This window comes from Sediminimonas sp. (genome assembly GCF_024637375.1).
In the GTDB taxonomy this organism is placed as follows: domain Bacteria; phylum Pseudomonadota; class Alphaproteobacteria; order Rhodobacterales; family Rhodobacteraceae; genus Sediminimonas.
Window position 1 is genome coordinate 1 of record NZ_JAGXFK010000001.1, and the last position, 56,761, is coordinate 56,761.

A 56,761-nucleotide genomic window follows, 5' to 3' on the forward strand; every position below is an offset into this window, starting at 1 on the left:
CCAGCGTGATGGCCGCGCGCCGACGGGGCCGTGGCCTCCGTCGCGCCAGATGTCGAGTTGTTCTTGTCGTCCATGTCCTATTCTCCTTCGCTCGGAAAATAGCGCTGCCATCTGTCTCAAGAAACCGTGCCCCAACCCACAAGTTTTCCGGCGCGACTGCGGTTTCGGAGCAAGCCAAAGCTCTGGCGGCAGGCACAGGTAAATGCCTGGGCCACCGGCCTTCCAGTGCCCGTCTACAAGCAACTCCCGGAACAGCACCGCCGCCCAACGATGGAGGCAGTGACCACGAAATCACAACAACCGCGAAAGCCGGCAGAGGTATTTAACCCCTTCCTCGAAGAACGATTTTCGGACGTTTGAGGAATGTCTGATCAAGGCATTCGGCTACGCCAAGCTGGCGGCTATATCGCTTTGCGAGGTAGCCAACTGGGCATTTGCGCCCGATTTCTCGGTTTCAAGGCCGCCTTGTCGGCGGTTCGGCGAAGTCTTCCGCAACGCCGTAATCGGCATGCTGCAAGTTCAAAGGTTGGGTGGGGCACAGAGCCAACAGATTTTCTGCGCCGGCATCAGGCCGCTCTGTCCGCATTGCGGCCTCTCGAACCGCGCTGCGAGCAACCGGGGGCGCGCCAGAGGCAGACTGGGAACTTTTTGTCAGGTGGTGAACACTCGGGCGCGTTGCGAACGATCACGCTCACCCCGCCGGCGCTTCTTGCGGCCCGGGGGTGCGCCCGTCCGCACCGGCACCGATATCCCAGAACAGGGCCGCCATCAGGCGCAGCGCATCGCGGCATACGGGTTTGAGCACATGTTCGTCCGGCGCGTGCTGCGAGCAGCCGCGGTAGGAATGCGGCACCCACACGGTGGGCAGGCCGAGGATGTCGGCGAAGGCGTCGTTGGGCAGCGACCCGGCGAGGTTGGGCAGGATATGGGGCGCCTTTCCCGCGGTCCGTTCCAGCGATCGGGCCACGAACTTCACCCAGGGATGATCGGGGGCCAGGCGCGTGGCGCGAAAGAACCCCCGGTCATGGGGGGCAATCTCGACCTGCTCGAACCCGTGCGCGTCGAGATGTCGGCGCAAGGCGGGCAGGATGTCGTCTGGGTCGGTCCCCACCACGTAACGCAACTGGCAGGTGGCGCGGGCATGTGCCGAGATCGCGTTGACCGGCGCCTCGGGCACGCCGCTTTTCATCGCCAGGATCGCGAAGCTGTTCCAGCCATAGGCGCGTTCCGCCGGGGTCAGGCCTTCCTCGCCCCAGTCGGTGTCGATCGCCGGGCCGTCGCCGCCTTCGACCGGCAGACCGCGCAGGGCGGCGCGCACCTCGTCGGTCAGGCTGTCGGGGCGCCATTCGGGTATGCGGATCTGGCCGCGCGCATCGGTGATCGTCGACAGCGCCTGCGCCAGGATCATCGCCGGATCGGACAGCAGCCCGCCCCAGTTGCCCGAATGATGCGCGCCCTCGCGCAGGGTCACCACCAGGTCGAAAGTGATCCCGCCACGCGAGCCCATGAATATGGTGGGCGTCCCGGGTTGCAGGCGCGGCCCGTCCGAGGCGATCAGAACATCGGCCGACAGGGCCTTCTTGTGAAGTTCGAAGAACTCGGCCAGCCCGGGCGAGCCGGTCTCTTCCCCGGTCTCGATCACGACGCGGCAGTTGAAGCCCAGTGTGCCACGGGTGCGAAGCACGGCGTCGAGCGCGGCGAGGTTGACCAGGTGCTGCCCCTTGTTGTCGGCGGTGCCGCGGCCGTAAAGCCGCTCGCCCTCTTCGACCAGGCGGAACGGATGCAGCCCCTCGCGCCATTGTGCGGTCTGGGCACGGATTACGTCGCCGTGGCCATAGGTCAGAATGGTGGGCAAGTCGTCGCCTTCGTGCCGTTCGGCCACGAGGATCGGGCCCGCGTCCTGCACCGGGTTGGGATGGACTGCGCAGGAAAAGCCCATGGCGCTCAGCCGCCCGGTCATCGCCTCGCCCAGGTAGCGGGTCAGCTCGGGGGCCTGGTCCGGGTTCTGACTCTCGGTCTCGTAGGCCACCAGTTCGGCCAGCTCAGTTTGGAACCGGCCATCGTCGAAATAGGCGCAAGCGGTGTCGATCGCGGATGTTCTTGTCATGGATTACCTTCCGGGTCTTCGCAAATTGCGTCGCCCCAGGGCGACATGATCTCGGTGCAGCCGGTGTTGATACCCGCCTTGCGCATCACGCCCGCGGGACAGGCGAACGCATAGGGAAACGGGCCGCGACGCGCGGTGCAGAGCGGGTGCGTGGCTGCAAGGGCCTCGATCACCCCGGCGGGCAGCGTTTCGTCGGCGACGACGGTCTCACCGCCCGAGACGTCGATACGCGGGTGGTGAAAGCAAGCCTCCATATCCATGCCGAAATCGGCCACGAAAGAAGCCATCTGCACCATTGCCGAGACGATCTTGCGCCCGCCCGATGCGCCGAAGGCAAAGCGCGCGCCATCCGCCTCGCCCAGGATCGGGCAGACATTCATCAGGCAAGCCTTGCCCGGCCCAAGGGAATTGGGGCGTCCGGGCACCGGGTCGAACCACATGACCCCGTTGTTCATCACCAACCCGGTCGAGGGCGAGACGACGCGCGCGCCGAATACCGACAGGAGTGTCTGGGTTTGCGAGACCATGTTGCCCTGCCGGTCGACCACCGAGAAATGCGTGGTGCAGCCGGCATGCGCCTCTGTCTCGCCGGTGTCGCCCATGTTGGCCAGCCGCTCGGCGTAGGCGCCCGAAAGGCCATCGGCATAGGCGGTAAAGGCGGCGGCGCCGGGCGCTTGGCCGAGGTCGCGGCGCGCCATCAGGTCCAGGGCGCGGCGGAAGGTGGGGCCGGCGGTCAGCCCCGGCATCGTGTGCAGGCGCGCGCCCCGGTAGTCGAAGCTGAGAGGCGCGCAGAACCGCGCATGGTAGGCGCGCAGGTCGTCATGGCTGAGACAGCCGCCCTTGGCCCGGATGTCGGCGGCCATGCTGGCCCCCAGCTCGCCGTCATACATCTCGCGCGCGCCATGAAGCGCGATCCGCGACAGGCTGTCGGCCATGCGGGACTGGTCGAGCCGCTGATCGGCCAGGGCGGTCCAGCCGCTGGTCCTGGGCCATTGCCCGTCTTCCAGAAACAGCGCGGCGGCATCGGGGTCTTTCGCCAGTTCGCGGGTGGTGGACGCAATGACAAGTGCGGCATACCAGTCGATCAGCAATCCCTCGCGGGCAAAGGCGATGGCGGGGGCCAGAAGGTCGGCCCAGGGCAGCTTGCCGAAACGCGCGTGCAACTGGCCCATCCCATCGACCAGGCCGGGCACGGCGACGGCCGTCGCCCCCTGGACGTTGCGGTTGTCGACAACCTCGTCCCATGGGAAAAGATCGCCCGCCACGCCCTTGCCCGACAGCGGATAATCGGTCGGGTCCAGCGCCGCGGGCGCGCGCATGCCGTAGTTCAGCCCCTGTGCCGCGCCGGTGTCGGCGCGCCACAGCATCAGCGCCCCACCACCCGCCGGGCCGCTCATCCAGGGCTCCAGCACGCCGATGGCGAAAGAGGTGGCGATCGCCGCGTCCACCGCGTCGCCGCCCGCGGCCAGCACGTCGGCCCCGGCCTGGGCCGCAAGCCGGTGCTGCGCGGCGACGACGCCGAATTCTGTCTCGATGACGGTTTTTCGCGTCACCGCGGTGCGGGACAGATTGACGGACATCTCAGGCAACCTTCTCGTTTTTCATGGGGTTGTTCGGATCATGCAGATGGCATTCGACATGTCCGGTCCGCGTCGGGATCGGGACCGGCTTCGTGGTCTGGCAATACTCGGTCGCCATCGGGCAGCGCGGATGAAACTGGCACCCCGAAGGCGGGTCGATCGGGTTGGGATAGGCCACGCCGAGCTGCGTGTCGGGCACCCCGAGGCCCGGCTCGGGGGTAAGGACAGATTTCAGCAGCGCCCGGGTGTAAGGATGCATCGCCTCGTCGAAAAGGCCCGCCACGTCGGCCTCTTCCACGATCCGGCCCAGATACATGACCGCCACCCGCGTCGCCAGATGTTCGACCACGGCCAGATCATGGCTGATGAACAGATAGGTCAGGCCGAATTCGCGGCGCAGATCGCCCAGCAGGTTCAGAATCTGGCTTTGCACCGACACGTCCAGCGCCGAGGTCGGCTCGTCGCAGATCACGATCTCGGGCTTCATGATCAGTGCCCGGGCGATCGCCACGCGCTGACGCTGGCCGCCCGACATCTGGCTGGGATAGGTCTCCATCACCCGCGCGGGCAGCCCCACGATATCCAGGATTTCGCGCACCTTGCGATCCCATTCGGCGCGCCCGCCGACCCGGTGCACGCGCAACGGCAGCGAGATGATGTCGAAGATGGTCTTGCGCGGGTTGAGCGAGGAATAGGGATCCTGAAAGATCGGCTGGATGCGGCGCGCTAGGCTCAGGCGGTCCTGGGCGCGAATCTCGGTGCCGTCGATCAGAACCTGGCCGCTGCTGGGCATTTCCAGCCCCAGAAGGATCTTGGCCAGCGTGGACTTGCCGCAGCCCGACTCTCCGACCAGGCCCAGCACCTCGCCGCGCGGCAACGACAACGATACGTCGTCCACCGCGGTCAGCAGGCTGGCCTTGCCGAACAGCCCCTGCTTCACCCGGTAGGTCTTGGTGACGTTGCGCAGTTCCAGAACCGCGGGATCGGTCTCGGCGCTCATGCTGACACCCCCTGTTCGGCGTTGCGTTTGCCATCGGCATGGACGCAGCGAAACCTGTGCCCCGCCGCACCCCGGTGCGGGATCGGCCCCTTGCAGGCGGCGACGGCGTGGGCACAGCGGGTGCGAAACGCGCAGCCCTCGATGTCGCCGACAAGCGAAGGCACGATGCCCGGGATGGTGCCCAGTTCGCTGTTGCGCTCGGTTTTGCCGGGCAGCGGAATGCAGCGCAGCAATCCGCGGGTATAGGGGTGCGTGGGGGTGTTGAACACGTCCGCCGCGGGGCCCGTTTCGACCAGTTCGCCGGCATACATCACCGCCACCTTGTCGGCGACCCGCGCGACCACGCCAAGGTCGTGGGTGATCAGGATCATGGCCATGTTCATTTCGCGCCCGAGGTCATGAAGCAGCCTCAGTATCTGGGCCTGGATCGTCACGTCGAGCGCGGTCGTGGGCTCGTCCGCGATCAGCAACTCGGGCCCGCACATCAGCGCCATGGCGATCATGACCCGCTGGCGCAGCCCCCCCGACAACTGGTGCGGATACTGCGACAGCCGGCTTTCGGCGGCGGTGATCCCGACCTTTTCCAGCAGTTCGACGGCGCGGGCGCGGGCGGCCTGCCGACCGACGCGCCGGTGCAGCAACAGCGCCTCGGTCAACTGGTCGCCGATCGTGTAGGCGGGGTTGAGCGAGGTCATAGGCTCCTGGAAGATCATCGACATCCGGGCGCCGCGCAGCGCCCGCATGGTGCGCGCGCCGGCGGTGATCAGGTCGGTTCCGTCGAAGTCCATCCGCTCGGCACCACGGCGGATATTGCCGCCCAGCAGGCCCATCAGCGCCAGCGAGGTCAGCGACTTGCCCGACCCGCTTTCGCCGACGATGCACAGGGTTTCGCCACGGTCGAGGTCGAAGTCGATGCCCCGGACCGCGTGCAGCGTGCCCGCGCCGACGGGAATGTCGATGGTCAGGTTGCGAACGCTCAGCAAGGGATCATTCATTCCGTCAGCTCCGGTTTTCCGGCGCGGTCACGTCGCGCAGACCGTCGCCGACAAGGTTGATCGCCAGCACCAGCACGAACAGCACCACGCCGGGAATGACGACCATCCATGGCTCGAACAGCATCATGTTCTTTCCTTCCGACACCATCAGCCCCCAACTGGGCGTGGGCGGCTGGACACCAAGCCCGAGGAACGACAGCGCCGCCTCCAGCAGAATGGCATGGGCCATTTCCAGCGTGACCACCACGATCAGGTTGTTGGCGATGTTGGGCATGATCTCGGACAGGATCACGCGCGGGGTCGAGGCGCCGATGGCACGGGCGGCGGCCACGTATTCGCGGTTTCGCACCTGCAGCGTCGAGGCGCGCATGACCACGGCGAACCGGTCCCACAGCAGCAGGCCCAGCACCACGATCACCACCTGGAGCGAGCCACCCAGGATCGCCACCACCGCCAGCGCCACCAGCACCACGGGCATGGCAAGGCGCACGTTGATGAGAAACGTCACCACCATGTCCACGCGGCCGCCGAAATAGCCGGCGGAGACGCCCATGGTGGTGCCGATCACACCCGAAATGAACGCCGCGACCGCCCCGATCAGCAGCGAGACGCGCGCGCCGTAGATGAGGCGCGACAGGTAATCGCGCCCCAGGTGATCCGTCCCCAGCGGGTGCGCCCAGTCGCCGCCCAGAAAGACCGGCGGCTCCATCCGGGTCATCAGGCTTTGCGCGTAGGGGTCGTGCGGGGCGAGAAGCGGCGCGAAGATCGCGACGAACAGCAGAACGCCAAGGACGACGGCACCGAGCAGCAGGCCCTGGTGGCCGAGGATTCGCTTGCGCATCATCTGACCCGGGGTCGGGCCGGCGATGTCGCGCAGCAGGGGGTCAAGGGGCTCGGTCGTGGCCATGTCAGCTACTCCGCATCCGGGGGTCGAGCCAGGCGTTCAGCACGTCCGCCAGGAAGGTGAAAACGATGTAGAACATCGAGAATACAAGGATCAGCGCCTGCACGGTGGGAAGGTCGTTGCGCGCGATGCTTTCCCAAGCGAGATACCCCGCCCCGTGCAGCGCGAAGATCGACTCGACCACGATCGAGCCGCCCAGCATGAACCCCATCTGCACCGCTGCCAGCGACACCACCGGGATGATCGCGTTGCGCAGCGCGTGGCGAAACAGCACCCGCCCCTCGGGCGCGCCCTTGGCGCGGGCGGTGCGGACATAGTCGGAAGACAGCACATCGAGCATCCCCGCCCGGGTCAGGCGCATGATCGCCGGCATGGCATAGTAGGCCAGAACGATCGTCGGCATGATGAAATGCGCCGGGCTCGACGCCCCCGAGGCCGGCAACCAGCCCAACCGGATGGCGAAGACCACGATCAGGATCAGGCCGAACCAGAAGCTGGGCATCGCCTGCCCCGCCACCGACAGGAATAGCGCCACCCGGTCGATGACCGAATTGGGCCGGATCGCCGCCGCCACCCCCAAAGGCACCGCGGTCAGCAGCGCGAAGGTGATGCCGCACAGGCCCAGGGTCATGGTCACGCTCAGCCGGTCCACGATGAGCGAGGCCACCGGCAGACGGAAATAGTAGCTTTCCCCGAAATCGAATTGCAGGGCGGATACCAGCCAGTCCGCGTATTGCACGATCATCGGGCGATCAAAGCCATAGAGCTCGCGAACCGCCTCGATATCCTCGCCGCTGGCGGTTTCGCCCGCCAGCGCCGCGGCCGGGTCCCCGGCCAGAAACAGCAGCGAGAAGCTGATGAACGAGACGGTCAAGGCCACCAGAACGGCAAGCCCCAGCCTTTTCAGAACGAAGGTGAGCACGCGAAAATCCCTGTTTCATCGCTCGTCCGGGGACGAGGAAACCACGGTCAGGACGAACATCTGCAAACGGGGGCCAGCCGGCGGGCCGGCCCCCGAAGCGGCATGCTTACTGCCACGACATTGTCGTGAAGCGCAGAACCTCGTCGGGCGTTGGCGCGTAGTCGACCTCGTTGGTGAACACGTAGTTGGTGTTGTACGAGAACATCGGCGCCCAGTAGGCCTGATCGGTGATCCTTTCGATCGCCTTGGCATAGTGCGCGACCCGCGTGTCGGGGTCGGTCGAACTGTCCGCCACGCTCAGATCGGCCAGCACCTGATCGTCCCGCGCATCATCGAGCGAGCCATGCTTGAAGAACTGGCTGACCATCGCCGAGGCGTCGTTGATCGAGTAGCTCCCCCAGGTCAGGAAGGCCAGCGGCACTTCGCCCTTCATGTTCAGATCGCGCAGGGCCGAGTATTGCAGGAACTTGAAGTCGGTCTTGATGCCGACGGCGTTCAGATAGCTCATGATCGCTTCGGCATAGTCGCGGTTGCGATAGGCGTGCAACTCGGTGGTGAACCCGTCGGGATAGCCGGCCTCGGCCAGGAGCGCCCTGGCCTTCTTGGGGTCGTATTCATAGGTCGTGGCCGCCTCCTCGACACAGCCGAACTGGCTGGGAAAGCACGGCGTCGAAACCACCCGGGACGCGCCCTTGAGAAGGGCTTCGACCAGCTCCTCGCGGTTGATCGCATGGTTCACCGCGCGGCGCACACGCAGATCGGTAAACGGCGTGTCGCCCGAACGGCCAGCGGCATCCATCGTCAGATAGCCCACGCGCATGGTCGACTCGTTCTTCACCGTGAACCGGTCCATCTCGGCCAGTTTCCCGGCCTGGTCGGCGGGCACCTGCCAGATCAGGTCAAGGGTGCCGCTGAACAGCTCGGCCATCTGGGTGTTCACATCCGGGATGGTGCGGATATCGACATTGGCGATCGAGGGCTGCCCCTTGGGGCTGTCATGATAGCTGTCGTTCCTTTCCAGCACGAATCGCTGGCCCGGAACCACCGAGACCACCTTGTAGGGGCCGGTGCCCACCGGTTCGAGCCCCATTCCGCTGGGACCGACTTCGGCGTAATATTCGTCCGGATACATGGAAACCGGCCCCGACAGGAATTCGATCGCCGCCGGGAACTTTTCCTTCAGGTGTATGCGGACGGTGTAGTCGTCGACCTTCTCGGCCGACTCCATCCAGTTCACGTTGCGCTGGGTCTTGACCCCGTTTTCCGCCTTGGCCACGAAATTGACGGTATAAACCACGTCATCGGCGTTGAACGCCTCGCCATTGTGAAAGGTGACGCCCTCGCGCAACTTGAATTCGAGCGTGGTGTCGTCGATCCATTCCCATGAAGTCGCGAGGTTACCCTTGTATTCGTTGGTCGCCGGATCGCGGTAGATCAGCCCGTCCCAGACCGCGCGCTGCAGCACGACGCCCTCGCGCGACGAGTTGAAGTAGCTGTCCACGTTTTCCAGTTCCTTGGTAAAGGCGACGCGCAGCGTGTCGTTCGCCTTGTCGGCCCAGGCCGCGCCGGTGGCGGCCGTTGCGGCCAGCAAGACGCCTGCGAGCCCCTGCCCGCACTTTTGCCATGAAGTCTTCATCACTTTCTCTCCCTGTGTTGATGGCGCGCTGACAGCCACGCCCGCGGTGGATATGTTCTTGACGCATGTATCATATTATAATACACGACATCTTTATATGATCATTAACGCCAATGTACCTGCATGCGTCAAGCCCTACCGGAGCGGGCTTGCAGCCAAATCACGGGATGTGCATGAAAACCAAGCAAGATACGCTTTACGTCGGCTCACTGGCCAAGGGGCTGCGCCTGCTGCGCGCCTTCGACGAGGCCCATACCGAGCTGTCGCTGACCGAACTCGCGCAGCGCAGCGACCTGGACAAGAGCGCCACGCAGCGTCTCGCCAACACGCTCCACATCGAAGGAATGCTGGAAAAGGACCCCGATACGCGCCGGTTCCGCCCTTCGCATGCCTGGCTTCAGATGGCCTATGCCTACTACTGGTCGGATCCGCTGGTCGGTCAGGCCATGCCCAAGCTGATCGACCTGTCGCAAGACCTTGGCGAGACCGTCAACCTGACCGAACTCTCGGGCGATCATATCGTCTACGTCAGCCGGCTTCCGTGCAAGCGAACCTATTTCGCCGCCACCGTCATAGGCCGGCGCCTGCCCGCGCTTTCCACCTCGGCAGGCAGGGCCATGCTGGCGACTTTTCCCGAACCCGACCGCAATGCCGCCGTGGAAAGCTGGCCGATCAAGCGTTTCACGCCAAGCACGACAACCGACCGCGACAAGATAAGAGGCAGCATCGCGCGCGCGGCACGCGACGGCTTCGCGATCTCGACAGGCCAGATGATCCTGAACGAAATCGGGGTGGCGACGCCGATCATCGGGCATGACGGACGTGCCTACGCGGCCGTGCAGTGCTCGGTTTCGGCCCATACCTGGACACGGGAAACGATCATCCGCGATATCCTGCCAAAGCTTCAGGACACCGCCAATGCGATTTCGCCCTCTTTCCAGGGCCACCGGGGGTCTGCACGCCCTGACCATTGATACGGGCGCGGCATGGACGATATGTGAGTTGAGGGCCGCGCGGTCAGCGTATCCACAATCGAAAGGGGCCATCCACATGGCACACAAACCCAAACTCGTGAACCTCGCCTTGCAGGGCGGCGGTTCGCACGGCGCCTTTACCTGGGGGGTTCTGGATCGGTTTCTCGAAGACGGGCGGCTACGGATCGCCGGGATATCCGGCACCTCGGCAGGGGCGATGAACGCGGTCGCGCTGGCCGACGGCTTTACCCGCGACGGCCCCGAGGGCGCGCGCGCAGCCCTCGATCACTTCTGGCGCGCCATGAGCGAGGGCGCCAGGCACAGCCCGCTCAAGCGCACGCCCTTTGATGTCCTGACCGGCAACTGGGGGCTGGAGAACAACCCCGTCTACCACGCCATGGACGCGCTTTCGAGGGTCGCCTCCCCGTACCAGCTCAATCCGATGAACGCCAATCCGCTACGCGATCTGGTCGATAAAACCATAGATTTCGGCATGGTGCGCAAATGCGACGCGTTCAAGCTCTTCATCTCGGCCACCAACGTCGAGACCGGCAAGGTCAAGGTCTTTCCACGCGAGGCGTTGACGGCGGGCATGGTGATGGCCTCGGCCTGCCTGCCGCATCTCTACCAGGCGGTCGAGATCGACGGCGTGCCGTACTGGGACGGCGGCTATATGGGCAACCCGTCCCTGTTTCCCTTTCATGGCCAGACCGGCACCGATGACATCGTCGTGGTTCAGGTCAACCCGATCGAGCGCAAGGGCGCGCCGAAGACGCCGATGGATATCCAGAACCGGATGAACGAGATCAGCTTCAACGGCAGCCTGTTGAAGGAGTTGCGCGGCATCGACTTCGTCGACCGGCTTATCGACCAGGGCAAGCTCTCGGTCGAGGAATACCGCCAGGTACGCGTGCATATCGTCGAGAACGAGGCCGAGCTGAACCCGCTGGGCGCCTCCTCGAAGATGAACGTGGAATGGGCATTTCTGACCAAGCTGCGCGACATCGGTCGCGACACCGCCTCCCGCTGGCTGGACGAGAATTTCGACGGAATCGGCAAACGCTCGACCGTGGATCTGCGCGAGATGTTCCAGGGCATCGGCGCCAGCCACTAGGGATAGCGACGGCGGCACCTACGGCGGTCACATGCCACGCCGATCCGATGGCGCGGGCGCTCGCGCGCGATGCGTTCGCCTTCGTGGCCGACTTCGACCCGTCCTGCTGGACCACGGCGCGCGCGATCGCCCGCGACCGGTTGCAGAGCATCGCCTCGATGCTTCCAGGCGCGACTGGACCTATGGCCTGCTGACCGACCTGTTCTACAGCGCAAACTGGTCGATCCCAGAGCTGGCGCAGGAAACGCCCAATGAAGGCTCACCCGCACCCGCAGGATAGACCTTCTGCCTATCGCGTCGCCGCCGGCTTCGGCCTTGCGGCCTGCACCCGCTCAGGGTGTGGTGGCAAAGCGCGGGTACGCGGTGCGGGGCGCTGACCGGGTTTTTCACCGACCGGCACCCGATCGCGTGCCGCGCCCGTCGCGGGGGGCGGTGGATTTCGGGGCGGCGGTGTCTCTTGCCGCTGTAAACCTGCGGGGATTTTGCTAGGCTGGCGCCGTGGCAGCAAAGGTTTCGCCCGTGCAGAACAAAGACCGACCCACCCCTGCCCCGATCTTCACCGTGTCGTCGCTGAGCAAGGTGTACGGCACCGGTCCTGCGGCCGTGCACGCCTTGCGCGGGCTCGACCTGACCCTGCCGGAGGGCGAGCTGGTGGTGCTGCTGGGCCCGTCGGGCAGCGGCAAGTCCACGCTTCTCAACATCATCGGCGGGCTCGACAGGGCCAGTTCCGGGCGCGTGATGTTCAAGGACCGCGACCTGACCGCGATGACCGAAGCGCAACTGACCCGCTACCGGCGCGACCATGTCGGCTTCGTGTTCCAGTTCTACAACCTGATGCCCAGCCTGACCGCCTATGAAAACGTCGAGCTGGTCACCGAGATCGCCGCCGACCCGATGGCGCCGGACGAGGCGCTGGCGCTGGTCGGGCTGGAGCAGCGCAGCCATCACTACCCGTCGGAATTGTCCGGCGGCGAGCAGCAGCGCGTCGCCATCGCCCGCGCCGTGGCCAAACAGCCCACCGTCCTGTTCTGTGACGAGCCCACCGGCGCACTGGACAGCACCACCGGGCGTGCCGTGCTCAAGGTCTTGTCGGATGTCAACAAACGCCTGGGCACGACGGTCCTGATCGTCACCCACGCCGCCGCGACAGCCGCCATGGCCGACCGCGTGATCCATTTCGCCGATGGCGATATCCGGGAAATCGTGCACAACGATGCCCCGCTCGGCGCGGCAGAGATCGAATGGTAGCGCCGCTCGACCGCAAGCTGGTGCGCGATTTGTGGCGCATCAAGGGCCAGGCGGCGGCGATCGCGCTGGTGATCGGTCTGGGCGTGCTGATGCAGGTGATGATGACCGGGCTGGTGGGCACGCTGGATGAAACGCGCCGCGCCTATTACGACCGCTACCGCCTTGCCGACGTGTTCGTGCCCGTCACCCGCGCCCCCGAACGGGTGGCCGCACGGCTGGCCGACGACCGGCGGGTCGCGGCGGCGACCACGCGCATCAAGGGGCAGGCGTTGATCGACCCCGGCGAAGGGGCCCTACCGATCCGGGCGCAGACGCTGTCGCTGCCCGATGAAGGCATGCCGCGGCTCAACGACATCTATCTTGCCGAGGGGCGTTTGCCGCGCACCGCCAGCGCCGACGAGATCGTTCTGCTGGCGGGGTTCGCAAGGGCGCGCGGGCTGAGCCCCGGCGACAGTCTCGACGTGACCATGAACGGGGCACGCCATCGCCTGCGCATCGTCGGGCTGGCCCGCGCGCCCGAGTTCCTGTACACCACCGCACCGGGCGAGATGGTGCCCGATGACGCGCGTTTTGCGGTGTTCTGGATGCGCCGCGCGGCGCTGGCGGCGGCCTATGACATGCGCGGTGCGTTCAACGAGGTTCTGCTGACGCTGGAGCGCGGCGAGACCCCGCAGGCCCTGATCGACACGGCCGACCGCCTGCTGGCCCCATACGGTGCGGCGGGCGCCTACGCGCTGGACGACCTGCCCTCGAACCGGTTCGTGAGCGAGGAAATCCGCGGGCTGAAATCCTCGGCCGGCACGGTGCCGCCCATCTTCCTGGGCATCGCGGCCTTCCTTTTGTATATCGTGACCGCTCGCATCGTACAGGCCGAGCGCGAGCAGATCGGGCTGCTCAAGGCGTTCGGCTACAGCGGCGTCGAGGTCGGCTGGCATTACCTGAAACTGGTGGTGTTGATCGCGCTGTCGGGTGCGGTGGCCGGGTCGGTCGCGGGCATCTGGGCCGGGCACGCGATGGCGGTCTTCTACCAGACCTATTTCAAGTTTCCGTTCCTGGTGTTCACGCTCGACCCGGTCAGTTTCGTCGTCGGTTTCACGATCAGCATGCTGGCGGCGACGGCCGGCGGGTTGGCGGTGGTCCGCCACGTTCTGACCCTGACGCCGGCGGTGGCGATGCGCCCGCCGGCGCCGCCCGATTACAGCCGCACCTTCGATCTGGCCGGGGCGTTCCGACGCTGGCTGGATCAGCCCAGCCGCATGGTGCTGCGCCGGCTCAGCCGCTATCCGGGGCGGATGCTGGGCAGCGTCGTCGGGATCGCGGCGGGAATGGCGCTGTCGGCATCCACGCTGACGGTGGTCAGCGGTTTCAACACGGCAGTAGATCTGTCTTTCAACGTGATGAACCGGTCCGACATGACCGTCAGCTTCACCCATCCGCTACCGCGCAAGGCGCTGCTGGAACTTGGCCGCATGGAGGGCGTGCTGCGTACCGAGCCGATGCGCGTGGTGCCCGCGATCCTGCGCAACGGCACGCGCAGCTATCGCGGCACGATCGAGGGGCGGCCCCGCGCGCCGGCGCTCAACCGTATCATCGACGCCCGGCATCAGCCGCTGGAACTGCGCCGCGACGGCATCACACTGGCCGAACCGCTGGCCGATATCCTGGGCGTGGCGCCCGGCGACATGCTGAGCGTGGAGGTGCGCGAAGGGCGCCGCCCGGTCCTGCGCCTGCCGGTCGCGGCGGTGGCACAAACCCTGCTGGGCGCGCCGGCCTTCATGGAAATCGGCGCGCTGGGCCGCGCACTGAACGAACCCGAGCGCGCCTCGGGGGCGCTGCTGACCATCGACAGCGCCGCCCGCGAGACATTGTATCAGCAACTCAAGGACATGCCGGCGGTTATCGGCGTGTCCCGCAAGGCCGATGCCCGCGCGGCGCTGGTCGAGCTGATGAACACCGGGCCGGGGTCGGTGCGCTACGTGATGCTGCTGGTAGCGGCAATCATCACCTTCGGCATCGTCTACAACGCCGCGCGCATCGCCTTTGCCGAACGCAGCCGCGACCTGGCCAGCCTGCGGGTGATGGGCTTTACCCGTGCCGAGGCCGGGTTCGTCCTGCTGGGGGAGCTGGCCATCGTGACGCTGCTGGCCATTCCCCTCGGGATCGGGCTGGGCTATGGCTTGACCTGGGCGATCGTCGAGGGGTTCAGCACCGACCTCTACCAGATTCCGGTGGTGTTCCGGGCCTCCAACTACGGCGCCGCCATCCTGGCCGTGGTGATCGCCGCTGTGGTATCGGCGGGCATGGTATGGCGCAACCTGACGCAGCTGGACCTGGTCACGGCGCTCAAGACACGGGAATAGGACCATGGCACGCAGGAAACACTCGCGCATCGTCATCGGCCTGGTCATCGCAGGCATCCTCGTGACCGGGGTGGGCTATGCCTTCTGGCCGAAACCGCAACTGGTGGATATCGGCACCGCCGAACGCGGCCCGATGCGGGTGACGATCGACGAAGAGGGGCGCACCCGCGTGCATGACCCCTACATCGTCTCGACCCCGATCACCGGGCGCTTGATGCGGGTCGAGGTCGAACCCGGCGACGGCGTGACGCGCGGTGAAACCGTGGTGGCGCGGATGCGCCCCACCCTGTCGGCGGCGCTGGACGCGCGCACCCGCGAACAGGCCCGCGCCAACGTCACCGCCGCCCAGGCGGCGCTGCGCCTGGCCCAGGCCAACCTGCACAAGGCCCAGGCCGACCGCGACCTCGCGCAAGCGGAACTGGAGCGCACCCGCAAGCTGTTCGAGCGCGAGATCGCCAGCCGCGCGGCGCTGGACGCGGCCGAACGCACCGCCCGCGCCGCCGAGGCGGCACTGGATACCGCGCGGGCGGGTATCTCGATGCGGGTGGCCGAGCTGGAAAAGGCGCAGGCCCAGTTGCGCAGCTTCGACGACGAAGCCGACCCGACCCGCGCTGCCGCCGACGAGGCCCAGACCATCGCGCTGCACGCCCCGATCACCGGGCGCATCCTGCGGGTGATGCAGCAAAGCGAAACCACCCTGCCGGCCGGCACACCGGTGCTGGAAATCGGCAACATCGCCGACGGACTGGAAGTGCAGGCCGACCTGCTGAGCCGCGACGCGGTGCGCGTATCCCCCGGCGACGCGGTGATCATCGACGACTGGGGCGGACCAAAGCCGCTGTCCGGGACCGTGACGCGCGTCGCGCCGCGAGGGGTGACGCGGGTCTCGGCACTGGGTGTCGAGGAACAGCGCGTAACCGTCACCATCGGGTTCGACAGCACCTACGAGGACCGCGCCGCGCTCGGCCACGGCTACCGCGTCGAGGTGCGCATCGTCGAGTGGTCCGACGACGACGCCCTGAAGGTGCCGTCGGGGGCGCTGTTCCGCGACGGCGACGGCTGGGCGCTGTTCGTCGCGCGCGACGGGGTCGCGCACAAGACACCGGTCGAGGTCGCCGCCAACAACGGCGTCACGGCGGCCATCGCCGCGGGGCTGGAAGACGGCGCGCGCATCGTGCTGTACCCACCGGCGGGGTTGAGCGACGCACAGCGCATCGCGCCGCGCAGCGCCTACTGACCGGGCGCGGGACGCGCCTGCCGGGTCCGTACCATCGTGCCTGACGTGATTGCGGGCCAGCGCCGCGGGGATCGCGGGCCGCCGAAGGCCGGTCGTTGCGCCGGACATCAAGCCCCAAAAACCGGCCGCGCCGAAGGTGGCGACGATCCTCCGGTCGCGATGGTCGCGCCCGAGCGCATCGGAAAGTCCTGCCAGGATGTTGCAAAATAGAACTCGCTTGATATCTTACACATCAATGCAGATTTGTAGCAGGCAAAATGAATGATCACCGGTCCGCAAATCAGGGCAGCGCGGGCGCTGCTCGGGGTCGATCAGAAGGCGCTGGCGCGAATGGCCGGGCTTTCGGTCCCCACCATCCAGCGGATGGAGGCGAGCGAGAGCGTCGTCGGCGGCACGGTCGACAGCCTGACACGGGTGGTCGAGGCGCTCGAGATGGCCGGAATCGAGTTGATTGCCGAGGGCGCGGCAAGTGCCGGGTGCGGGCGCGGCGTGCGGCTCAAACATCCGCGAGAACGCCCGCCCGGCGGAGGCAGAGGCGGAGGCGGAGACGACGAATGATCGCGGCGGCGGCATCACTTGCGGCGGGGTTTCTGGCGCTCTCGCTGGTGGCGACCGGGTTGCGCGGTCGGTCATGGGCGTCGGTGTTTGTCTATGGCGCCAGCGCGGTGCTGTCGCTTGGGCTTCTTGGGGCCGGGCTGGTGGCACTGGTCACGGGCGGCGCGGCGACGCACATGACGCTGCCGGTCGGCCTGCCCTGGCTGGGCGCGCATCTGCGCCTCGATGCGCTGTCGGCGGTGTTTGCGGCGATCATCGGGCTCGGCGGGGCGGCGATCAGCGCCTATGCCATCGGTTACGGCCGGCAAGAACACGAGCCGCACCGGGTGCTGCCGTTCTATCCCGGCTTTCTGGGCGCAATGACCATGGTCGTGCTGGCAGCCGACGCCTTCACCTTTCTGCTTTCGTGGGAGACCATGTCGCTGCTGTCCTGGGCGCTTGTTCTGACCCATCATCGCGAGCAAGAGACGCGCGGCGCGGGGTATCTGTACCTCGTCATGGCGGGATTCGGGACGATGGTGCTGCTGCTGGCGTTCGGCCTGATGGCGGGGGCCGACGGCAGCTACGACTTCGCCGCGATGCGCGCCGTCGAACACGGCCCGGCGCTGGCGGCGCTGGTACTGGGGCTGACGGCGGTCGGCGCGGGATCGAAGGCGGGGCTCTTGCCGCTTCATGTCTGGCTGCCGGTGGCGCATCCGGCGGCGCCCAGCCATGTCTCGGCGTTGATGAGCGGGGTGATGACCAAGGTCGCGCTTTACGGCTTCATCCGCGTGGCGTTTGACCTGTTGGGCCCGGTGCCCTGGTGGATGAGCGTTCCGGTGATCGTGACCGGCGCGGTGACGGCGGTGATGGGCATTCTCTTTGCCAATGTCGATGGCGACGCCAAACGGGTTCTGGCCTACTCGACGATCGAGAACATCGGCGTGATCTTCGCGGCCCTCGGTCTGGCGCTGGCGTTCCGGGCCAACGACATGCAGACGCTGGCGGCGCTGGCGCTGACGGCGGGACTGATCCACGCGATGAACCACATGCTGTTCAAGAGCCTGTTGTTCATGGTCGCGGGGGCAGTGCTGAATGCCACCGGGCGGCACGATCTCGATGGGCTCGGCGGGCTCATTCACCGGATGCCGAAGACGGCATTCCTGGCGCTTGTGGGCGTCACCGCGATTTCGGCGCTGCCGCCCCTGAATGGCTTCGTTTCGGAGTGGCTGCTGTTTCAAGCGATCCTGCAAAGCCCGCAACTGTCGCAGCCGGGTCTGCAGTTCCTGGTTCCCGCCGTGGGCGGGCTGCTGGCGTTGGCCGCGGCGCTGGCGGCGGCCTGTTTCGTGCGCTTCTACGGGGTGATCTTCCTTGGACGCCCGCGCACGGACGTGGCGCAGGAGGCGGTGGAGACCGACCGCTGGTCGCTTTCGGCGATGGCCGGGCTTGCGCTTCTGTGCGGTTTCGCGGGGATCGTGCCGGGCCTTCTGGTCGACCTCGTGGCGCCGGCGGTCGAGCGGGCCCTGGGGTCGCGTGTGCCGATGCAGGCTGGCAACCACTGGTTCACGCTGGTGCCCGTGGCGAATGTTCAAAGCAGCTACAGCGGATTTCTTGTCATGGTGTTCGTCGCGATCTCCGGCGGGCTGAGCGCGTGGCTGGTGCATCGCCTCGCCTCGCGCAGGCTGCGCCGTGCCCCCGCCTGGGACTGCGGGTTTCCGAATGCCGACCCGGTCACACAATACGGCGCGGGCAGTTTCGCCCAGCCGATCCGCCGGGTCATGGCCACCGTCCTGGCCGCGCGCGAGACGGTGACCATGCCGCCGCCGGGCGACACAAAACCGGCGCGGCACACAGCACATACTGAGGATCTGGCCTGGACCCGCGTATACATCCCGCTCATCGCATTCGTCGGCGCCGCCGCGGCCCGGCTCAACGCGCTGCAGTTCCTGACGATTCGTCGCTACCTGAGCCTGGTGTTCGGCTCGCTCATCCTTCTGCTGACGGGGCTGACGATATGGAACTGATCATCGGCCTGATCCTTCAAGGTGTGCAGATGCTCGTGGTGCTGGCGTTGGCGCCCGGCCTGGCCGGGCTGGTGCGCAAGGTCAAGGCGCGGCTGATGCGGCGACGGGGGGCGCCGGTGGTGCAGCCCTATCGCGATTTGATGCGGCTCATGCGCAAGGACGTGGTGCTTGCCGAAAACGCCTCGTGGCTGTTCCGGGTTTCACCCTACATGATCTTCGCCGCGACCTGGGTCGCCGCCGCGCTGGTGCCGACCTTTGCCATCGGGTTGCAATTCAGCTGGACGGCGGACCTCATCGCGCTGGTCGCGCTTCTGGGCAGCGCGCGGTTCTTCCTGGCGCTGGCGGGGATGGACGCGGGCACCAGTTTCGGCGGGCTGGGTGCATCGCGCGAGATGATGATCGGCGCGCTGGCGGAGCCGGCGATGCTGTTGATGGTGTTCACGGTCGCGCTGGTGGCGGGATCGACGCAACTGTCGAATGTCGTGACCTTCGTGGCCTCGGACGCGGTCGGCATCCGGGTGTCGATGGGCCTCGCACTGGTGGCGCTGATCATCGTCGCGCTGGCCGAGAACGCGCGCATCCCGGTGGACAACCCGGCGACGCACCTGGAACTGACGATGGTACACGAGGCGATGGTGCTGGAGTATTCCGGGCGCCACCTGGCGATGATCGAACTGGCCGCGTCGCTGAAGCTGCTGCTCTACATGGCGCTGATCGGCTGCATCTTCGTGCCATGGGGGATCGCCCCGGCCAGCGCCGGGGCCGGCGGCCTTGCCCTGGGTGCGTTGTCGTTTCTCGCCAAGCTGGCGGTCGGCGGCGTGATGCTGGCGGTGTTCGAGACGTCGATCGCCAAGATGCGGGTCTTCCGGGTGCCCGATTTCCTGGGCGCGGCGCTGATGCTGGGGCTGTTGGGCACGCTTTTGCTTTTCGTTTCCAGGAGCCTCTAGCGATGCATGATCTGGCGTTCGACATCGCGCATCTTCTGGCCGGCAGTCTCGTGCTGGTCAGCTTCATGATGATCTATCAGGACCGGCTCTATGCGCTTCTCAACACCTTCGCTCTTCAGGCCCTGCTACTGGCGATGGCGGTGGCCTGGCAGGCGTTCACCCGGGATGCGCCGCACCTTTACGCCACGGCGGCGATCGCGCTGATCTTCAAGGCGATCATCGTGCCATGGGCGTTGCACCGCGTGGTGGCGCGGATGGGCATTCAGCGCACGGTCGAAACCGTCACCGGCGTGGTGCCGACGATGCTGGCCGGCATGGGGCTGGTGGCGTTGTCGATCCTGCTGATGCTGCAACTGACCGAAGCGGCCGAGAACCCGCTGGCGCGCGAGGATCTGGCCTTTGCCCTGTCGGTGATCCTGCTGGGAATGCTGATGATGGTCACCCGGCGCAACGCGGTCACCCAGGTCGTGGGCTTCATGTCGCTCGAAAACGGGCTGATCCTGGCCGCCGCAGGGGCGCAGGGCATGCCGCTGGTGGTGGAAATCAGTGTCGCCTTCTCGGTGCTGATCGCGATGATCGTGATCGGGGTGTTCCTGTTCCGCATTCGTGAACGCTTCGACTCGGTCGATACCGAGGCGCTGGATGCCTTCCGGGGAGAGCGGCGATGACCGGTGCCGATGCCCTGTTCGCCATCCTCGTCCTGCCCGTCGCAGCGGCGGCGCTTCTGGTCCTTCTGCCGGGCTACCGGGCGAGTGCGTGGATCAACGTCGCCGCAAGCCTGCTGACCTTTCTCGCCGCGGCGTCGCTGTTCGTGCTGGAACGCCCGGCACCGGGCAATTTTCTGCTGGTCGACGATCTCAACATCGTCTTCGTGGTGCTCAACACCTTCGTCGGGCTGACCGCCGCCGTCTTCTCGGCCAGCTATATCGGTCACGAGCTGGAAACCGGCCGGCTGACGCCCGCTAACCTGCGTTTCTACCATGCCATGTATCAGATGATGATGTTCGGCATGAACCTGGCTCTGACCAGCAACAATATCGGCCTGATGTGGGTGGCGGTGGAACTCGCCACGCTGTCGACGGTGCTGATGGTCGGGCTCTACCGAACGCACGAGGCGCTGGAAGCAGCGTGGAAGTATTTCATCCTCGGCTCGGTCGGCATCGCGCTGGCGCTGTTCGGCACCATCCTCGTCTACCTCGCCGCGCAGCCGGTGCTGGGCGAGGGCACGCCGGCGATGGTCTGGACCAACCTGATCGCGGCCGCACCGCGTTTCGACCCGGCGATGCTGAACGTCGCCTTCGTGTTCCTGCTGGTGGGTTATGGCACCAAGGTGGGGCTTGCCCCGTTTCACGCCTGGCTGCCGGACGCCCATTCCGAAGGGCCGACGCCGATCTCGGCGGTGCTGTCGGGGCTGTTGCTGAACGTGGCGCTTTACGCCGTGTTGCGTTTCAAGCTGTTGATGACCGCCAATGCCGAGGCCGTGGCACCCGGCCCCCTGATGATCGGGCTGGGCCTTCTGTCGCTCGTCTTCGCCGCCTTCATGCTTTACCCCCGGCGCGATATCAAACGCCTCTTCGCCTATTCCTCGATCGAGCACATGGGGATCATCGTCTTTGCCTTCGGCATCGGCGGGCCGCTGGCCAATTTCGCCGGCTTGCTGCACATGGTGATGCATTCGCTGACCAAATCTGCGATCTTCTTCGCCGTCGGCAATGTCGCACAGATCAAGGGCACGCAGAAGCTGGCCGAAATCCGCGGCCTGACGCAAAGCCATCCGGCGCTTGGCTGGGGGCTGGTGCTGGCGGTGTTGTCGATCGCCGGGATGCCACCCTCGGGAGTGTTCATGAGCGAGTTCCTCCTCGTTACCACAAGTTTCGCAAGGGCGCCGGTGCTGGCGCTGATCCTCGTCTTCGGCCTGCTGCTGGCCTTCGGTGCGCTGCTGTTGCGGCTGACCGGCGTGGCCTTCGGCACCCCCACGGACGAGGATCACCCGATGGCCGGCTCGCTCGTGCCGCTCTGGCTGCATCTGGCGCTGATATACTGGATCGGCCTTCACATGCCACGCGCGATGGTCGAGTGGTTCCAGACCGTGGCAGCCATTCTGGGATGAGATGCGCATGACCGAGTTACCCGATCTTGCCTGGACACGCGCGCGTGATTTCCGCGCCGCCCCTTTCGGTGCAACGACCGTCAGCGCGCCGCAATGGACGGCCCTGGCACAGGCGCTTGCCGCCGGGCGGGTCACGCTGATGAGCCTTTGGGCCGAACACGGCGCGGTCTGCATGGCCTTGCACGACAGCGCCGCGCGCCGCGTCGCGGTGGCGCGGCTCGACGGCCTTGGGGACGGCTTCCCCTCGGTCGGGCTGCACCACGCGCCGGCGCAGCGCCTGGAACGCGCGGCGGCAGACCTCTTCGGCCTTGCGCCACTGGGCGCCGAGGATGCGCGTCCCTGGCTGGATCATGGCCGTTGGGGTATCTTGCACCCGCTGGGGGCCGCCGCACCGCACCCGGGCCATGCCCCCTACCCCTTCCTGCCGGTCGAGGGAGAAAGCCTGCACCAGGTGCCGGTGGGCCCGGTTCATGCCGGCATCATCGAGCCCGGGCATTTCCGCTTTACCGCGCAAGGCGAAACGGTGGTCCGGCTGGAAGAACGGTTGGGCTACACCCACAAGGGAATCGACCGGCAGATGCAAGGGGCAAGCCTCGCGCGCGGCGCGGAACTGGCCGGGCGCTGCTCGGGCGACAGCACCGTGGCCTATTCTTTCGCCTTCGCGCAGGCGACCGAGGCGGCGCTCGTCGTCAAGGTGCCCGACCGCGCCTTTGCCTTGCGTGGCATCATGGCCGAACTCGAGCGGCTGGCCAATCATCTGGGCGATATCGGCGCGATCTGCAACGATGCGGCCTTCCCGATGATGCTGGCGCAGACGAGCGTGCTGCGCGAAATGGTGCTACGCGCCGCCGCACGGGCGTTCGGCCACCGCTTCATGCGCGACCGGATCGTGCCGGGGGGCGTCACGGTGGACCTCGACGCCGAGGGCGTGACGGCGATACGCGCCCTGGTCGAGACGATCCGCGACGGGTTTCCGCCGCTGGTCGCGCTATATGACACCACCGCCTCGCTGCTCGATCGGACGGTTGGCACCGGCCACCTGTCGCCCGATCTGGCGCAGCGTTTCGGGGCGGGCGGCCATGTGGGGCGCGCCTCGGGGCGCGATTACGACACCCGCCGCGACCTGCGCTACGCGCCCTATGACATGCTGCGGCTGGAGGTGCCCCTGCGCGAGGACGGCGATGTCAACGCCCGCATCTGGCTGCGCATCAAGGAAGTCGAGCAAAGCTGCTCGCTGATCACGCAGATGCTGAATGCGCTGCCCTCGGGACCGGTGCTTGCCGAGGTGCCCCCGGCCGGCGCGGCCCGCACCGGGCTGGGGCTGGTCGAGGGATTCCGCGGCGATATCCTCGTCTGGCTGTCGCTCGACCCCGACGGCACCATCGCGCGTTGCCACATGCGCGACCCGTCCTGGTTTCAGTGGCCGCTGCTGGAGGCGGTGATCGAGGGCAACATCATCGCCGACTTTCCGCTGTGCAACAAATCCTTCAACTGCTCGTATTCCGGGCACGACCTGTAAGGGGGCACTGATGCGACGTTTTCTTCTTGAAGGTCTGATGCGGCGCCCGCTGACGGAAGCCGCGCCCGCGCCGGACGGTGACGCAAGCGCCGAATTGGCGGCCGCGCTCGAGCGCCGCGCGCGCGACAGGCTCGGCCGCAGCCTCGCCATCCGCATGGTCGATGCGGGGTCGTGCAACGGCTGCGAGTTGGAGATTCAGGCGCTCGGCAACCCGTTCTACGATCTCGAACGGTTCGGGCTGCATTTCGTCGCCTCGCCACGCCACGCCGACGTGCTGATGGTGACGGGGCCGGTGACGCACAACATGGCCGAGGCGCTGCGACGGACCCATGATGCCATGCCGGCGCCCAAATGGGTGATCGCGGTGGGCGACTGCGCGAAAGACGGCGGCTGCTTTGCCGGCAGCTACGCCGTTGCCGGCGGGGCCGATGCGGTGGTTCCGGTCGATCTGCACATCGCCGGCTGCCCGCCCGACCCGACGGCGCTGCTCAAGGGCCTGCGCGCCCTTGTCGAAAGCAGGGACATCGAGGCCGGACAAGACTGAGCGGGCGCGTGCCGCCCGGGGCGCGCGGGTATCCATGCGGAAGGCTGACGGCGATCATGGCTCGCCTGTCAGCCCCGCGGCGGTAATGCCGGCCATCGCCGCCACTTCGTCGTTGTCCGAGCTGTCACCGGTCACCCCGACCGCGCCGAGTACCGCGCCGCGCGGGTCGCGCAGCAGAACGCCGCCCGGCACCGGCACGACCTGCCCGTCGAAGGCACCGTTCATGGCGGTCATGAAATAGGCTTGCGATTCGGCCCGCGCCATCTGTGCGCGCCCGCCCATACCCAGCATCACGGCCCCGTGGGCCTTGCCCTGTGCAATGGCGAAGCGCCCCGGCGAGGCCCCGTCGGACCGCTCGAACGCCACCAGGTGGCCGCCCGCGTCCAGAACCGCCACGCTGAGCGGTTTCATCCCGGCCGCGCGCCCGGCTTCCAGTGCCTTGCGAATGATCTTGCGGGCGCGCCTTAGCGAAACTGTGGCCATGTCGTGTTCTCCCATGGTGTCGGTATGCGCTCAGCCCTGCTGCTGCGCCTTGAGTTCCAACCGCCGCGCATGCAGAACCGGCTCGGTATAGCCCGAGGGCTGTGCGCGCCCCTCGAACACCAGATCGCAGGCCGCCTGGAACGCCACGCCGTCGAAATCGGGCGCCATCGGCCGATAGGCCGGGTCACCCGCGTTCTGGCGGTCCACGACCGCGGCCATCTTCTTCATCGCCGCCATCACCTGAGCCTTGCTCACCACTCCCTGGTGCAGCCAGTTTGCCAGCGCCTGGCTGCTGATGCGACAGGTGGCGCGGTCCTCCATCAGGGCCACGTCGTGGATATCGGGCACCTTCGAGCACCCCACCCCCTGGTCGATCCAGCGCACCACGTAGCCCAGGATGCCCTGCGCGTTGTTCTCGATCTCGCGGGTCACCTCGTCAGCGGGCAGGTTGCGCCCGCTCATCAGCGGGATGGTCAGCAGATCGTCCAGCGTGCCGCGCGGCCCGGCCTTGGCGATCTCGTCCTGCCGCGCGGCCACGTCCACCTTGTGGTAATGGGTGGCATGCAACACCGCCGCCGTGGGGCTGGGCACCCAGGCGCAGTTGGCCCCGGCCTGCGGGTGGCCGATCTTGGCCTCCAGCATGTCGGCCATGAGGTCGGGCATGGCCCACATCCCCTTGCCGATCTGCGCGCGCCCGCGAAAGCCGCACGCCAGCCCGATATCGACGTTGCGATCCTCGTAGGAGGCGATCCAGGGGGTCGATTTCATCTCGCCCTTGGGCAGCATCGGGCCGGCCTCCATGCTGGTGTGGATCTCGTCGCCGGTCCGGTCCAGGAACCCGGTGTTGATGAAGGCCACGCGCGCCTTCGCCGCGCGGATGCATTCGCGCAGGTTGACGCTGGTGCGGCGTTCCTCGTCCATGATGCCGATCTTGACGGTGTTGGCCGGCAGGCCGAGAATCCGTTCGACCCGCGCGAACATCGCGTCGGCGAACGCCACCTCGGCCGAGCCGTGCATCTTGGGCTTGACCACGTAGACGCTGCCGCAGTCGCTGTTGCCGCCCTCGCGGCGCAGGTCGTGCATGGCGATGGCCACGGTTATCAGCGCGTCCATCAGGCCCTCGCCGGCCTCCTGCCCGTCACGATCCAGAACCGCCGGGGTGGTCATCAGGTGCCCGACATTGCGCACCAGCATCAGCGACCGCCCCTTGAGCCGCGCCGCATCACCATCGGGCGTGGTATAGGCAATGTCGTCGGCCAGGCGCCGCGTCAGACGGCGACCGCCCTTTTCGACCTCTTCGGTCAGATCGCCGGTCATCAGGCCCAGCCAGTTCTCGTAGGCCGCAACCTTGTCCTCGGCATCGACACAGGCGACCGAATCCTCGCAATCCATGATCGTTGAAAGCGCCGCCTCCAGCCTGATATCCGAAATCCCGGCGGCATCGGTGGCGCCGATCTGGCTGGAAGGATCGACGTCAAGGATGATGTGCAGTCCGTTGTGGCGCACGATCACGCCCTGTGGGGCCTTCGCCGTGCCGATATACCCGGCAAAGCACCCCGGATCGGCCAGCGCGGGCGATAGCGACCCGCCCTCGACCGACAGCGCGCTTACATCGGCCCAGCTTCCCTGTGCAAGTGGCACGACATCGTCCAGGAACGCGCGGCCCCAGGCGATGACCCGTGCGCCGCGCGCCGCGTCATAGCCGCCCGCGGGCGGCAGATCACCAAGTGCATCGGTGCCGTAAAGCGCATCATAAAGCGACCCCCACCGCGCATTCGCCGCGTTCAGCGCAAAGCGCGCGTTGGTGATCGGCACCACCAGTTGCGGGCCGGCGACGGTGGCGATTTCGGGATCGACGCCTGTGGTTTCAATCTCGAATTCACCGCCATCCGGTTCGATGTAGCCGATCTCCTCGAGGAAGGCGCGATACTCGGCCGCGTCATGCGCCTGCCCGGCGCGCGCGACGTGCCAGGCGTCGATGCGGCGCTGGATTTCGTCGCGCTGCTCCAGCAGCGATCGGTTCTGCGGTCCCATCTCGTGCACCAGCTCTGAAAACCCTTCCCAAAAGGCGCTGGCATCCACGCCCGTGCCCGGCAGGGCGCGCTCTTCGATGAAGGTGACCAGTTCCTGGGCCACCTGAAGGCCATTCTTGTCGATCCGCCGTGTCACCGCATTTTCCTCCTGCTGCGTGCAAGGCCTGCCCCAAGTGGGGAATGCGCGAAAAACAACATATTTGGTACTATCCTCTTACCGATACTGACATCCCAAGGGATCTGATCCTCACTCATGCCGCTCCCTGCATGTGGCGTCACATGGGCAAGAACCGGGAACGGCAACGCGAGAATCATGCCATGGCCGCATCAAAGGGCCGCGCCCTGTCACCCATAGACGATGTTGGGCAGCCATGTGATTACCTCCGGGAACAGCATGCAGGTCACCAGCCCCGCGATCTGCAGGAACAGGAACGGCAGCGCCGACTTGAAGATGTCGCTCATCGGGATGTCCGCCGGTGCCACGCCACGCAGGTAGAACAGCGCGTATCCGAACGGCGGCGACAGAAAGCTCATCTGCATGTTCACCAGGTAAAGCACCCCGAACCACAGCACCAGGTCGCCTTCGCTTCCCAGCCCGAAGGCCTGCGCGCCAAGCCCCTTGACGATCGGAACGAAGATCGGCACCGCCAGCAGCAGGATGCCGACCCAGTCAAGGAACATGCCCAGAGCGACCAGCACCACCTGCATCAGGATCAACACGCCCCACGGCCCCAGGCCCAGCCCGGTGACGGTTTCCTCGACAAACTCCTGACCGCCCTCAAGGACGTAAAGCCCGACGAAGATGGTGGCACCGAACATGATCCAGATCACCATCGAACTGGCCTTGAGCGTGGTCATGCAGGCCTCGCGCACCGTGGGCCAATCCAGCTTGCGGTGGATGGCGGCGACGATGAAGGCACCGAAGGTGCCGATGCCCGCCGCCTCGACCGGGGTCGCGACGCCGGCAAAGATCACCCCCAGCACCACGAAGATCAGCGTGATCGGCGCCGCCATGTTGCCCAGCAGGCGCAGCTTTTCGGCGTTGCTGACGCGCTCTTCGATCGGGATCGGCGGGCCCTTGCGCGGATCGATGGTGCACATGAGGCTGACGTAAAGAATGTAGAGCCCCGACAGCATCAGCCCCGGCAGCACCGCGCCGATGAACAGCTCGCCCACCGATTGTTCAGCCACCACCGCATAGATGATGGCCAGGATCGACGGCGGGATCAGGATGCCCAGCGTGCCGCCGGCCATGATCGAGCCCATGGCGATCTTGGGGTCATAGCCGCGCTTGAGCATAGCCGGCAGCGCGATGATGCCCATGGTCACCACCGCTGCGCCGATCACGCCCACCATCGCCGCCAGGATCGTCGAGGCGATGATCGTGGCCGAGGCCAGCCCGCCTTTCACCCCGCCCAGCAGCTTGTAGATCGTGTCGAACATCTCGTTGATGATGCCTGCACGTTCCAGCATCGCGGCCAGGAAAATGAACAGCGGGATCGCCGAGAGCTGATAGTTGGTCATCAGCGGAAATATCCGCGACGGTACGATATTGAGCGTCTGCCAGTCGCCCAGGATGAACAGGAACACGCAGGCCAGCCCACCGGTGACGAAGGCCAGCGGCAGCCCCGCCATCAGCAGCACCAGAAGGCTGCCGAACATCAGTGCCGTCAGGGTGGTGATTTCGATTTCAATGCCCATCGGTCAGGCTCCCCTGAGGCTGTTGCGGACGGTCGCGGCATCGCTGGCAAGTTTCGAGATACCTTGCAGGATCAGCAGCACCGCCCCCACGGCGATGGCCCACTTGAACGGCCAGTAGGCGATTTTCCATTCCGAGAAGGACAATTCATTCACCACGGTGGCATCCATCGCAAAAATCCAGCCAGTGACCAGCAATGTGCCCGCGAAGATGAAGAAGAAGATCGACGTGAACAGGTCGACCAGCGCTTTGCGCAGCGGCGACCAGTCGGCATAGAAGACATCGACCTTGACATGCGCGTCGGTCAGCGCGGCATAGGCCCCGGCGATCAGGTATTGCATCCCGAACATCAGATACATGCCTTCGTGCACCCAGATGGTGGGCGAATTGAAGACATAGCGCGCGACAACCTCGTAGTAATACGCCATCACCGCGATCACCGCCCAATAGCTGACGAATTCGCCGGTGTAGTAGGACAGCCTGTCGATGGCCCCGGTCCAGTCGCTGCCGACATGGGCGAAATCGCCCTGCACTTGCTGGGCTTCCTCGGCCCTGAGGCGTTCTGCGGCGGCCTTCTCGATCGCGGCAAGACTGCCCGGCGGGGGAGCGGCCGCTTCCTGCCGGACCTCCAGCCGCGCCCGTGCGCGGCGCATCATCCCCGGCAACAGCACCGCGTCAACCGCCAGGAAGGCGCATATCAACAGGAACATGGCGAAGGCCACGTTGCCCCACCAGGCGCGGGCGGATATCGCGGCGGCAAGTTGCGGCTCCGCGTCCGCCAGCTTCTGGCGCATGTCGGCCAGGCGCGCGGCGTTTTGGTCGCGGTTGGCAAGCGTCTTTTCCAACATGCGCTCGGCGCGGATGCGGCCAAAGCTGCCCTCTTCGGCGGCGTCGATATCGGCGCGCAGGGCGGCGATCCTTTCATCCACGCCTTCCACCTCGGGGGCGACGCGTTCGATCACACGCTGGGCGCTGCTGACGGTGTTGTTAGCCTGCGATTGCATGTTGCGCGCATCGCGTTCCTGCGCGTTGGCGACCAGGATCATGGCAAACAGCGGCAGATACAACAGCCCCCACAGGTTGCGCAGGTAAAGCCGGTGCAGCCCGAACAGGCCGCCGGTGACCAGGACGAGATAGCCGATGGGCAGCGCGAATCCTTCCACGCGCGAGCGCCGCGCCATGACCATTGCAACCAGCGGAAAGACGACCAGCGTCGCCCAATAGGCCCAGTGCGGCAAGGTGAAGTCGAGACTTGGCATGAGATGGTTCCCGGATTGGGCACAAGTGCGAGCCGCGCCCCGAATCCGGTGGGGCGCGGCGTTTCGAGACGTGCAGGGTCAGCTCAGAGATCGAGCGTCTGCCCCGCGACCATTTCCGGCGTGACGTAGCCCAACGATCCCGACATCATGTAGTCGAGCTGCGTGGAGAACACGCGCGCGGCGTCCTTGTCGCGGTTGGCGTACTTGTACCAGATCGGCACCGCCACCTCGGTCATGATCTCGACATCGGTCTGGCCCAGGCGCGTGACCTCGGTGCCGTCGGCCTCGAACTTGTCCCAGGCTTCCTGGTCGGCGGCCTGGATCGCGGCGTGGTGCATGTCGGAATAGCTGTGCACTTCCATCTCGACGAATTGCTGCATCTCGGGGCTGAGTGCGTTCCAGCTGTCCATGCCGACGGTCAGGTCCATGATGTCGACCGGCTGATAGACCGACATGAAGCCCGGAGGGCCCATCGAGATGTAATCGGTCACCTGGCTGAAGCCCAGGGCGTAGTTCACCGCCGGCCCGACATAGTCGGCCACGTCGATGGTGCCCTTTTCCAGCGCCGGGAAAATCTCCGAGCCGGGCAGCAGCGTTGTCTTGGCGCCCAGCGCCGAGAACAGTTCCGCCACCATGCCCCCGGGCGCGCGCATCTTGCGGCCGGCGAAGTCATCGACCGAGCGGATCGGCACCTTGGAGTGGATGATGTTCGGCCCGTGGTGGATCGGCCCGACGAAATACATGTTCTGCTTGGCATAAAGCTCGCGGGCCATTTCGAGACCGCCCAGGCCGTAGTAGAACACGTCGAACTCGTGCGGATTGCGCAGGCCCATCGGATAGCTGGTCAGGAACATCGCCGCCGGGATGATGCCCTGCGCGTAAATGGTGAACGGGTTCACGGCGTCCAGAACGCCGTTCTTCACCGCGTCGAAAAGCTGGAAATCGCCAACGACATCCTTGGCGCCGAAGGGTTCGAAAGCCAGTTCGCCGCCGGTCTTCTCGACGATCGAGTTGGCCCAGCTTTCAAAGATTTTCAGCCCGATACCGCCCGGCCACGAGGTTTGCACCTTCCATGTCGTGGTCTGGCCCGCGGCCGTTGCGATCGACGGCGCGGCGAGGCCCGTGGCCCCGGCCGTAGCCAGACCGCTCAGCGCGGCGCGGCGTGTGATCAGTTTGTTGGTCATACTGTCCTCCCTATTCAGTCTCGTGCCGGTCTTGTGCTGTCGGCACACGGACCGTGCCTCTAGACACCTGTGCAATACTAACCAAATTCGCTTATTGGTAAAGATATTTCTCCAATTCACCGATTTTTGGAAAATTCCGTCTTACGTCAATGCACTAGCTTCCGCCACGTAAGGCGGGGCCGGCACGGCGATTTCTGCGCAATGGGATACGCGGCAGCCGCCAAACGCCCGCCCGCCACCGCGCCACGCGCCGCGACGCATCAGAAAAGGAATGCAACCACCAGCGGCGCGAGTATCGCCGTCAGGATGGCATTGAGCCCCATTCCAATGCCGGAAAACGCCCCGGCGGTGGAGTTGACCCGAAAAGCGTGCGCGGTACCGATGCCGTGGGCAGCAAGGCCCACGGCGAACCCCCTGGCACGCCAGTCGGTGATGCGCAGGGCGTTCAGCAACGGGGTGGCGACGATCGCGCCGGTGATCCCGGTCAGGATCACCAGAACGGCGGTCAGCGTCGGCTCTCCGCCGATCGCTTCGGACACGCCAAGGGCAACCGGCGCCGTGGCCGATTTCGGGGCCAACGACAACAGGGTTTCACCCCGCACGCCCATCGCATAGGCGATCCCGAGCGCCGACAGGATCGCGGTCAGCGACCCGGCAAACAACGCCACGGCCATGGGGATGAGCACCTTCTTGACCCGCCCGAGGTTGGCATGCAGGGGCACGGCCAGCGCCACGGTGGCGGGGCCAAGCATGAAGTGGACGAATTGCGCGCCCTCGAAATAGGTCTCGTAAGGGGTGCCGCTGAGGCCCAGAACCCCCGCGATGATCAGGATCGCGATCAACACCGGATTGGCGATCGCGTACCCTTCCAGCGATTCCGATATCCGGTCGGCAATGACATAGGCGGCCAGCGTCACGGTTAGCCACAACAACGGCTCGCGTGCGAGATAAGACCAGAGCTGGAAAGGGTCATTCATCGCCGCGCGACCCCGTCAATCTTGCCGTCAGCAAAAACGCCCCCACGCCCGCAAGGATCGCCAGTACCGTGGACCCCACCAACGCGGCAACAAGGGCCGGACCGGCATCGGCGAAGGTTGCCAGATGCGTGGAGACCCCGACGCCCGCCGGCACGAACAACAGCGACAGATGCGCCAGAAGCCCGTTCGCCGTGTCGCGCATCCGATCCGCCAGCGCGGGCACGGCCAGAAGCGTAAGGAACAGCGCCCCCAATCCGATCACCGGCCCGGGCACCGACAAGGCGGCCCCACGCGCCAGCGTTTCTCCCCCCAACTGGAAAACAAGCAGGATCGCGATGTTGCGGATCATGAAAGCATGGCCCTGCGCCCGAGGCTCTCAAACAGCGGCTCCACCATCCCGACGCCCCCCCCAAAATGGCACGAAATCCCCTGAAGCCTGCGGCAGTTCGCGACCTGGATCAAGGTGAATGTCCGATGGGGCACGATGCAGATCGAGGTGGGCACAGGCCCCGGCACCCGTCAGCCCCCGCCGATTTCGAACCCAGACACTACCGGTTTTTCAGCTTCATGGAGCAGTTGCCGACGGATCGGTTGATCTTTTGCAGGGGCATGCGGCGGAGCGGGCGGCGCCGGGGTTGGACGTCCCCACCGCCCTACGCGGGCGGATGCAGTTCCCCCTTGTATCGACGATCAGCAATTCTTAATCGTTGATCGTCGATACAAGGAATTCATGCAATGCCGAGCCGTGATGTTGTCGGAACGTCTCCGCGCGTCGGTCCGGACTCGATCGCCTCGACTGCCAGGGCACTGGCCCTTCCTGCACGGGTGCGGATTATCGAATTTTTGCTGTCACGGCCCGGCTGCATCGGCGGCGATATCGTGGGCGAGGTCGGGCTCGCACAGTCGACCGTGATCCGTGTTCATGCCGCCCTGGCGCCGTTCGAGCGGCACCGACCGCCACAGGCGCCATTTCGCCCCGCCGACCCGCCGCGCACCCGCTTGACCCTGAAGGAGACTGCCCCGCATGTCCGCATTTGAACGTTACCTCTCGGTCTGGGTCGCGCTGGCGATTCTGGGCGGTGTTGCGCTTGGCCAGATCGCCCCCGCCATCGTGAACTTCCTGGCCGCGCTGGAATACGGCTCGGTCAACTTCGTCGTCGCGGTGCTGATCTGGTTCATGGTCTACCCGATGATGGTGGGGGTGGATTTCTCCAGCCTCGCGCGCATTCACGAACGGCCCAAGGGGCTGATCATCACGCTGGTGGTGAATTGGCTGGTCAAGCCGTTCACCATGGCGGCACTGGGGCTGCTTTTCTTCGAGGTCATCTTCGCGCCCTTCATCGAGCCGGGCACCTCGGGGCAATACATCGCCGGCATGATCCTGCTGGGGGCGGCCCCCTGCACGGCGATGGTGTTCGTGTGGTCGCAGCTTACCCACGGCGACCCGAACTACACGCTGGTGCAAGTGTCGCTCAACGACACGATCATGATCTTCGCCTACGCGCCGATCGTGGCGCTGTTGCTGGGGGTCACCGACATCACCGTGCCGTGGGCGACGCTGATCCTGTCGGTGGGGCTATACGTTGTCATCCCGCTGGTCGCCGGGGTCATCACCCGGTTGCGGCTGACGCGCGGCGCACCCAGCGCCGCCGAGGGCGAGGTGGCGGTCGAGAGCTTTACCGGGCGCGTCAAGCCGCTGTCGGTCATCGGGCTGCTGGCCACGGTGGTGCTGCTTTTCGGCTTCCAGGGCGAGGTGATCCTGAACCAGCCGCTGGTGATCGTGATGATCGCCATACCGCTCTTGATCCAGTACTACGGCATCTTCGCGGTGGCCTACTGGGCGGCCATGGCGTGGCGCGTGCCGCACAAGGTGGCCGCGCCCTGCGCGATGATCGGCACCTCGAACTTCTTCGAGCTGGCCGTCGCCGTGGCCATCGGGCTGTTCGGGCTGACCTCGATCGCCGCATTGGTCACCGTGGTGGGCGTGCTGGTCGAGGTGCCGGTGATGCTGTCCCTTGTGTGGTTCGCCAACCGCACCGCGCACTGGTTCCCGGCCGAGGAAACCGCCATTCGCAATGCCAAGTCGACGGAACAGACCTGATGTGTCGCACCGCATTGATCGCCCTCGATCACTCGGCGGCGCAGGGTCCGCTGCTCGACTGCCTGTCTGATTTGCACGACATCGGCATCACCCGCGTGATCCTGAGCCATACGTGAAGGTGGGCTATGCGCAGGGCGCAGGCTATGGCCACGAAGATGCGTTGAAAGGCTGGCTTTCCAGCCCCGATGACATGGCGCGCTACCCACGCTGGCCGGTGATGGCGCGCGCCGGCCCGTGCTGATGGTGCCGGAATACCTCGCGCCCGGAACAGGGCCGCAAGGCACGACCTGACGTGCTGCCCCGTGGCATCGCGTGCATCGAAGGGACGCTCGAATGCTTCCGAAGATCAAGCATTCATCTCGGGCTTCATGGCGCGGCGCCGGTGGCGGCCATCATCGGAGGCGCCCTTGGCACGACGATCATGCATCACCACCTGAACAAGGGTCACATGAAAAAACTGATCGATGTACGGCTGTTGGCGCTGGCCGCGAAAATGATATGGATATTCATCATGATATGGATATTCATCAATTGAGGGCACGACCCATGCTTGACTATCACGTCTCCGCCCGGCGCACCGACAGCCACGGCGCGCAGGCTACCACCAAGAATGCGACGATCACGCTCGACACCGACATGGCCGGGCGCGCAGATGCCTTCAATCCCGCCGAGATTCTGCTGGCCGGCGCCACGGAACTGACCGGCACGATTCGGCGGAAAGGCTAACCGATGCCGCACGATCACGCCCACGCCCCGCCTGCCGATCTGGGCCCCGCCTTTCGCTGGGCGGTGGGGCTGAACGCCGCCTACGTGATCGTCGAGGCGGTGTTCGGGTTCCTGACCGGCTCGCTGGCGCTGCTGGCCGACGCCGCGCACAACCTGACCGACGTGGCGGGGTTGCTGATCGCGTGGGGGGCCGCGGTGCTGGCCAAGCGTGCCGGCGGGGCGACCTACACGTTCGGCTATGGGCGCGCCACGATTCTGGCCGCGATGCTCAACGCCACCGCGATCCTGATCGGCGTCGTGGTGGTGATCTGGGAGGCGGCGCAGCGGTTCCAGAGTGTGGTCGAGGTGCCGGGCCTGACAATCCTGTTGGTGGCGCTGGTGGGCATCGTTGTGAACACCGGATCGGCACTGTTGTTCATGAAATCGCAAAAGGACGACCTGAATGCCAAGGGCGCCTTCCTGCACATGGCCGCCGATGCCGCCGTGTCCGGCGCCGTGGTGCTGGCCGCAGCGGGGATCATGGCGACCGGCTGGCAGTGGCTCGACCCGGCGGTGGCCATCGCCGTCAGCCTGCTCATAGCCTGGACTGCCTGGGGCCTGCTGCGCGATTCGCTGCGGCTGGAACTCGACGGCGTGCCCCATGCCGTCGACCGCCAGGCGGTCGCCGACTGGCTGGGCGCGCAGGACGGGGTCAGTGACGTACATGACCTGCATATCTGGGCACTGTCGACCACGCGCACGGCGCTGGCGGTGCATGTGGTCTGGGACGGGCGCGACGCGGACGCGTTCCTCGAACACATCACCGATGAGCTGGAACACGAGTTCGGCATTACCCATTCCACCGTGCAGATCGAGCGCGCGCAATGCGACCGGGCAGGCACCTGCCTTGTCGCATGAGGTGGAAAACCTGGCGTTACTGTTCACCTGACAAAAAGTCCCCAGTCTGCCCCTGGTGCGCCCACGGTTACTCGGGGCGAGGGTCGAGAGGCCGCAATGCGGACGACGCGGGCGCTTGGGTCGGTTTGGGAAGTGGTCAGGATGGCCTGGAGCGGACGTTGGGCAACCGGCTGATGTGCCGCGCGGTGCCCGACCGCCGGGTGGGCGCTGCAACACTTATGTCGCGCGCTTTATGCCGGCCAAATACATCCACGTTATCACTAGCTTGACACGCTGCAAAAGCGCCCGCCCGAGGGGGCGGTCGGGCGCTGCGCGGCGGCGCGCAAGCGCGCCTTGACTCCGCGCATTGGGGCCAAGCTTCAACGTTCGCTCAAGGCCACTCGCTGCCATTTCATGCCGCCCCAGCCAGGCGCCGAAGGTGTTCGGAGTTTCTCGCGCCACGATCTATCTCTGGGCACAGCAAGGGCATGTGCGCCTTTATCATCGGGGGGATGGCGTTCGTGCGAGTCGATGATGTCTTCGCCTACATCACCGGGACGAGGGACTTATTGAGGGACTAGACGCCCCGAAATCGGATTTTCCCTTTAATATCAATGGTGATTGGTAATATCAATGGTGATTGGTGCGGTCGAGAAGACTCGAACTTCCACGGGTTTTACCCCACAGCGACCTCAACGCTGCGCGTCTACCAATTCCGCCACGACCGCACTGTCAGGGCTTGGTAGGCGGCGATATAGCGAAGCGCGGCCCCGATGTGAAGCCCGAAATCCGCCCCGTTGGGCGGATTCTGCGCGCCGGGCGCCAGCGCAGCACCGGCACCCCCATCGCGACGACGTAGAGCGACATCATCGTGCGCCGGTGCGCGGCATGCATGTGCATCGTTCGCACTGGGTGACGTTGGGTGGCGTTGGTGGCGTGCTGCGGGCGCGTCGTGACGGCGACCGGGCCTTTCCGAGCAGGCGGGCCGGGGATGACATCCCCGTAGGCCGGACCTATCTGATGACCGCAAGGCAAGCCGGCCTGCTGCCGGCATGACACGTCCCCGACCATGAGAGGCCGCAAGATGACCGCCCCGATCAACATCGACATCGTCTCGGACGTGATGTGCCCGTGGTGCATCATCGGCTGGAAGCAGCTCGAACACGCGCTCAAGGCGACGGGCCACGGCGCCACGCTGCGCTGGCACCCGTTCGAGCTGAACCCCGATATGCCGCCCGAGGGGCAGAACCTGCGCGACCACCTGGTGGCGAAATACGGCACAACCGAAGACCAGAGCGCCCAAACCCGTGCGAAAATGACGGCCCTGGGCGCCGAACTGGGCTTTGCCTTCAACTTCACCGACGACATGCGGATGGTGAACTCGTTTCGCGCCCACCAGATGATCGACTGGGCCGGCACCCTGGGCCAGCAGCACGCGATGGAGATGGCGCTGTTCGCGGCGCATTTCACCGAAGGGCGCGACGTGAACGACACCGGCGTGCTGTGCGATCTGGCCGAACAGGTCGGCCTTGACCGGGACGCCGCGGCACAGGTTCTGGCCGAGGCCCGCCACGCCGACAGCGTCCGCGCCAAGCAGCAATTCTGGACCGACCAAGGCATCACCGGCGTGCCGGCGATGGTGTTCCAGCAGCAATACCTGGTAACCGGCGCGCAGGGGGTCGAAACCTATGCGCAGTTGCTCGACCGTTTCGCGACCGACGCACCCGCTTGATCCCGCGCACGGCGACGGGCGAGAGACAAAAAAACGGGGCGCCGCGGCAACGGCACCCCGCAAACGGCGCCACACGCGCCGCCTATCATCGCGCCCTCACTCCATCGAGAAGCTTGGCAGCGAGGCATCCTCGGCCTCGGGCAGGCCATCGCCCTGCCCGTCCCCGGCCAGCGCGGACGCGGCGGCGGCCAGCAACTCGGCGCGCTCGGGCTGGCCCGGCGCGATCACCGGCTCGGCGTCACCCCGCAGTGCCATCACCGCCAGGTCATACCATTCCACGGCGCGCGTGGTGTCGGCCTCGACGCCGAAGCCGTGCGACAGGTGATGCCCGACCAGCTCGGCATAAGGCGTCTGGCCGACCCCGACCAGCAACAGCGCCGACCCAAGCGCCACGTCCATCTTGTCGCGGCGATAGCCCGAGAACAGGCAGACCTTCGCCGTGCCCTGCAACTGCTCGGCGGTCATGTCGGCCTTGAGGACGAATTTCTGCACCTCGCCGCGCACCTTGGCGCCACTCTCGCCCAGCATGGCGATATAGGGCTGCATGGCCGGCCCGAAATTGTCGCATTGCTGATCGACCTGGCTCTGGCTCAACCCCTGCACCTTGCTGACCAGGTCCTCGCCGGCCGAGATCGCGTAGCTGCGGCTCAGGCAGAACTGCTCGCTCATGGCCATCTGCGGGTCGGACATGCTTGCAACGGTCATGAAGCCGCCGTTGGAGTTGGTCAGCAGGCTGACCTTGCTGCAATGACTGGCGAGCGATGCCTCCGACCTGGCCGGCGCGGTGGCCATCGGCAGGGCCGAGATGCCGGCAGGGGCCTGGCTGTCGCCGCCGGTGGATGCCATCTGCGTCTGCGGCTTCTGGTCTGATGCCTCGGGGGATGACTCGTCGGGCGTTCCGCTGGCCTCGACCGGGGCGTTCTCGTTCATCCGACACACGCCCTGATGGCAACTGAACATCGCCGGCGTCGCCTCGTAGGACAGGAAATCGTTGCGCTTGTAGCCACTCGGGGTCGAAGCGAAAACCATCACCGAGCAGCTCGTTTCGCCGCACCAGAACGCGCTGCCGGTAACCGACGTGTCGAGGATGTAGTCGGTCTTGCCGTCGCCGTTGAGGTCGGCAAGTTGCACGAACCCGGAGCGCTGCATCAATTGTTCCGCGCTGGGATCGCTCGACTCGGCGATCTCATCCACCGCGTCGGACACCACCGGCGGCATGCCGCCGTAGCTCGAACTGCGCACGTCCGAGGCATCGCCATGCCAGGTCTTGAGCAGGCTGCGCACGCCATCGCGGTTGTTCATGGCCTTGACCACCTCCGGCCCGCCGATCTGGGCGCGGTTGTGGGACGACACCAGCAGATCGCGCTGGTACTGTGTCAGTTGCCCGGTGACGGGGAATTCCATATACGCCTGATACTGGCGTACCGCGGCGCGGGTGCGCGACCCGAGCACACCATCGACGGTGCCGGCGGGAAAGCCGAAGTAATTGAGCGAGCTTTGCGTTTCGCGGTTGGCCTGGCGCTGGGCCGAGTAGACGTTCGAGCGATAGACCCGCTTGCGCTTGTTCTTGCTCGCCTCGTTGACGATCACACCGCCGATGATCCCCCCGAGCAACCCCGACCCGAAGCTGTCTGCCGCCGCCGGTGCCGCCGGGGCGCTTATGGCCAGCCCCGCGATAACCGCGCTTTTCAATGACTTGGAAAACATTGCGAATCCCCCCTATACAAAGCCTGATAAACGTTTGACGTGTGACGATAGCATGATTCGACGCGATCGCGACATCGTTGGCGGCGCATTTTCGCAGGATTCGCAGGGAAAGTTCGCAAGGGGAAAACCGGGCATGGTCGACTGGATCGTTTCTGACGGGCTGACGGACTACCGCGCGGCCGAGGCGGCGATGGAGGCCCGCGCCGCCGCCATCGCCGCCGGCACCGCCAATGAGGCGATCTGGCTGGTCGAACATCCGCCGCTCTATTCCGCCGGCACCAGCGCCCGCGCCCAAGACCTGACCGACCCCGGCCGCTTTCCCGTCTATCCTACCCGGCGCGGCGGCCAGTACACCTATCACGGGCCCGGACAGCGCGTCGTCTATGTCATGCTCGACGTGGGCGCGCGCGGCCACGACGTGCGCCGCTTCGTGCGCCAGCTCGAATCCTGGGTGATCGACACGCTGGACGAATTCAACGTCAAGGGCGAGCTGCGCGAGGGCCGCGTCGGCGTCTGGGTGGCGCGCCCCGACAAGCCGCTGAGCGCCGCCGGCGCCGTGCCCGAGGACAAGATCGCCGCGATCGGCATCCGGCTGCGCAAATGGGTCAGCTTTCACGGCATTTCCATCAACGTCGATCCCGACCTGTCGCATTTTACGGGCATCGTGCCCTGCGGTATCCGCGACCACGGCGTCACCAGCCTGGTCGATCTGGGCCTGCCGGTGACGATGGCGGATGTGGACGTGGCGCTCAGGCGCGGGTTCGGGCGCGTGTTCGGCGCTTCAGCTCTTCGTGAGGCTGCGAGCCTGCGGTAAATTGTCCGTTGCGTGGTGGCGGCAGCGGGTTATGTCTGGCATTGTGAAGCGCGAACAACCCTGTTTCCAACCACGAGGTGACCCATGAGAACCCTTCTGACAACTGCCGCCTTGCTGACCCTGGCCGCCCCCGCGTTCGCGGAAGGCGACGCCGCCAAGGGCGAAAAGGAATTCCGCAAGTGCAAGGCTTGCCACATGATCGTCGACGACGCGGGCGAGACCATCGTGCGCGGCGGGCGCACCGGCCCCAACCTTTACGGCGTGATCGGGCGCGTGGCCGGCAGCGTCGAGGATTTCCGCTACGGGCCGGGCCTTGAAGCCGCCGCCGAAGACGAGTTCGTGTGGACCGAGGAAGAAGTGGCCGAATACGTGGCCGACCCCTCGGCCTGGCTCGAATCCAAGGACTACCCCAAGCGCTCGAAAATGACGTTCCGCCTGCGCAAGGGCGGCGAAGATGTAGCCGCCTACCTGACCTCGGTCGCCGAATAACTGCCCACCAGACGTGCGCGGGCCGCTCGGCTCGCGCACCGGGGGTGCGACAATATTATTTGATCCACATCAAATTCTGTCGTTGCCGCGCCTTCCAAGCCATTCTAGAACATGAATGGACACGGGGTGCCCGGCGACTGCCGCGGCGCCCCGCAACTCACAACAGGAGGCACCAAGATGGCAGACGCAGCCATTCAAGGTCATGACCACGAGGACCAGCGCGGCTTCTTCACGCGATGGTTCATGTCGACCAACCACAAGGACATCGGGATTCTCTACCTGATCACCGCCGCGGTGGTCGGGCTAATTTCGGTTTCGTTCACCGTCTACATGCGGCTGGAACTGATGGAACCGGGCGTGCAGTACATGTGCCTGGAAGGTGCGCGTTTCATCGCATCCGATGCCACCTGCACCCCCAACGGACACCTGTGGAACGTCCTGGTCACCTATCACGGGGTGCTGATGATGTTCTTCGTGGTGATCCCGGCCTTGTTCGGGGGCTTCGGCAACTATTTGATGCCGTTGCAGATCGGCGCGCCGGACATGGCGTTTCCGCGGATGAACAACCTCAGCTACTGGCTGTACGTGGCCGGTACCGGGCTAGGCGTCGCATCGCTTCTGGCGCCGGGCGGTAACGGGCAGCTTGGCTCGGGCGTCGGCTGGGTGCTTTACCCGCCGCTCAGCGTCAACGAGGGCGGCATGTCGATGGACCTGGCGATCTTCGCCGTCCACGTCTCGGGCGCCTCGTCGATCCTCGGTGCGATCAACATGATCACCACGTTCCTGAACATGCGCGCGCCGGGCATGACCCTGTTCAAGGTGCCGCTGTTTTCCTGGTCGATTTTTGTCACCGCCTGGATGATCCTGCTGGCGCTGCCGGTTCTGGCCGGTGCCATCACCATGCTGCTGACCGACCGCAATTTCGGCACCACCTTCTTCGACCCCGCGGGGGGCGGCGACCCGATCCTTTACCAGCACATCCTGTGGTTCTTCGGTCACCCCGAAGTGTATATCATCATCGTCCCCGGCTTCGGCATCATCAGCCACGTGATCTCGACCTTCTCGCGCAAGCCGATCTTCGGTTACCTGCCGATGGTCTGGGCGATGATCGCGATCGGCGCGCTGGGCTTCGTCGTCTGGGCGCACCACATGTACACCGTCGGCATGTCGCTGACTCAGCAGAGCTATTTCATGCTGGCGACGATGGTGATCGCGGTGCCCACGGGCGTGAAGGTGTTTTCATGGATCGCGACGATGTGGGGCGGCTCGATCGAGTTCAAGACGCCGATGCTCTGGGCCTTCGGTTTCCTGTTCCTGTTCACCGTGGGCGGCGTGACCGGCGTGGTGCTCAGCCAGGCGGCGGTGGACCGCGCCTATCACGATACCTACTACGTCGTGGCGCACTTCCACTACGTGATGAGCCTTGGCGCAGTCTTTGCCATCTTTGCCGGCATCTATTTCTACTTCGGCAAGATGACCGGCCGGCAATACCCCGAATGGGCCGGCAAGCTGCACTTCACGATGATGTTCATCGGCGCCAACCTGACGTTCTTTCCCCAGCACTTCCTGGGCCGTCAGGGCATGCCGCGCCAGTACATCGACTACCCCGAGGCATTCGCGACCTGGAACTACGTGTCGTCGATGGGGGCGTTCCTGTCGTTCGCCTCGTTCCTGTTCTTCTTCGGCATCATGGCCTATTCGCTGCTGCGCGGGGCCCGCGTGACCGAGAACAACTACTGGAACGAATACGCCGACACGCTGGAATGGACGGTATCCAGCCCGCCGCCCGAACACACGTTCGAGCAGCTGCCCGAACCCAAGGACTGGGACCACCAGCGGGCGCACTGAGCGCAATCGCACCCCGACAAGCCAGCGGGCCCCGGAATTCCGGGGCCCGTTCGCTTTTGTTCAGGCCCGGTGCGGCGCAGACCTTCGCCGGTAGACGCGCTCGGTGCGCAGGGGCTTCAGCCGCGGCGCAGGCTCAGCGCATCGTCGAGAGTCGCGCGTAGCGCCTCGGCGGGCACGTCGGCGGTCACGAACGCCGCACCGATCCCGCGTGCGAGAACGAAATGCAGTCGCCCGCCCCTGACCTTCTTGTCTTGGCCCATCAGCGCGATCAGCCCCTCGGCATCGGGCAGATCGCCGGGGATGTCCGACAGATCGGCCTTCATCCCCATGGCGCGCAGATGCGCGCGCACGCGGCCCGGCTCCTCTTGCGGGCACAGGCCCATGCGCGCCGACAGATCGAAGGCCAGCACGCAGCCGATCGCCACGCCCTCGCCGTGCAGCAGACGGTCGGAATAGCCGGTGGCCGCCTCGAGCGCGTGGCAAAACGTATGGCCCAGGTTCAGCAGCGCCCGGTCGCCCTGTTCGGTTTCGTCGCGGGCGACGATATCGGCTTTCATCTCGACCGCGCGCCTGACGATTGCCGCGCGCGCCGCCATGTCGCCGCGCGCCGCCGCGGCGCCGCTATCTTCCAGCCAGGCAAAGAACGCCGCGTCGCCCAGCAGCCCGTATTTCACCACCTCGCCATAGCCGGCCAGATAGTCGCGCGGCGCCAGCGTGTCGAGCACGCCGATATCCGCCAACACCAGCGCAGGCTGGTGAAAGGCGCCGACCAGGTTCTTGCCCTGGGGGGTGTTTATGCCGGTCTTGCCGCCGACCGAGCTGTCGACCTGCGCCAGCAGGCTGGTGGGGATCTGAATGAAACGCACCCCGCGCCTGAGTATCGCCGCGGCGAAGCCGACCAGGTCGCCGATCACCCCGCCGCCAAGCGCCACGACGACACCGTCGCGCTCGATGTTGCGCTCCAGCAGCCATTCAACGCACCGAATGAGGTGCGGCCAGCTCTTGGTGGCCTCGCCCGGCGGCAGGGTCAGCACCTCCATCGTTATGCCGGCCTGCGCCAACCCCGCGCGCAACGTGTCGAGGTGCACGGCGCCCACGTTTTCATCCGTTACCACCGCCACGCGCGGTGTGCTCAGCACCGGACCGATCAGCGCCCCGGCCCGCGACAGGAGCCCGGCGCCGATATGGATGTCGTAGGATCGCGCACCAAGGCCGACATGCACCGTTTCCATCATTGCCGCTCCTCAAGCAGAACATCGGGCCGCGTGCGCAGCGCGTGCAGGACAGTGCGGGCGGTATCCTCGATCGACAGGCCCGGCAACACGTCCACGCGCAGATCGGCCCGGGCATAGTGCGGCACGCGCGCCTCGTAGAGATCCGACAGCGTCTGGTACGGGTCCGCGGTGCGCAGAAGTGGTCGCGTGTCACGGTGACGCACGCGCCGCCACAAGAGCGGCAACCGTGCGTCCAGCCAGACCGACACGCCGTCGCGGTGGACAAGCGCACGGTTGCGTTCGGACAGGAAGGCGCCGCCGCCGGTGGACAAAACGCCCGGGCGCTCGTGCAAAAGGCGGTCGATGACCCGGGTTTCCTTTTCGCGGAAGAACGCCTCGCCATCACGGGCGAAAATTTCGGATATCTTCATGTTGGCGGCGGCCTCGATCTCGACGTCGGTGTCGAGGAACGGCACCTCCAGCATCGCGGCCAGCGCCTTGCCGACCGCTGTCTTGCCCGCCCCCATCATGCCGACCAGCACGACGGTCTTTTTCAACACCAAAGTCATCAAAAGCCTGTTTCGGCCATCCGCCGCCAGTTTTCAATATTTGCGCCTCAATGACGTGAAGTTGCGGTAATGACCAGATATATGTTTGATAAGCACCGGGCACGTCATCGTCATGCAGGCAGGAATCATGTTACGCCTCATCAAGTATCTCATCTACCTGGCGCTTCTGGGCGCCGTCGCGCTGGTTGCCTATGCCTATGTCGGCCCTTTCCTGGGGGCGGATTTTTCGGCCCCGCAGCAAGAAATCCGGGAAGACGTCGTGCTGCCGCTCGACGCGGCGCCGGACGGCGACACGCAATGAGGCGCGGCGCGGCGCTTGCGGCGGCGATCTGGCTGTCATGCACCGCCGTCCCGATCCGGGCCGAGCAGCCGCTTTCGGCCATTGATTGGCTGAGCGACCGCACCGCCCCGCTGATCACGCACCGCGACCTCGACAGGATGCGCGACGGCCGGGCAAACCCTACCACCAGCGGGCGGCTGACCCTGGCGGTCGAGGTTGCCCCGCTCGGCGATACCATCGAGGCCGATGCCGTGGGGCTGGTGCCCGCGCGGGTCAGCGGCCTGCCGGCCGAGCTGTGGTCGGGCTCCACCGCGCAAGAGCTGATCGCGCTGTTGCGCGAACGGCGGGTGGCGCGCCTGCCGGCGATGCAACGGCTGCTTTACACGCTGCTCCTGGCCGAGGCGGAGCCGCCCGCGCAGCCCGGCCAGCACAACGCCTTTCTGCGCGCCCGGGTGGAAAAGCTCATCGACCTCGGCGCGCTCGACCCCGCGCTTGCGCTGCTGGAACGCGCCGACCCGCAACGGCCGGGTCTGTTCGATCTGTGGTTCGACGCCTCACTTCTGGCCGGTCAGGAAGACGCCGCCTGCGCGACATTGCGGGACAAATCGCACCTGACGCGATCGCATGCCGCGCGCATCTTCTGCGCCGCCCGGGGCGGCAATTGGGCGACCGCGGCGGTGATGTTCGACGGCGCCGCGGCGCTCGGGCTGCTCTCGGACGACGAAGAGACGCTGCTCGCATGGTTCCTCGATCCCGAGCTTTTCCACGGCGTCGAGGCGCCGCCGCCACCGCACCAGCCCTCACCGCTGCTGTTTCGGCTGCGCGAGGCGGTTGGCGAGCCGCTGGCCACCAACACCCTGCCGCGCGCCTACGCGGTGTCCGACTTGCGCGGCACCGCCGGCTGGAAGGCGCAGCTCACCGCGGCGGAACGGCTGGCGCGCACCGGGGCGTTGCCGGAAAACCGGCTTCTGGGCATTTATACGCAACGCGCGCCGGCGGCCTCGGGCGGGCTATGGGATCGCGTCGCGGCCCTGCAGGCATTCGACGCGGCGATGCGCGCGCGCGACACGGATGCGATCGCCGAAACGCTGCCGGTGGTCTGGATCGCGATGCAGTCCGTCGAGCTGGAAGTGCCCTTTGCCACGCTCTACGCCGCGCGGCGGTCGCGGCTGGATCTGAGCGGCGCCACCGCCGAACTGGCCTACGAGATCGCGCTGCTGGGCCCCGAATACGAAACGGCCGCGCGCACCACCGGCGCCAGCCGGGCGGGGCTTGCGTTTCTGGGTGGCCTGGCGCGCGGCACACCGGCATTGCCCCAGGCCACCGGGCCGCTGGAACGGGCCATCGCCCGCGGCTTCGCCGCCGACGCCGCCCCGGAAAGCATCGCATCGGCTGCGCGCGAGGCCCGGCTGGGCGAGGCGATCCTGACCGCGATGCGCCAGTACGAGGAAGGCGTGCAGGGCAACCTGTCGCAGGTGTCGGAATCGCTGGCCACCTTCCGGGCCGCGGGGCTGGAAGACATCGCCCGCAGCGCGGCGCTGCAATTGCTGCTACTGCGCCCGAGGCTTTGAGCGATGGACGACCGGCGCTGGATCGCCACCTTCATCGAGGCGCAGGCGGCCGAACAGGGCGCCGCGACGAACACGCAGGCGGCCTATGCGCGCGACCTGCGCGACGTGTCCCGCCACCTGTCCGGCAGCGGCGGGTTCGCCGGCGCCACGCAGGAGACGCTCGAGGCCTACCTGATCGCCTGCGAGGCGCAGGGCCTTGCCCCGGCGACGCGGGCGCGGCGGCTTTCGGCCATCAAGCAGCTTTACCGCTTTGCCTTCGAGGAAGGCTGGCGCACCGACAACCCGGCACAGCGCATCGCCGGGCCGGGCCGGTCGCAGCGCCTGCCCGGCACGCTGAGCACTACCGAGGTCGAGCGGCTGCTGCACGCGGCGCGCGACCATGGCCGCGGCGCCGCAGAGCGGCGGCGCAACACCTGCCTGATGGAGCTGCTTTATGCCACCGGCATGCGCGTGAGCGAGCTGGTCTCGCTGCCACTGGAGGCCGCGCGCGGCGATCCGCGCCTGCTGCTGATCCGCGGCAAGGGCGGCAAGGAACGGATGGTGCCGCTGTCGCCGCCGGCGCGCGAAAGCTTGCGCGCCTGGCTGAGCGATCTGGATGCGCAGGCCGCCCAGGACCGTGCCGCAGGCAGGCCGGCATCGCGCTTTCTGTTTCCCTCGCGCGGGCGGTCGGGGCACCTGACGCGGGTGCGCTTCTATACGCTGATCAAGGAAATGGCGCAACGCGCCGGCATCGCGCCCGCGCGCGTCACACCCCACCGGCTACGGCATGCCTTTGCCACGCACCTGCTGGAAAACGGCGCCGACCTGCGCACCATCCAGACACTTCTGGGCCATGCCGACATCGCCACGACCGAAATCTACACCCACGTCCTGGAAGAACGCCTGCGCCAGCTCGTCGAGGACAATCACCCGCTGGCCAAGGACCCGCCGCGCCGCAGTTGAGCCGGCAGCACTTCCTGGGACGGCCACCAACCAGTCAGCAGCGCCCGCCCGTAACCTTGCCTCGGACCGGCGGCGTACATCGCCCGCGCAGCGCGTGCAGGTTCGACAACGCGCCATCGGACAGCAGCACCGGCCCTTCCTGCCCGTCCGGATTGTCAATCCGCATCGCGCGCGCCCCGGCCTTGATCGACGCCGGCCTTGATTGACGCCGCCTCGCGCCGCATAACCGCATCCAGGCGACAAGGACACAACCCCATGGACGACACCTCAAGCATGTTTGATGCGGCCTTCTGGATCAGCGCCGCCGCGATCCTGTTCCTGCTGTTCCTTTCGGGCTTTTTCTCGGGCTCCGAGACGGCGCTGACGGCGGCCTCGCGCGGCAAGCTGCGCGCGCAGGCCGACAAGGGCTCGGACGGGGCGCGCAAGGCGCTGGTCATCACCGAGGACAACGAAAGCCTGATCGGCTCGGTGCTGCTGGGCAACAACCTGGTCAACATCCTCGCTGCATCGCTGGCCACGGCGTTGTTCACGCGGCTTTTCGGCGAGTCGGGCGTCGCGCTGGCGACGCTGGTGATGACCCTGCTTGTGCTGATCTTCGCCGAGGTGCTGCCCAAGACCTACGCGATCACAAATGCCGAATTGGCCGCGGCGCGGGTGTCGCCGATCATCGCCGTGGTGGTGCGGGTCTTCGCGCCCGTCGTCGGCGCGGTGCGGCTGCTGGTGCGCGGCATACTGCGGGTATTCGGCGTGCAGACCGACCCCGACAGCCAGATCCTAGCCGTGCGCGAGGAAATCGCCGGGGCGCTCTACCTCGGCCATTCCGAGGGCGTGGTCGAGAAGGAAGACCGCGACCGCATCCTCGGCGCGCTCGACCTGGGCGAACGTTCGGTCGAGGAAATCATGCTCCATCGCAGCCAGATCGAGATGCTGGATGCCGAGAGCGACCCAGAGGAATTGCTCACCCAGTGCCTGCAAAGCAGTCACACCCGGCTGCCCGTCTACCGCGACGAGCCCGACAACATCGTCGGCGTGGTCCATGCCAAGGATCTGCTGCGCGCCATCCACAAGCTGGCCTACGGGCCGGAGAGTTCGACCAAGGGGTTGGAGACCTTCGACATTACAGACGTGGCCATGGCCCCGTATTTCATCCCCGACACCACCACGCTGGACGAACAGATGCGCCAGTTCCTGCGCCGCCGAACGCATTTCGCGCTGGTCGTGGATGAATACGGCAGCCTCGAAGGGTTGATCACGCTGGAAGATATCCTCGAGGAAATCGTCGGCGAGATCACCGACGAGTTCGACCCGGCAACGGACCATCCGATCCAGAAAAGCAAGGACAACCAGTTCCTGGTCGACGGCGACATGACGATCCGCGATCTCAACCGCGCCACCGACTGGTCGCTTCCCGACGAGGAGGCCAACACCGTCGCCGGGCTGGTCATCCACGAGGCGCAGATGATCCCGACCGCGGGGCAGGTGTTCAGCTTCCACGGCTTCCGTTTCGAGGTGGTGGAGCGCGACGGCAACCGCATCGCCAAGCTCAAGATCCGGCCACTCCCCGCGCGCACCTGACGGCACCCCGCCCCGGTACCCGGCTCTCGCCCCCGGGGCCCGAGCCTTCCGGGCGATCCGGGGCCTCTTCGTCGTGCTCAATGAAGCCTGAAATCGTGCGCAACGCGCCTCCGGCCAGCACCAATGCCGGACCGCCGATCATGACGATGAATGCGCCCGAAAACCCTTGAAATCGGCAGCCACCGATCATGTTCACCTTTTGCGAACACAGACCTGGTGCCAATACGCGCCGATCGGCGCGCCTTCGGCCTGCCGCTTCGCGGCTGTCCCCGGTGCGACACCTCACGTCGCTTTCTGACGTGCGGCTCGCAGGGCCTGGCAACAGTCTGGCCTCGATGCAGCAAGGAGGATCGGCATGAAAACCACAGCGCGAGTTGTCGTCATCGGCGGCGGGGTCGTCGGCTGTTCGGTGCTATACCACCTGACCAGGCTGGGCTGGTCGGACGTGATGCTGCTTGAGCGCTCCGACCTGACGTCGGGCTCCACCTGGCACGCGGCGGGCGGTTTTCACACCCTCAACGGCGACACCAACATGGCCGCGCTGCAAGGCTACACGATCAGGCTCTACCGCGAGCTCGAGGAACTCACCGGCCAAAGCTGCGGCCTGCACCATGTCGGCGGCATCACGCTGGCCGACACCCCCGAACGTTTCGACATGCTTCTGGCCGAGCGCGCCAAGCACCGCTTCATGGGCCTGGATACTGAGATCATCGGCCCCGACGCCATCGCCGAGCTCAGCCCGATCACCAACATGAGCGGCATCATAGGCGCGCTCTACGACCCGCTCGACGGTCACCTCGACCCGTCGGGCACCACCCACGCCTATGCCCGCGCCGCGCGGCTGGGCGGTGCCACGATCGAGACCCATACCAAGGTGGTCGAAACCACGCAGCGCCCCGACGGCACCTGGGACGTGATCACCGAAAAGGGCACGGTGCATGCCGAACACGTCGTCAACGCCGCCGGGCTGTGGGCGCGCGAGGTCGCGGCGATGGCCGGTGTCTACCTGCCGCTGCACCCGATGGAACATCAGTACATCGTCACCGACGCGGTGCCCGAAATCTACGAGCGCGCGACCGAACACCCCCATGTGATGGACCCGGGCGGCGAAGCCTACCTGCGCCAGGAAGGCCGCGGCCTGTGCATCGGCTTCTACGAACAGAACGCCCGCGCCTGGGCGGTGGACGGCACGCCATGGGATTTCGGCCATGAATTGCTGCCCGACAACCTCGACAAGATCGAGGACAGCATCGCCTTCGCCTACCGCCGTTTTCCGGTGCTGGAACGCGCCGGGGTGAAATCGGTGATCCACGGCCCCTTCACCTTCGCCCCCGACGGCAACCCGCTGATCGGCCCGGTGCCGGGGCTGCGCGGCTACTGGGCCGCGGCGGCGGTGATGGCGGGCTTCAGTCAGGCCGGCGGCGTCGGCCTGATGCTGGCGCAATGGATGACGACAGGCGAATGCGAACGCGACGTCACCGCCATGGACGTGGCCCGCTACGGCGACTGGATCGGCCCCGGTTATACCCGCCCAAAGGTGGTCGAGAACTACCAGCGCCGGTTCTCGGTCAGCTACCCGAACGAGGAACTGCCCGCCGCGCGCCCGCTGCGACAGACGCCGGTCTACGACATCCTCGACGGCATGGGCGCGGTCTGGGGCCATCAATACGGGCTGGAGGTGGCCAACTACTTCGCCCACAAGGGCGAGCCGCGCCATGAGACGCCGTCGTTCCGCCGCTCCAACGCGCACCAGGCCACGGCGCGCGAGGTGGCAACGGTGCGCGGCGCCGTGGGCATCAACGAGACCCACAATTTCGGCAAGTACCGCGTGCATGGCCCCGGCGCGCGGGCCTGGCTCGACCGCGTGATGGCGGGCCGCATCCCGGCGCCGGGGCGCATGAGCCTGAGCCCGATGCTGTCGCCGCGGGGGCGGCTGATGGGCGATTTCACCATTTCCTGCCTGGGCGAGAACAGCTTCCAGTTGACCGCCAGTTACGGCGCACAGGCCCAGCACATGCGCTGGTTCGACCATCACCGCGCCGAGGGCGTACAGGTCGAGAACGTCAGCGACAGCCTGACCGGGTTCCAGATCGCCGGTCCGAAAGCGCGCGATGTCTTGCACGATTGCACGCTGCGTGACGTCTCCGACATGGCGTTCATGGATGTGCGCAAGATGACCCTGGGCCTGGTCGAATGCCTGGTGCAGCGGGTCAGCTTCACCGGCGACCTGGGCTACGAGATCTATTGCGACCCGATGGCGCAACGCGCCCTGTGGGCCACGCTGTGGGCAGCGGGGCAGCCGCACGGCATGCGCCCCTTCGGCATGCGCGCGATGATGTCGCTCAGGCTCGACAAGTTCTTCGGCGCCTGGCTGCGCGAATACGGCCCCGACTACACGCCCGGCGAGACCGGCATGAGCCGCTTCATCGCCTGGTCCAAACCGACCGACTTCATCGGCCGCGCCGCCGCCGAGGCCGAACGCGCCGCCGGCCCGGCGCGGCGTCTGGTGCCGTTCGAGGTGGCCGCCAGCGACGCCGACGTGCACGGATTCGAGCCGATCTGGCTTGACGGCACGGTGCAGGGGTTCTGTACCTCGGGGGGCTATTCGCACCATGCCGGGCTGTCGGTAGCGCTCGGCCTCATCCCCGCGGCCCACGCCGACAACCCGGACCTGCGCGCCGAGATCGAAATCCTGGGCGAGATGTGCCCGGCGCGGCGGCTGTCGCAACCGCTGTTCGACCCCGACGGCGCGCGCATGCGCGGCTGACGCGCGCTGTGCCCCCCGCGCGGCGCGGGCCGAGACCGCAGGTGCCTCCGGCGGGAGTATTTGGGGAAAGATGAAGCCCGGCGCCGTGCTTCTTCTGGCCGCAAGTATCCCGGGGTGAATTGGCCGCAAGGCCAAGAGGGGCAGCGCCCCTGCCCCGGCATCATGTGTGGCGCAGCCACGCCGATTCGAGGCACCCCGTTGCCGGGCTCAGCCCTCGATGCGCGTGAGGTCGGCCACGGCCAGGCAGGTGGCGCGGATCTGGCCCAGCAGGTTGAGCCGGTTGCGCCGCACCACGTTGTTGTCGGCGTTGACCTGCACCGCCTCGAAGAAGGCGTCGATGGGCGCGCGCAGGGCGGCCATGGCGGCCATGGCGGCGGCGAAATCCTCCGAGCCCATCGCGGGTTGAATGGCCGTGTCGGCCTGTTTCAGCGCCGCGAACAGCGCGCGTTCCTCGTCGGATTCGGCGAATTTCGGGTCGGCGCCGAAGGAGTATTCCACGCCGTCGTTTTCCTCGGCCTGGGTGAGGATGTTGTTGGCGCGCTTGAAGCCCTGAACGAGGTTCTCGCCATCGTCGGTTTTGAGAAAATCGCTCAGCGCGCGGGCGCGTTTGACCAGCAGCGTCAGGTCGTCGCTGCCCTCCATGGCAAGGCAGGCGTCTATGACGTCGTGGCGGATGCCCTCGTCACGCAGGTGGACTTTGAGGCGGTCGTGGAAGAACGCGAGCAGGTCAAATGTCTTGTCCGTTGTTGTCTCAGATAGCTCTTGCCTTTCTTCAGGCGGCAGTTTCGACGGGAGGTTTCTGTCAAGAATATCTGCTTCTATCTTTTCGCCAACTTCGCCGAAACCAACAGTATCAAGCCGCTCTGCCAAATTTCCAATTCGTTCACGCAAAACTTGGCCTTTGTATCCAATCAAGTGGCCAACGACCTGCATCCCCAAGATGCGCGCGAATGACCATTCCAAAGGCTCCCCAAACCGCAATCCATTCCCCAACACCAACCGGATCACCCCAAGCGCCGCCCGCCTCAGCGCGTAGGGGTCTTTCGAGCCGGTGGGTTTCTCGTCGATGGCCCAGAAGCCGGTCAGCGTGTCGATCTTGTCGGCGAGCGCCACGGCGACCGAAACCGGTGCCGAGGGCACGGCATCGCCCGGCCCGAGCGGCTTGTAGTGTTCTTCGCACGCTTCGGGCACGCCGTCGTCATGCCCCGCCGCTTGCGCGTAGTAGCGGCCCATCACGCCCTGCAGTTCGGGGAATTCGCCCACCATTTCCGATTGCAGGTCGGCCTTGGCCACGCGCGCGGCCTCGGCGGCCAGGTCGGGCTTGGCCCCCACCAGCGGCGCGATTTCTCGCGCCAGTGCCTCGATCCGCGCGACGCGGTCGGCCTGTGACCCCAGCTTGCGGTGGAAGGTGACGTCGGCCAACCCTTCCGCCATGCCCTCCAGCCCACGTTCGCGCACAATGCGCAAATCGTTTTCCCAGAAAAACTTGGCGTCCGACAGCCGCGCCGACAGCACCTTCTGGTTGCCCGCCAGGATCGTCGCGCCATCATCGGGCGCCTCGATATTGGCGACGGTGATGAACCGCTCGATCCGGCCCGTGGCGGGGTTGCGCACCGAGAAGAACTTCTGGTGCTCCTTCATCGAGGTTTGCAGCACCTCCGCCGGCAGGTCGAGGAAATCGCTGCCGATCTCGCCCATCAGCACCACCGGCCATTCGACCAGCCCGGCCACCTCGGCCAGCAGGCCGGGGTCGTCGACCAGTTCCAGCCCGCTGGCGAAGGCGCGGTTTTCCGCCTCCTGCCGGATATGGGCGGCGCGTTCATCGGCGTCGAGCATCACCTTCCCGGCACGCAGCCGCGCGGCGTAGTCGCCGAAGCTGCTGACCGTGATCCGCCCCGGCGACATGAAGCGGTGCCCGCGCGTGGTGTTGGCGGCGGTGATGCCGTCGATTTCCAGCGGCACGGTGCGCGATTCACCCGTGTCGTCGGTGAGGATGCACACGATGCCATGCAGCGGGCGCACCCATTTCAGGCTGCCCGCGCCCCAGCGCATGGATTTCGGCCAGGGGAAATTACGGATCACGGTTTCGAGCACCTCGGCGACGATGTCCGCGGCCGGGCGGCCGGGGTGCTCGATCACCGCCAGGTAGACGCGCCCCTTCTTGTCGTCGCGTTCCTGCAACTGGTCGCGGGTGACGCCGGCGCCGCGCAAAAAGCCCTCGATCGCCTTGTCGGGCGCGTCCACGCGCGGGCCGCGGCGTTCCTCGCGGCGGGTGGGGCTCTGGTCGGGCAGGTCGTGCACCGACAGCGCCAGCCGCCGCGGGGTGTGGTGCGCCACCGCGCCGGAATAGGTCAGCCCCGCCTCGACAAGGCCGTCGGTCATCCGCTGGCGCAGGTCCTGCGCGGCGCGTGCCTGCATGCGGGCGGGGATTTCCTCGGAAAACAGTTCGATAAGCAGATCGGCCATGTCAGTACCCTTCGGGCGGAGTGGGGCAATCGGCGGGGACGGCGTTGCCGTCGAACACCTGCTCACCGCAACGGTTGAGCTGGTGCCAGGCAAAGCCGCGCCCGTCGGGCAGGACCGCAACGACGCGGTCGACGCCGTATTCGATGTCCTTTTCGCCGATAAAGGCGCGCGCGGTACCGGCCTCGAGCGCGGCGCCGATCTCGCCGGCGTCGAAACAGCCGAACCAGCCCGGCGCGTTGAGCGGCACCGCCCGGCCCGGGTAGGGCGCGTATTTCTCGGCCAGTGCATCAAGGCTCAGCCCGGTGGTAAAGCAGGCGCGGTAGCGGATCGGCGAGCTGTCGGCGTCGATGGCGCGGAAATCGTCGTGCGTGACCGGCTCGGGCGTGCCCGAGGCCCGCGCGACCATTTGCACGTCGCCCGGCCCGGCGGGCGCGACACGCTCGTAGAACGCGTAGACCTGCAGGTAATATAGCGCCGCGCCCCCCAAGGTGGCAGTGACGAGGATGATGACCGCGAGGATCTTTCCGGTGGTCACGCCTGCCACCCCCCGGCGTCGGTCTGCAGATAGGCGTCGGCGCATTGCTTCGCCAGCGTGCGCACACGGCCGATATAGGCCTGCCGTTCGGTGGGCGAGATCACGCCGCGCGCATCCAGCAGGTTGAAGATGTGGCTGGCCTTGATGCACTGGTCGTAGGCGGGGTGCGCCATGACGATGCGCTTGCCGGTTTTGGGGTCGTCGTCGGGCTGGGCGAGGATCGCGGCGCATTCGGCCTCGGCCTCTTCGAAGTGGCGCAGCAAGACCTCGGTGTTGGCGACGTCGAAGTTGAAGCGCGAGTACTCCTCCTCGGTCTGGCGGAACACGTCGCCATAGCTCAGCGGCTGGGGCGCGTCGGGGTCGTTGTAGGGCATGTCCATGACGTGATCGATCCCGAGCACGTACATCGCCAGCCGTTCCAGCCCGTAGGTCAGCTCGCCCGAGACCGGGTGGCAGTCGTGGCCGCCGACCTGCTGGAAATAGGTGAACTGCGACACCTCCATGCCGTCGCACCAGACCTCCCAGCCCAGGCCCCAGGCGCCCAGGGTGGGCGATTCCCAGTCGTCCTCGACGAAACGGATATCGTGCAGCCCCGCGTCGATGCCGATCGCCTTGAGCGAGCCGAGGTAAAGCTCTTGCAGGTCCGGCGGCGAGGGTTTGATCAGCACCTGGTACTGGTAATAATGCTGCAGGCGGTTGGGGTTCTCGCCGTAACGCCCGTCGGTCGGCCGACGCGAGGGCTGCGCATAGGCCGCCGCCCACGGGTTGGGGCCCAACGAGCGCAGCGTGGTGGCGGGGTGGAAGGTGCCGGCGCCGACTTCCATGTCGTAGGGCTGCATGACCGCGCAGCCCTGCCCGGCCCAGTAGGCCTGAAGCCTCAGGATCACCTCCTGGAAACTGCGCGGTTTTTCGCTCTGGCTGCTCATGGTCCCTGCCCCGTTCCTGCCCGTCCGGCCCATTGCGGCGATGCCCGGCACCGCCCCTTGATGCGCGGCACCTACCTACGGCGCGGTGCCGCCGGGGTCAATCGCGGGAAAACCGCCATAAACCTGCTGTACGACGCTTTGTATTTCGCTAAAGATCGGCCAGACTGGACCACGGAAAGCAGCAACAGGGAAGCGTGCCTAGATGATCAGAATTCTCGCCATCGCATTGATTTGGTTCCTTATCGCAACCCGCGCCGTCCTGGCGCAACAAGATGTCGTCTGGGTGCAGATCGAAGCCGCCGACACGCTCGCCGCCGCGCGCGAGCGCGCCCGCGCCTATTCGGCCGAGGTGCCCGACGTGAACGGGTTTGCGCTGACAAACGGCACCTACGGAATCTCGCTGGGCCCCTATGCCCGCCCTGATGCCGAGCGGGTGTTGCGCGCCTACCGCGCCGAGGGCGTCATCCCCGGCGACAGCTTCCTGATCGGGGCCGGGGCGTTCCGTCAGCAGTTCTGGCCGCGCGGGGCGAACCTGCGGGGCGCGGCGCCGGCCGAACCGGCGGTCGATACCGTCGCGCCCGACCCGGTGGACGACACCGCGGCGCAGGCGCCGGAGGTCACTCAGCAGGCGCGGCCGGACACCGCGCCGGCAGAGCCGCGCGAGGAAACCTTGCGCGAGGCCCGCGCCAGCGAACGGCAGCTCACCCGTGCCGAGCGTGACGCGTTGCAGATCGCCCTGAGATGGGCCGGATACTACGACCACGCCATCGACGGCGCCATCGGGCCGGGCACCCGTGCGGCCATGGCCGAGTGGCAGCGCAACAACGGCTTTGAAGCCACCGGCGTGCTGACCACGCGCCAGCGCGCGCAACTGCTGGCGCAGTACAACGCCGTTCTGGAGGGGTTGGACCTGAGGGTGGTGCGCGACGAACGCGCCGGGATCGAGATGAAACTGCCCATGGGCGTGGTCGAATTCGACCGTGCCCAATCGCCCTTCGTCCACTACACTCCGACCGGCGAGGTGCAAGCGCGCGTCCTGCTGATCAGCCAGCCGGGTGACCGCGACACGCTGTTCGGCCTTTACGACATCATGCAGACGCTCGCAATCGTGCCGCCCGAGGGCCCGCGCGAGCGCGGGCGCGACAGTTTCGAGCTGGTCGGCATCGGCAGCGATTTCATTTCGCATACCCAGGCGAGCCTGCGAAACGGGCGGATCAAGGGCTTTACCCTGGTCTGGCCCACCGGCGACGACGCACGGCGCGGGCGGCTGTTGCGCGAGATGCAGACCAGTTTCACCCCCATCGACGGCGTGTTGGACCCCGGCGCCGGCTCCGATGCGGCGCAGGACGTGGACTTGGTTTCGGGGTTGGAGATTCGCAAGCCGCGGCTGTCGCGCTCGGGCTTCTACACGGATGCGCGCGGCACGGTGGTGACCACCACGCAAGCGGTCGAGGAATGCACGCGCATCACGTACGACAGTGGCACCACGGCCGAGGTGGTACGCAGCGATACCTCGCTTGGCGTGGCCGTGTTGCGCCCCGGGACGCCGCTGGCGCCGCCGACGGTGGCAATGCTGCGGTCAACCGACCCGCGGCTGCAATCGGACGTGGCCGTGGCGGGGTATTCCTATGGCGGGGATCTCGGCGCGCCGACGGTGACCTTCGGCAAGCTGGCGGATATCAACGGGCTGAACGGCGAGACCTATCTCAGCCGGCTGGCACTCGACGCGCTGCCGGGCGATGCCGGCGGGCCGGTGGTAGATGCCGGCGGCACCGTCCTGGGCATGCTGTTGCCGCGCCCTGGGGAGGGCGCCCGCAAGCTCCCCGAGGGGGTGCAGTTCGCGGCCGACGCCGACGCCATCGCGGCGCTGCTGGAGGATGCCGGGCTGCAGGCGCGCCGCGGCGAGGCGCAGCCGCGGTTGGCGCCCGAGGCGTTGACCGACCGCGCCGCCGCAATGACCGTGCTGGTCAACTGCTGGGACGAATGACAGCCCCGCGCGCGGCGCTCTTTCGAGGCGTCGCGCGCGGTTGGGCGGATGATCAGATGTAGAACGTGTCGCGAAAGACGTGGCGCGCGATGTTGTCGCGGGTCAGGCCCATCTGATGCAGTTCGGCATCGGACTTGGCGTTGAGCGCCTCGATCTGGTCGACCCGGGAGCGCTGGTGCAGGTAGCGGCGGAAGCCCCGGCCGATACCGGCGAACAGGCTGGTGGCCGCGTTGCGCAGCACGGGCG

50 protein-coding genes and 1 tRNA gene (1 of these 51 cut by a window edge) are annotated in these 56,761 nt (G+C 66.5%); 28 read left to right on the plus strand and 23 right to left on the minus strand.

Going from position 1 to position 56,761, the window contains the following annotated elements:
* Nucleotides 1-691 precede the first annotated feature (691 nt).
* The 7 genes from Q0L89_RS00005 to Q0L89_RS00035 form a co-directional block, all read right to left on the minus strand.
* Entirely contained in the window at nt 692-2,107 is a 1,416-nt protein-coding gene (locus Q0L89_RS00005; RefSeq protein WP_296761430.1) for a M20 family metallopeptidase, read from the minus strand.
* Nucleotides 2,104-3,687 (minus strand): gamma-glutamyltransferase, encoded by a 1,584-nt coding sequence (locus tag Q0L89_RS00010; protein WP_296761433.1) that lies wholly within the window; start codon nt 3,685-3,687, stop codon nt 2,104-2,106. Before Q0L89_RS00010 ends, Q0L89_RS00005 begins: the two co-directional genes overlap by 4 nt.
* Before the next feature lies 1 nt (nt 3,688).
* Nucleotides 3,689-4,687 (minus strand): oligopeptide/dipeptide ABC transporter ATP-binding protein, encoded by a 999-nt coding sequence (locus Q0L89_RS00015; RefSeq protein WP_296761434.1) that lies wholly within the window; start codon nt 4,685-4,687, stop codon nt 3,689-3,691.
* A complete protein-coding gene (locus tag Q0L89_RS00020) occupies nt 4,684-5,682 on the minus strand; it encodes an ABC transporter ATP-binding protein (RefSeq protein ID WP_296761436.1) in 999 nt (332 codons plus the stop codon). Before Q0L89_RS00020 ends, Q0L89_RS00015 begins: the two co-directional genes overlap by 4 nt.
* Nucleotides 5,683-5,686: 4 nt before the next feature.
* Entirely contained in the window at nt 5,687-6,589 is a 903-nt protein-coding gene (locus tag Q0L89_RS00025) for an ABC transporter permease (protein WP_296761438.1), read from the minus strand.
* Between the two features lies 1 nt (nt 6,590).
* Entirely contained in the window at nt 6,591-7,508 is a 918-nt protein-coding gene (locus Q0L89_RS00030) for an ABC transporter permease (protein ID WP_296761440.1), read from the minus strand.
* A 106-nt stretch (nt 7,509-7,614) separates the two neighbouring features.
* Complete coding sequence (locus tag Q0L89_RS00035; protein WP_296761442.1) at nt 7,615-9,144, minus strand: ABC transporter substrate-binding protein; 1,530 nt, start codon at nt 9,142-9,144, stop codon at nt 7,615-7,617.
* A gap of 173 nt (nt 9,145-9,317) precedes the next feature.
* Here Q0L89_RS00035 and Q0L89_RS00040 point away from each other — a divergent pair, with 173 nt between their 5' ends.
* From Q0L89_RS00040 to Q0L89_RS00100, 13 genes are all read left to right on the plus strand, one after another.
* Nucleotides 9,318-10,118, plus strand: coding sequence for an IclR family transcriptional regulator (locus Q0L89_RS00040; RefSeq protein WP_296761444.1), 801 nt, complete (start codon nt 9,318-9,320; stop codon nt 10,116-10,118).
* Between the two features lie 76 nt (nt 10,119-10,194).
* Complete coding sequence (locus Q0L89_RS00045; RefSeq protein WP_296761447.1) at nt 10,195-11,232, plus strand: patatin-like phospholipase family protein; 1,038 nt, start codon at nt 10,195-10,197, stop codon at nt 11,230-11,232.
* Nucleotides 11,233-11,279: 47 nt separating this feature from the next.
* A complete protein-coding gene (locus tag Q0L89_RS00050; protein WP_296761449.1) occupies nt 11,280-11,426 on the plus strand; it encodes a hypothetical protein in 147 nt (48 codons plus the stop codon).
* Nucleotides 11,427-11,751: 325 nt separating this feature from the next.
* Nucleotides 11,752-12,480, plus strand: a complete 729-nt coding sequence (locus tag Q0L89_RS00055) for an ABC transporter ATP-binding protein (RefSeq protein WP_296761450.1) — start codon at nt 11,752-11,754, stop codon at nt 12,478-12,480.
* The gene (locus Q0L89_RS00060; protein ID WP_296761454.1) at nt 12,474-14,840 is read left to right on the plus strand and encodes an ABC transporter permease; all 2,367 of its coding nucleotides are present in this window, start codon (nt 12,474-12,476) and stop codon (nt 14,838-14,840) included. The genes Q0L89_RS00055 and Q0L89_RS00060 overlap by 7 nt, the downstream gene beginning before the upstream one ends.
* Before the next feature lie 4 nt (nt 14,841-14,844).
* Nucleotides 14,845-16,077 (plus strand): HlyD family efflux transporter periplasmic adaptor subunit, encoded by a 1,233-nt coding sequence (locus Q0L89_RS00065; protein ID WP_296761457.1) that lies wholly within the window; start codon nt 14,845-14,847, stop codon nt 16,075-16,077.
* Between the two features lie 261 nt (nt 16,078-16,338).
* Nucleotides 16,339-16,635: a helix-turn-helix transcriptional regulator gene (locus Q0L89_RS00070; RefSeq protein ID WP_296761458.1), complete on the plus strand. Its 297-nt coding sequence runs from the start codon at nt 16,339-16,341 to the stop codon at nt 16,633-16,635.
* Entirely contained in the window at nt 16,632-18,635 is a 2,004-nt protein-coding gene (gene hyfB, locus Q0L89_RS00075; protein ID WP_296761460.1) for a hydrogenase 4 subunit B, read from the plus strand. Before Q0L89_RS00070 ends, hyfB begins: the two co-directional genes overlap by 4 nt.
* Complete coding sequence (locus Q0L89_RS00080) at nt 18,626-19,582, plus strand: NADH-quinone oxidoreductase subunit H (RefSeq protein WP_296761463.1); 957 nt, start codon at nt 18,626-18,628, stop codon at nt 19,580-19,582. Before hyfB ends, Q0L89_RS00080 begins: the two co-directional genes overlap by 10 nt.
* Before the next feature lie 2 nt (nt 19,583-19,584).
* Nucleotides 19,585-20,250 carry a hydrogenase-4 component E gene (locus Q0L89_RS00085; protein WP_296761465.1) on the plus strand — a complete coding sequence of 222 codons (666 nt, stop codon included), beginning with the start codon at nt 19,585-19,587 and terminating at the stop codon, nt 20,248-20,250.
* A complete protein-coding gene (locus Q0L89_RS00090) occupies nt 20,247-21,692 on the plus strand; it encodes a hydrogenase 4 subunit F (protein ID WP_296761468.1) in 1,446 nt (481 codons plus the stop codon). The genes Q0L89_RS00085 and Q0L89_RS00090 overlap by 4 nt, the downstream gene beginning before the upstream one ends.
* A gap of 7 nt (nt 21,693-21,699) precedes the next feature.
* Nucleotides 21,700-23,211 (plus strand): NADH-quinone oxidoreductase subunit C, encoded by a 1,512-nt coding sequence (locus Q0L89_RS00095; RefSeq protein WP_296761470.1) that lies wholly within the window; start codon nt 21,700-21,702, stop codon nt 23,209-23,211.
* A 10-nt stretch (nt 23,212-23,221) separates the two neighbouring features.
* A complete protein-coding gene (locus tag Q0L89_RS00100) occupies nt 23,222-23,755 on the plus strand; it encodes an NADH-quinone oxidoreductase subunit B family protein (RefSeq protein ID WP_296761474.1) in 534 nt (177 codons plus the stop codon).
* A gap of 54 nt (nt 23,756-23,809) precedes the next feature.
* Here the strand turns inward: Q0L89_RS00100 and Q0L89_RS00105 are convergent, their stop codons facing one another.
* The 7 genes from Q0L89_RS00105 to Q0L89_RS00135 form a co-directional block, all read right to left on the minus strand.
* Nucleotides 23,810-24,238, minus strand: coding sequence for a heme-binding protein (locus tag Q0L89_RS00105; protein WP_296761476.1), 429 nt, complete (start codon nt 24,236-24,238; stop codon nt 23,810-23,812).
* Nucleotides 24,239-24,268: 30 nt separating this feature from the next.
* Nucleotides 24,269-26,407 (minus strand): malate synthase G, encoded by a 2,139-nt coding sequence (locus Q0L89_RS00110; protein WP_296761478.1) that lies wholly within the window; start codon nt 26,405-26,407, stop codon nt 24,269-24,271.
* Nucleotides 26,408-26,616: 209 nt separating this feature from the next.
* Nucleotides 26,617-27,972 carry a TRAP transporter large permease subunit gene (locus tag Q0L89_RS00115; RefSeq protein WP_296761479.1) on the minus strand — a complete coding sequence of 452 codons (1,356 nt, stop codon included), beginning with the start codon at nt 27,970-27,972 and terminating at the stop codon, nt 26,617-26,619.
* Between the two features lie 3 nt (nt 27,973-27,975).
* Nucleotides 27,976-29,229: a TRAP transporter small permease subunit gene (locus Q0L89_RS00120; RefSeq protein ID WP_296761482.1), complete on the minus strand. Its 1,254-nt coding sequence runs from the start codon at nt 29,227-29,229 to the stop codon at nt 27,976-27,978.
* Between the two features lie 83 nt (nt 29,230-29,312).
* Nucleotides 29,313-30,413, minus strand: coding sequence for a TRAP transporter substrate-binding protein DctP (gene dctP / locus Q0L89_RS00125; protein WP_296761484.1), 1,101 nt, complete (start codon nt 30,411-30,413; stop codon nt 29,313-29,315).
* A 260-nt stretch (nt 30,414-30,673) separates the two neighbouring features.
* Nucleotides 30,674-31,390, minus strand: a complete 717-nt coding sequence (locus tag Q0L89_RS00130; RefSeq protein WP_296761485.1) for an LrgB family protein — start codon at nt 31,388-31,390, stop codon at nt 30,674-30,676.
* Entirely contained in the window at nt 31,383-31,739 is a 357-nt protein-coding gene (locus Q0L89_RS00135) for a CidA/LrgA family protein (protein ID WP_296761488.1), read from the minus strand. Before Q0L89_RS00135 ends, Q0L89_RS00130 begins: the two co-directional genes overlap by 8 nt.
* 386 nt (nt 31,740-32,125) lie before the next feature.
* On the opposite strand from Q0L89_RS00135, the gene Q0L89_RS00140 reads away from it, so the two are divergent.
* The 5 genes from Q0L89_RS00140 to Q0L89_RS00160 all read left to right on the plus strand — a co-directional run bounded on the left by Q0L89_RS00140 (nt 32,126) and on the right by Q0L89_RS00160 (nt 35,114).
* Nucleotides 32,126-32,428, plus strand: coding sequence for a hypothetical protein (locus tag Q0L89_RS00140; RefSeq protein ID WP_296761490.1), 303 nt, complete (start codon nt 32,126-32,128; stop codon nt 32,426-32,428).
* Complete coding sequence (gene arsB, locus Q0L89_RS00145) at nt 32,415-33,491, plus strand: ACR3 family arsenite efflux transporter (RefSeq protein WP_296761493.1); 1,077 nt, start codon at nt 32,415-32,417, stop codon at nt 33,489-33,491. Before Q0L89_RS00140 ends, arsB begins: the two co-directional genes overlap by 14 nt.
* A gap of 112 nt (nt 33,492-33,603) precedes the next feature.
* Nucleotides 33,604-33,732: a hypothetical protein gene (locus tag Q0L89_RS00150; RefSeq protein WP_296761495.1), complete on the plus strand. Its 129-nt coding sequence runs from the start codon at nt 33,604-33,606 to the stop codon at nt 33,730-33,732.
* Nucleotides 33,733-34,037: 305 nt separating this feature from the next.
* Nucleotides 34,038-34,217, plus strand: coding sequence for a hypothetical protein (locus Q0L89_RS00155; protein WP_296761498.1), 180 nt, complete (start codon nt 34,038-34,040; stop codon nt 34,215-34,217).
* Between the two features lie 3 nt (nt 34,218-34,220).
* On the plus strand, nt 34,221-35,114 hold the full coding sequence (locus Q0L89_RS00160; protein ID WP_296761500.1) for a cation diffusion facilitator family transporter: 894 nt from the start codon (nt 34,221-34,223) through the stop codon (nt 35,112-35,114).
* Nucleotides 35,115-35,734: 620 nt separating this feature from the next.
* Here the strand turns inward: Q0L89_RS00160 and Q0L89_RS00165 are convergent.
* A tRNA-Leu gene (locus Q0L89_RS00165) sits at nt 35,735-35,821 on the minus strand.
* A gap of 341 nt (nt 35,822-36,162) precedes the next feature.
* On the opposite strand from Q0L89_RS00165, the gene Q0L89_RS00170 reads away from it, so the two are divergent.
* A complete protein-coding gene (locus Q0L89_RS00170) occupies nt 36,163-36,825 on the plus strand; it encodes a DsbA family oxidoreductase (protein ID WP_296761503.1) in 663 nt (220 codons plus the stop codon).
* Between the two features lie 96 nt (nt 36,826-36,921).
* Here the strand turns inward: Q0L89_RS00170 and Q0L89_RS00175 are convergent, their stop codons facing one another.
* The gene (locus Q0L89_RS00175) at nt 36,922-38,517 is read right to left on the minus strand and encodes a peptidoglycan-binding domain-containing protein (RefSeq protein ID WP_296761505.1); all 1,596 of its coding nucleotides are present in this window, start codon (nt 38,515-38,517) and stop codon (nt 36,922-36,924) included.
* A gap of 148 nt (nt 38,518-38,665) precedes the next feature.
* Here Q0L89_RS00175 and lipB point away from each other — a divergent pair, with 148 nt between their 5' ends.
* From lipB to ctaD, 3 genes are all read left to right on the plus strand, one after another.
* Nucleotides 38,666-39,346 carry a lipoyl(octanoyl) transferase LipB gene (gene lipB / locus Q0L89_RS00180; protein WP_296761506.1) on the plus strand — a complete coding sequence of 227 codons (681 nt, stop codon included), beginning with the start codon at nt 38,666-38,668 and terminating at the stop codon, nt 39,344-39,346.
* Between the two features lie 84 nt (nt 39,347-39,430).
* Complete coding sequence (locus Q0L89_RS00185) at nt 39,431-39,835, plus strand: cytochrome C (RefSeq protein WP_296761508.1); 405 nt, start codon at nt 39,431-39,433, stop codon at nt 39,833-39,835.
* 177 nt (nt 39,836-40,012) lie between these two features.
* The gene (gene ctaD / locus Q0L89_RS00190) at nt 40,013-41,683 is read left to right on the plus strand and encodes a cytochrome c oxidase subunit I (protein WP_296761510.1); all 1,671 of its coding nucleotides are present in this window, start codon (nt 40,013-40,015) and stop codon (nt 41,681-41,683) included.
* A gap of 116 nt (nt 41,684-41,799) precedes the next feature.
* Here ctaD and aroB read toward each other — a convergent pair whose 3' ends face one another.
* Entirely contained in the window at nt 41,800-42,918 is a 1,119-nt protein-coding gene (gene aroB, locus Q0L89_RS00195; protein ID WP_296761513.1) for a 3-dehydroquinate synthase, read from the minus strand.
* Nucleotides 42,915-43,466: a shikimate kinase gene (locus Q0L89_RS00200; RefSeq protein WP_296761552.1), complete on the minus strand. Its 552-nt coding sequence runs from the start codon at nt 43,464-43,466 to the stop codon at nt 42,915-42,917. Before Q0L89_RS00200 ends, aroB begins: the two co-directional genes overlap by 4 nt.
* 127 nt (nt 43,467-43,593) lie before the next feature.
* Here Q0L89_RS00200 and Q0L89_RS00205 point away from each other — a divergent pair, with 127 nt between their 5' ends.
* From Q0L89_RS00205 to Q0L89_RS00215, 3 genes are read left to right on the plus strand one after another with little or no spacing between them, the layout of a single operon-like run.
* Entirely contained in the window at nt 43,594-43,767 is a 174-nt protein-coding gene (locus Q0L89_RS00205) for a hypothetical protein (RefSeq protein ID WP_296761514.1), read from the plus strand.
* Nucleotides 43,764-45,317: a hypothetical protein gene (locus Q0L89_RS00210; RefSeq protein WP_296761517.1), complete on the plus strand. Its 1,554-nt coding sequence runs from the start codon at nt 43,764-43,766 to the stop codon at nt 45,315-45,317. Before Q0L89_RS00205 ends, Q0L89_RS00210 begins: the two co-directional genes overlap by 4 nt.
* Nucleotides 45,318-45,320: 3 nt before the next feature.
* Nucleotides 45,321-46,259 carry a tyrosine recombinase gene (locus tag Q0L89_RS00215; RefSeq protein ID WP_296761519.1) on the plus strand — a complete coding sequence of 313 codons (939 nt, stop codon included), beginning with the start codon at nt 45,321-45,323 and terminating at the stop codon, nt 46,257-46,259.
* A 34-nt stretch (nt 46,260-46,293) separates the two neighbouring features.
* Here Q0L89_RS00215 and Q0L89_RS00220 read toward each other — a convergent pair whose 3' ends face one another.
* Entirely contained in the window at nt 46,294-46,425 is a 132-nt protein-coding gene (locus tag Q0L89_RS00220; protein WP_296761537.1) for a hypothetical protein, read from the minus strand.
* 89 nt (nt 46,426-46,514) lie between these two features.
* Here Q0L89_RS00220 and Q0L89_RS00225 point away from each other — a divergent pair, with 89 nt between their 5' ends.
* Both Q0L89_RS00225 and Q0L89_RS00230 read left to right on the plus strand, forming a co-directional pair.
* Nucleotides 46,515-47,834 (plus strand): HlyC/CorC family transporter, encoded by a 1,320-nt coding sequence (locus tag Q0L89_RS00225; RefSeq protein WP_296761539.1) that lies wholly within the window; start codon nt 46,515-46,517, stop codon nt 47,832-47,834.
* A 355-nt stretch (nt 47,835-48,189) separates the two neighbouring features.
* The gene (locus Q0L89_RS00230; RefSeq protein WP_296761541.1) at nt 48,190-50,601 is read left to right on the plus strand and encodes an FAD-dependent oxidoreductase; all 2,412 of its coding nucleotides are present in this window, start codon (nt 48,190-48,192) and stop codon (nt 50,599-50,601) included.
* A gap of 207 nt (nt 50,602-50,808) precedes the next feature.
* Here Q0L89_RS00230 and glyS read toward each other — a convergent pair whose 3' ends face one another.
* From glyS to Q0L89_RS00245, 3 genes are read right to left on the minus strand one after another with little or no spacing between them, the layout of a single operon-like run.
* The gene (glyS, locus tag Q0L89_RS00235) at nt 50,809-53,067 is read right to left on the minus strand and encodes a glycine--tRNA ligase subunit beta (protein WP_296761542.1); all 2,259 of its coding nucleotides are present in this window, start codon (nt 53,065-53,067) and stop codon (nt 50,809-50,811) included.
* Between the two features lies 1 nt (nt 53,068).
* Nucleotides 53,069-53,602, minus strand: a complete 534-nt coding sequence (locus Q0L89_RS00240) for a DUF6446 family protein (protein ID WP_296761544.1) — start codon at nt 53,600-53,602, stop codon at nt 53,069-53,071.
* A complete protein-coding gene (locus Q0L89_RS00245) occupies nt 53,599-54,528 on the minus strand; it encodes a glycine--tRNA ligase subunit alpha (RefSeq protein WP_296761545.1) in 930 nt (309 codons plus the stop codon). The genes Q0L89_RS00240 and Q0L89_RS00245 overlap by 4 nt, the downstream gene beginning before the upstream one ends.
* Nucleotides 54,529-54,730: 202 nt before the next feature.
* Here Q0L89_RS00245 and Q0L89_RS00250 point away from each other — a divergent pair, with 202 nt between their 5' ends.
* Nucleotides 54,731-56,515: a serine protease gene (locus tag Q0L89_RS00250; RefSeq protein ID WP_296761547.1), complete on the plus strand. Its 1,785-nt coding sequence runs from the start codon at nt 54,731-54,733 to the stop codon at nt 56,513-56,515.
* 52 nt (nt 56,516-56,567) lie between these two features.
* Here the strand turns inward: Q0L89_RS00250 and Q0L89_RS00255 are convergent, their stop codons facing one another.
* A protein-coding gene (locus Q0L89_RS00255) for a hypothetical protein (RefSeq protein WP_296761548.1) crosses the window boundary here: on the minus strand, nt 56,568-56,761 show its 3' portion. The gene runs 34 nt beyond the window's last position; 194 of the gene's 228 nt are visible here — the last part of the coding sequence; the start codon falls outside the window, past its right edge; the stop codon is at nt 56,568-56,570.

What these genes read in the sequence shown, in the direction of transcription:
- Q0L89_RS00250 (WP_296761547.1), top strand. Translation starts at nt 54,731, where the DNA reads ATGATCAGAATTCTCGCCATCGCATTGATTTGGTTCCTTATCGCAACC.
- Q0L89_RS00210 (WP_296761517.1), top strand. Translation starts at nt 43,764, where the DNA reads ATGAGGCGCGGCGCGGCGCTTGCGGCGGCGATCTGGCTGTCATGCACC.
- Q0L89_RS00130 (WP_296761485.1), bottom strand. Translation starts at nt 31,390, where the DNA reads ATGAATGACCCTTTCCAGCTCTGGTCTTATCTCGCACGCGAGCCGTTG.
- Q0L89_RS00035 (WP_296761442.1), bottom strand. Translation starts at nt 9,144, where the DNA reads ATGAAGACTTCATGGCAAAAGTGCGGGCAGGGGCTCGCAGGCGTCTTG.
- ctaD (WP_296761510.1), top strand. Translation starts at nt 40,013, where the DNA reads ATGGCAGACGCAGCCATTCAAGGTCATGACCACGAGGACCAGCGCGGC.
- glyS (WP_296761542.1), bottom strand. Translation starts at nt 53,067, where the DNA reads ATGGCCGATCTGCTTATCGAACTGTTTTCCGAGGAAATCCCCGCCCGC.
- arsB (WP_296761493.1), top strand. Translation starts at nt 32,415, where the DNA reads ATGTCCGCATTTGAACGTTACCTCTCGGTCTGGGTCGCGCTGGCGATT.
- Q0L89_RS00115 (WP_296761479.1), bottom strand. Translation starts at nt 27,972, where the DNA reads ATGGGCATTGAAATCGAAATCACCACCCTGACGGCACTGATGTTCGGC.
- Q0L89_RS00160 (WP_296761500.1), top strand. Translation starts at nt 34,221, where the DNA reads ATGCCGCACGATCACGCCCACGCCCCGCCTGCCGATCTGGGCCCCGCC.
- Q0L89_RS00010 (WP_296761433.1), bottom strand. Translation starts at nt 3,687, where the DNA reads ATGTCCGTCAATCTGTCCCGCACCGCGGTGACGCGAAAAACCGTCATC.
- Q0L89_RS00045 (WP_296761447.1), top strand. Translation starts at nt 10,195, where the DNA reads ATGGCACACAAACCCAAACTCGTGAACCTCGCCTTGCAGGGCGGCGGT.
- Q0L89_RS00095 (WP_296761470.1), top strand. Translation starts at nt 21,700, where the DNA reads ATGACCGAGTTACCCGATCTTGCCTGGACACGCGCGCGTGATTTCCGC.
- Q0L89_RS00060 (WP_296761454.1), top strand. Translation starts at nt 12,474, where the DNA reads ATGGTAGCGCCGCTCGACCGCAAGCTGGTGCGCGATTTGTGGCGCATC.
- Q0L89_RS00135 (WP_296761488.1), bottom strand. Translation starts at nt 31,739, where the DNA reads ATGATCCGCAACATCGCGATCCTGCTTGTTTTCCAGTTGGGGGGAGAA.
- Q0L89_RS00025 (WP_296761438.1), bottom strand. Translation starts at nt 6,589, where the DNA reads ATGGCCACGACCGAGCCCCTTGACCCCCTGCTGCGCGACATCGCCGGC.
- Q0L89_RS00120 (WP_296761482.1), bottom strand. Translation starts at nt 29,229, where the DNA reads ATGCCAAGTCTCGACTTCACCTTGCCGCACTGGGCCTATTGGGCGACG.
- hyfB (WP_296761460.1), top strand. Translation starts at nt 16,632, where the DNA reads ATGATCGCGGCGGCGGCATCACTTGCGGCGGGGTTTCTGGCGCTCTCG.
- Q0L89_RS00185 (WP_296761508.1), top strand. Translation starts at nt 39,431, where the DNA reads ATGAGAACCCTTCTGACAACTGCCGCCTTGCTGACCCTGGCCGCCCCC.
- Q0L89_RS00065 (WP_296761457.1), top strand. Translation starts at nt 14,845, where the DNA reads ATGGCACGCAGGAAACACTCGCGCATCGTCATCGGCCTGGTCATCGCA.
- Q0L89_RS00070 (WP_296761458.1), top strand. Translation starts at nt 16,339, where the DNA reads ATGATCACCGGTCCGCAAATCAGGGCAGCGCGGGCGCTGCTCGGGGTC.
- Q0L89_RS00215 (WP_296761519.1), top strand. Translation starts at nt 45,321, where the DNA reads ATGGACGACCGGCGCTGGATCGCCACCTTCATCGAGGCGCAGGCGGCC.
- Q0L89_RS00105 (WP_296761476.1), bottom strand. Translation starts at nt 24,238, where the DNA reads ATGGCCACAGTTTCGCTAAGGCGCGCCCGCAAGATCATTCGCAAGGCA.
- Q0L89_RS00245 (WP_296761545.1), bottom strand. Translation starts at nt 54,528, where the DNA reads ATGAGCAGCCAGAGCGAAAAACCGCGCAGTTTCCAGGAGGTGATCCTG.
- Q0L89_RS00085 (WP_296761465.1), top strand. Translation starts at nt 19,585, where the DNA reads ATGCATGATCTGGCGTTCGACATCGCGCATCTTCTGGCCGGCAGTCTC.
- Q0L89_RS00230 (WP_296761541.1), top strand. Translation starts at nt 48,190, where the DNA reads ATGAAAACCACAGCGCGAGTTGTCGTCATCGGCGGCGGGGTCGTCGGC.
- Q0L89_RS00225 (WP_296761539.1), top strand. Translation starts at nt 46,515, where the DNA reads ATGGACGACACCTCAAGCATGTTTGATGCGGCCTTCTGGATCAGCGCC.
- dctP (WP_296761484.1), bottom strand. Translation starts at nt 30,413, where the DNA reads ATGACCAACAAACTGATCACACGCCGCGCCGCGCTGAGCGGTCTGGCT.
- lipB (WP_296761506.1), top strand. Translation starts at nt 38,666, where the DNA reads ATGGTCGACTGGATCGTTTCTGACGGGCTGACGGACTACCGCGCGGCC.
- Q0L89_RS00090 (WP_296761468.1), top strand. Translation starts at nt 20,247, where the DNA reads ATGACCGGTGCCGATGCCCTGTTCGCCATCCTCGTCCTGCCCGTCGCA.
- Q0L89_RS00220 (WP_296761537.1), bottom strand. Translation starts at nt 46,425, where the DNA reads ATGCGGATTGACAATCCGGACGGGCAGGAAGGGCCGGTGCTGCTGTCC.
- Q0L89_RS00100 (WP_296761474.1), top strand. Translation starts at nt 23,222, where the DNA reads ATGCGACGTTTTCTTCTTGAAGGTCTGATGCGGCGCCCGCTGACGGAA.
- Q0L89_RS00015 (WP_296761434.1), bottom strand. Translation starts at nt 4,687, where the DNA reads ATGAGCGCCGAGACCGATCCCGCGGTTCTGGAACTGCGCAACGTCACC.
- Q0L89_RS00080 (WP_296761463.1), top strand. Translation starts at nt 18,626, where the DNA reads ATGGAACTGATCATCGGCCTGATCCTTCAAGGTGTGCAGATGCTCGTG.
- Q0L89_RS00040 (WP_296761444.1), top strand. Translation starts at nt 9,318, where the DNA reads ATGAAAACCAAGCAAGATACGCTTTACGTCGGCTCACTGGCCAAGGGG.
- Q0L89_RS00050 (WP_296761449.1), top strand. Translation starts at nt 11,280, where the DNA reads ATGGCGCGGGCGCTCGCGCGCGATGCGTTCGCCTTCGTGGCCGACTTC.
- aroB (WP_296761513.1), bottom strand. Translation starts at nt 42,918, where the DNA reads ATGATGGAAACGGTGCATGTCGGCCTTGGTGCGCGATCCTACGACATC.
- Q0L89_RS00020 (WP_296761436.1), bottom strand. Translation starts at nt 5,682, where the DNA reads ATGAATGATCCCTTGCTGAGCGTTCGCAACCTGACCATCGACATTCCC.
- Q0L89_RS00005 (WP_296761430.1), bottom strand. Translation starts at nt 2,107, where the DNA reads ATGACAAGAACATCCGCGATCGACACCGCTTGCGCCTATTTCGACGAT.
- Q0L89_RS00205 (WP_296761514.1), top strand. Translation starts at nt 43,594, where the DNA reads ATGTTACGCCTCATCAAGTATCTCATCTACCTGGCGCTTCTGGGCGCC.
- Q0L89_RS00140 (WP_296761490.1), top strand. Translation starts at nt 32,126, where the DNA reads ATGCCGAGCCGTGATGTTGTCGGAACGTCTCCGCGCGTCGGTCCGGAC.
- Q0L89_RS00155 (WP_296761498.1), top strand. Translation starts at nt 34,038, where the DNA reads ATGCTTGACTATCACGTCTCCGCCCGGCGCACCGACAGCCACGGCGCG.
- Q0L89_RS00170 (WP_296761503.1), top strand. Translation starts at nt 36,163, where the DNA reads ATGAGAGGCCGCAAGATGACCGCCCCGATCAACATCGACATCGTCTCG.
- Q0L89_RS00200 (WP_296761552.1), bottom strand. Translation starts at nt 43,466, where the DNA reads ATGACTTTGGTGTTGAAAAAGACCGTCGTGCTGGTCGGCATGATGGGG.